Raw genomic sequence first — 57,671 nt, forward strand, 5'->3', positions numbered from 1 at the left:
CTGCTGCCCTTGTATCTATTTTCGGAAAGATTGGTTTAGATGGAATCGATGCCAATGTCGCGACGACGGTTCGTTCTATTATTATGGCATTATTTATGGTAGGCGTTATTATTATACAAGGTAAATTTCAAAATATCGGCGACGTACTGCTAAATAAAAAAGCACTGCTCTTTATCACATTAAGTGGGGTTGCAGGTGCTTCGTCATGGCTATTTTATTTTCTTGCCCTCAAAACAGGGAAGGTTTCACAAGTGGCTCCTGTCGATAAATTAAGCGTCGTATTTTCTATCATTCTCGCGATGATTATACTCGGCGAAAAGTTAAACTTTATGACTGGTATTGGTGTAGTCTTTATTACAGCTGGTGTACTATTTATTGCTTTCAGCTAAAAAAACCGCTATTAGCGGTTTTTCTTTTTCTTTATGTAAAACCATACAACACATGTAACAACTACTGAAATGGATAAAATCCATACTCCGTAATGATGTAGGCTATACTCAACGAAACGCCACTTCTCTCCTAACTTCCAGCCAAGTCCAATAAAAACACTTATCCAAATAAGCGCACCACCATAAGCGTACAAACAAAAACGCCAAAGTGTTAAATTCGACATCCCAGCAAAATATGCTGTTAAATGACGTACTCCCGGGATAAAGTAACCAATCATTAAAAGAAATGGTCCATATTTTTCAAATAAAATATGTGTTTTTTCAATGTGATGTTCTTTAATTCTAATCTTCGGCCCATATTTTTTTAAAACAGGGAGTCCAAGTTTTAAACCTAATATGTAGCTTAATGTAATACCTAACATCGCACCAGCCATCCCGCTTAAAAAAGCAGCAGTTCCTGACATAACTCCTTTAGAAACATTATAACCAACGAAGGTCAATAAAAACTCGTCTGGTATCGGTAATCCAACAATTCCACCGGCCAACGCTATAATAATTCCAAAATACCCATAATGCGAGATTAACTCGCCAATATGTTGTTCCATTCGGAAAACACATCCTATGCACGATCGTTATTCCACATTGTGCCCTTTCTATCTTTCAGACAAACATGGTATACATATTCACTATACATTGTTTTTATAATGAACTCTACTTCTATCCATTCCTTTAGCAGGAAGAAAGTGAACCATTAATCAGTGGTGATTTGTTCATCCTCACTAATTTTTAGCACACACCAATTGTTCACCCGACTCCCTCCTAATTCCCTTGTATTCATCGCTTTTTGAAGTGCTAGTCTTATTATCTGTAAATAGTGGGATTAAAAAAAATAAAAATTCATATGCTTGTTTTTTTGTTACAATAAAGGAAAGTTACTTTTCGCAACGGTTTAACTCTCAGGAAAAATGATATATCTAGCAAAAACATAGTTTGGTCGATATAATGCAACTTCTACCTATTAAAAGAACATACACCCTTTACATACAACATCATTTTTCTAAATTATACAGGGGGAACGAACATGACCATTGAAAATCAATTTATCCAAAAGGTTTACTATAAAACATTTTTAACAGAAGAAACTTCTACTCCAGTATCAGAAGTACTCGGTGAAGCATATATAAATGAATCTACAAATGAATTCTCCAACATTTCTAATATCCGCTTTGCTCAAGGTGAATTTTATTACCAAAATAAAGACTTTGAAGCAGCGATATTTAAATGGGAGAAAGTAAATAACGAACTTGCACTTTGGGCAACCAAAAATATTGCGGATTCTTATTTTGAACTAGGATTCTTGCCAAAAGCAGAAGAGATTTATCAATCTATTCAAACGGAAGATACAACTCTTACAATGGAAGTTTCCTTACAACTTCTTTCTCTTTACATCGAACAAGAACGTTTAGGTCTAGCATTTAAGACGATTAGTGAGGCTGTTGCATTTCAACCTGACTATCCTAATATCACTGCAATTGCTCGCTCATTCTATGAAAAACAAGAAGATTGGAATAACGCCATCGAACTTGCCGTTCAAGAAGGAATTCGAACAAAATCATTACACTGGTTCGATACTTTAATCAATTATGTGAATCAAGGATTCACGAAACAAATCAAACCAGAATATTTCTATGAATCTTTAAAAGCTTTATATGCAATTGATCAAGTCCAATTTAAAGAACTTGTTATTGCGCTTTGGAACAGCTATCAAAATGAAAACTTGCATCTACCTTGGATTCAAACAATAAATCATTTATTCTTACATATTGAAACAGACAACAATGACGATTGGCATGAAATTGTTGAACGCTATCAAGATACGTACTTTGAGTTAATTACTGGTGAGCATTTCATGCATGAAATGCAGGGACTTGTACCAGATTTATTAACAAATTGGTTTAGTTTAACGAAAGCAAAAGATGCCCTATTTGTCTCTGCTGCAGTGTTAGCATGGAATGAAGTTTCACCTACAACTTTAGAGTCATTACTCGTAAAAAGTGCTGGAGCCCTACTTTCTAATTCAACAGCTGAAACAAATGTAAATATGGAAACAGTTTCTCATTTATTCGAAACAATTGCTGTATGGGCTGAAAAAAACGATGTGGATTTAAGTCATCAATTTACGTTACTCGTTCACGAACTGTGTGATTTAAATGTTACACAATTACTAATAGCGGGAACTAGTGACCAGGATAAATCATCATTCATCAATTCAATACTAGGAGAGAACATCTTAATTGAGACTGTAACAACTCCTATTCTATTTAAAGATGATAGCCAAACTGAAATAACAGAATTCACTGCGTTAGATGTACACAATATACCTAGCTTTGATGAATTCCATCAAAGAATGGCTACACCTTCCGAATCAGAACTTGAGAAAAAATGTATAGAAATTAAGTTACCAAGTAGATTTTTAAGAAAAAATAAATTTGCATTTCTTGTTACGCCACCTGTTCAAGGGCAAGTGGATAAAAACAGCTCATATTTTGAATACTTACAAGCAGCAGATAGCCTTATTTACGTATTAAATTCTGCTTCACCATTACATGGTGAAGAACTTGATACATTACTTTATTTACGTGAACAAGTGCCAAATTTACAAATTCATTTCGTATTACACACAAATAATACGACCAATAATGAAAAACTAATGAGTAAGATTAAAGTCCATTTCCCAAATGCACAGTTCTTCCCATACTCTCCTTCACAAGAGAGTAGCCAGCAACTTGGAGACGTGACAGAGTCTATTCTTTCTAATCTAGCAGAACGTAACATGGAACAAGAACGTATAGAAAAACTAATATGGTTTACTCAAAAGACAATCGCATACCTTGTAAATGAACGTGTGGAGTTAGAAAATACATTAGTGAAATCAGTACGCTGGAATAAACATATCTCAGTTAAATTAAATGGATTTATTAACAACCTTACTGCTCTTGAAAAAGATAAAATTCGTTCTATTACAGAATCTTATCTTTTAACGAAAGAAGAAATCACACGAGATATCCATTCTCAAATTCCTGAATTATTACAGAGTTGTTCTGACCTTGTTCAAGAAGATAGCGACTTCAAATTAGTTCATGAAGAATTAAATACTGCGATGAACGAACGAGTTCAAAAACATGTACAACAAGTGCTTCTTCCTAAATTTACTGGTTCTATTCAGGAGTGGATTGAAACAGCTCATAATGAATTTATTCAAGCTCAATCTTATTTAGATGAAATGAGTGAAACGTTTAATAAATTATATAAAGAAGAACGCATGAAACTTCCTTGTGATTTCAAATTACTAGATGACTGGCATCGAGATGTTGTACGCATGACAAATAGAATTACAGTAACGAACATCAATATTTTATTACGCTTTACACCGACACAATTTTTCTTAAAAAGTGCGGGAAAACTATTTGGTAACATGCAAAAAAATCAGTCTATGCTCGCAAACAAATATAAACAATACATTGAAACGGAAGACTATACGGAAATTGCTCAAACAATCTCAAAACAATTCTTCCTTCAATTTGAAGTATTTGAAGGCGCATTAGAACGAGATATCATGATGTTCTTTAAAGATCCACTTAGCATATTGAAACAAAATGTAGAAGCAGCTCAACTTGAAATACAGGAAGACGAGCAAACATTAGCAACATTAAGAAGCAACCCAGAAACTTATCACGATCCGTTAGCATTCTTTAAACTGCAACTATTGCAGCACAAATTCGTTTTAAGTACAAACAAAAACAATGAAGACGTCTATGAATTTAATGAGTCTCCTACGATTTAACATAAAAAACCAAGCAAATTTCAGTTTGCTTGGTTTTTTACTTTAATTCATTATTTTCATATGTTCAAATGGATAATAAATTGCCGCTAATTCTCCTAATACATCTTCTCTATCAATAAGTCCTAAACCATTTCTACTATCTCTGCTTATTAAGCGATTATCTCCCATAACAAAAATCTTATTTTTAGGAATTGTAATCGGTCCAAAGTCCTCTGTTAAATTCATAAGTTTTTTTTCAGCTTGTTTTTTATTACTATACAAATACGCTTCCTGTGTCACTTCATGGTTCACATATAATTGATCATTTCTCACCTCGATTACATCGCCAGGCAAACCAATAACCCTTTTCACATAAAAATTATCCGTCTTCACAACAATAATATCTTCTCTCCCATAACTTTCAAACTGCTTTGCTAACTTATTAACAATCAGCTTATCCCCATCTTGTAACGTCGGCTTCATGGACGCTCCTTTTACAGTCGTAGGAAAAAACACAAAAATTTTCGCTAAAAACACTAACAAACATGCAATTGCAATTGTTCCAAAGAATTCACGCAAACGTTTTTTCTTTTGCATCATTCCACCATCTCATCATCTTTTTACTTTTATTATAAGGAATTCAACAGTAAAATTTCCACAAAATTCTGAATTATAAAATTGTAATATTACAAACTTAAAAATAACATCCTCATAAATTTATTATTTTTATATACCATAACCTATATTTATCTCACTATTTGCGAGCAGTAAAAAAGATACCCTCAAAATAGTCTATCCACTATTTTGAGAGTATCTTTTTATATTCCCACATATACAATACACATTTGAGCCGCTACATATGTGAACCAAATCCAAAGTGGTTCATACTTTAATTTGCGTCCTCCAATATCTGTCACGCCTATAATAAAATCAGAAATCACAAATAGTAAACCACCAAAAGCCGGTATCCACCATATTCCTATATTCTCATAGTATAGGGCGAATGCAAAGCAAGCCATTCCTCCAACCCACAATCCGTAAATTAGAGCTCCTATCGTAAACAATTTATCTTGTTTATCATTTCGTATAAAAAAGAACCATCCTATAATTAGAAAGAGTCCGTATACGAGTAAACCAATCCAAAAACCATTCCATGAGATGCCTGTTTGCAAAAATGCTTTTACATAAAAACAATGCGCAAGTGCGAAAGTAATCATCCCTCCAATTAATCGATGACCAATTGGAATCAAACCTGCCATAAATAAATCTCCTACAGTTGATAATGTCATACCTAGTGCAACCCACGTACTATACGCTACTGATGGATCTTGTAACCATATCCAAATTGCACTCCCTGTTAAAGAAAAACTAAGAATAAGACGCACCGCTAAAGGTAACGGCATATTATTTCTTGTTTTTTTTGTCTGTCCTATTGCGTACATTGCACCAATTAAAAAAAGAATGATTTGTCCAATTAACACCATGTAAAGTAGATTCATAACATGTTCTCCTCAATAAATGCTTTTTGTATCTTTTTTCGTTACACCTAGTCTATTATCCTTTTTCTATATAAAAAAAGAAGAACCGTACTGTTCTTCCATTGTAATCGTTTTCCTGTTATCTATGCTACGTGTTTTTCGTTCGCCCTTTTCTGCTTAGCTGTCGTCCGATTCACCACGATAATTCCCGCGGCTACACATGCCAAACCGAATAATACAAATGAATGAATTGCTTCTCCTAAAATCATGCTCGATAATAACACACCAAATACGGGTATAAAGAACATGTACATTGATACTTTTCCAACCTTGTTATACTTCATAATTGTATTCCAAATGCAAAAGCCTGCTGCGGATAAGAAAGATAAGTAGAGAAGCATAAGTATTGCATGTACACTAAATGTAAATGGCATGGCTCCAACTTGCAAAGCCCCTATACATAATAGCCCGATAGAACCAAAAATCATTTGGTATGCTGTCATATAGCCAACATCTAATGTTTTGCTACCTTCTTTCGCCAATATGTTTCCATATGAATACAACATTGCTGCACTAAGAAGTAGTAAGCTACCGATTCCGAAATGGAATGACAAACTACCATCACTCGGTACATTTACTAAAATGACACCACAAAAGCCAATAGAGACCCCAATTATTTTTCTCATATTGAGAGCGTCATCTTTATATAAAAAGTGAGCGAGTAAAATTTGAAAGAATGATGATGTTCCTGAAATGATAGCTCCTTCAATACCAGAACTATAACTCATTCCAATATAAAAACATATATATTGAAGAAATGTTTGAAATAAACCAATTTGTACTAACTGCTTCCCCGTTCCTTTTTTGAAGCTCATATCTTTTCCTAACACTTTAAAGAATAATAAGAGCATGACTCCAGATAAAAAGAAACGATAACCAGCAAATAATATTTGCTCCCCAACTTCTTGTGGCTGAATTCCAAGTTCAGCATAACTTAATTTAATAAATGGGAATGCGCTCCCCCATAAAAAAGTCGCTACTATTGCAGCAATTAGTACGCCAATCGGATGGGTAAAAAATTTCTCTGTCTTCACTTGTTGTCTTCCTTTCCGATCTTTATATGAACAATATTCATATATACCAAAGGAAGTGTGAAAACACAAGTTTTCAGTTTATACGCAAACAAAACATATCATCTAACGAAAACATATGCTATACTATAGAATAATTACAATATAATAACTATTAAAATCAGATTCAACAGAAATGCTGCTATCCATTATGGATGGCAGCTTTCGTCGTTTTATAGGGGTTTCGATTTTGATTCTTTTTCTCAATAAGAATTTGGAAGGAGCGAGTAGTAATGAACTCAGAAGTAAAAACATTACAAGTACAAAAGTCTATTTCTCATCCCTCTTTATGGGATACATTAAAGAAACATCATGAACTTATATTTGCAATCGCATCTGGTATTTTCATTTTAGCTGGTTGGTTATTCACAAAGAACGATGCAATGAATGTAGGCATTACTTGCTATATCCTTGCTTATATAGTTGGTGGATATGCAAAAGCGAAAGAAGGTATTGAAGATACCATTGAAGAGAAAGAGCTAAATGTCGAAATGCTCATGCTCTTTGCTGCTATCGGTGCTGCAATCATTGGCTACTGGGCAGAAGGTGCAATTTTAATCTTTATCTTCGCACTAAGCGGTGCGATGGAATCTTATACATTAAGTAAAAGTCAAAAAGAAATTTCAGCGCTTCTTGATTTACAACCTGAAGAAGCATTACGTATTTCAAATGGAACCGAAGAACGTGTTCCTGTTGGACGATTACAAATTAACGACATTATTTTAATTAAGCCAGGTGAGCGCGTTCCTGCTGACGGTACGATTCATAACGGTGAAACAAATATCGATGAAGCAGCAATTACTGGAGAACCTATTCCAAATGAAAAAAAACATGACGATGAAGTATTTGCCGGTACTGTAAATTTACGCGGTGCTATCGAAGTTAAAATTACGAAGCCGAGTGATCAAACATTATTCCAAAAGATTATCCGTCTCGTCCAAAGTGCACAAAGTGAAAAATCACCATCACAACTATTCATCGAAAAGTTTGAAGGAACATACGTAAAAGGTGTACTACTCGTTGTTGCGCTTATGATGTTCGTCCCTCATTTCTTACTTGACTGGAGCTGGAATGAAACGTTTTATCGCGCTATGATCTTACTTGTAGTCGCATCTCCTTGTGCACTCGTTGCTGCCATTACACCAGCAACATTATCTGCAATTTCTAACGGAGCAAGAAATGGAATTCTCTTTAAAGGTGGCATACATTTAGAACGCCTCGCTTCAGTAAAAGCGATCGCCTTTGATAAAACAGGAACATTAACACAAGGAAAACCTACCGTAACAGATGTATATGTTCGAGAAAGTATGACAGAAAAAGAAGTACTTTCTATTACAGCATCAATTGAAAGTCACTCTACACACCCTTTAGCTGAATCTATTGTTAAATATGCACAACATGCGTATGACATTACATTAAAAAAACCAGAAAACGTTGAAGATGTAACTGGTTTTGGACTCAAAGGAATATTTGAAAACAAAGCTTATAAAATAGGTAAAGCTGATTTTATCGGTGAAGAAACAAAGACATTTCATAATGGTATTTCTGCCTCACTTGAAAAAGAAGGTAAAACTGTCGTTTATATTAGTGATGAGAGAGGCATTCTTGGCCTTATCGCTTTAAAAGATACACTTCGCCAAGAAACAATAGCTGCTATTCGTGAATTACAAAGCATCGGTGTCGAGGCAATTATGATTACTGGAGATAATGAAGAAACGGCAAAAGCTATTGCCTCTGAAAGTAATATAAAAGAATATTACGCATCATGCTTACCAGAAACAAAAGTTGAAACGATTAAAAAGCTAAAGGAAAAATACGGGACAGTAGCAATGGTCGGAGATGGTATAAATGACGCCCCAGCACTCGCTACTGCTAGCATTGGTGTAGCAATGGGTGAAGGAACAGACGTAGCTTTAGAAACTGCTGACGTTGTACTTATGAAGAACGAATTATCTCGCCTTTCCCAAGCAATCCGTTTATCAAAACGAATGAACCTTATTGTAAAGCAAAACGTAATCTTTTCACTAGCTGTAATTGCAATGCTGATTTGTTCAAACTTCTTGCAATTTTTAGCTCTTCCATTCGGTGTTATTGGGCATGAAGGAAGTACGATTCTTGTCATTTTAAATGGCTTACGATTATTAAAAGGATACAAATAAAACGGGTCCCTCATAGAGGACCCGTTTTTTTTAATGGTAGCTATTATGCCCGTTCGCACTACCACTCGTTTTATGCTTCGGATGCGAACTACTCTTTTGTTTATTGTTATTTTTATTGTTGTGATTCTTTTTATTATTACTCATGAAATATCCCCCCTGTTCCCTATTATTATGGAACAAGAGCTCACTTTTCATTACGGGAATTATTGTCATCCGTCCTATAATGATGGAGTAAACCATTAATTTCACCGCCAAGTAAAATTACCCATCCAGTTAAGTAAAACCATAACATTAAAATAATAATACCACCGAGACCACCATATGTATTGGCGTAATTCGCAAACTTATCTACATAATAAGCAAATGAGTACGATACCACAATCCATCCTACAGTAGCAAATGTTGCTCCTGAAATGACTTCTCTTCTTTTTAACTTTCGATCTGGTGCAAATGTATATAAAAAACTAAACAATGCAAATAACACGAAGAAACTCGCTACTAACCGCGTAATACTCCACACGTAAGAAAAACTATCCGATAAACCAATTGCTTTAAATACCGCTGCCCCAATGACTTGTCCAAACACTGGAACAATTAGCGCAAACACAATCATAAAAATGATTGCTAATGTAAACACAATTGATAAAGCTCTCGTTTTAATAAAGGAACGTGTTTCTGTTACATCATACGCACGGTTAAAAGCATTCATAACCGCATTTACCCCGTTTGAAGCAAACCATAGCATTGATAATAAACCAAATGATAATAAACCACCATTTTGCTCATTTACAACTTTATCAACGTTTACTTCAATTAAGGACATTGCATCTTCGGGTACGTACGGTTCTAATAAGTTGAGCACACTTTCTGTTTGAAGGTCAATGAATCCAAGAAGCGTAATTAAGAAAACAAGCCCAGGAAAAATCGCAAGCAAGAAGAAATAAGCGAGCTGTGCTGCCAAGCCCGCTACATCATCGCGCATCGTTCGGTCATACAAGTCTTTACCAAACGAATAAGTACGATGTCTCCTCACCTTTTCTAAAATTTTTCTCATATATGTTTAAACGCTTTTCTTCTCTTCTTTATCTTGCTTCAACTCAATGTACGCTTCAGTTTTTTTTTCCTCTACATTTGAGTCTTTCATAAATAGTTCACGCGCTTCTTTCATACCGCCCTCTTCAGCAACTATTGGCTCTTCTTCTGCTTTCAGCTCATCTACCTTTGAAGATACAGCTTGAATTTCAATCGTTTCTGGCTTCTCTGCTGGCTCAACCTTTTTCTTACTAAAAATTTCTTTCGTTTCTTTTAACGTCTCTACAACAGATGGCGTCAATTTTTTAATTTCTGCAACTTTCGCTTTCACTACATTTAAATCAGCAAGTTCGCGTCCTTTATCTGTAACAGTTTGCACTTTTTCTTTGATTTTTGCATTTTCACCGATTTCAATCATCTTTGTTTTTGCTTTTTCCGCAGTATTTTTTACTTTTTCACGGTTTTCTTTCTTCAACATAGATACAGCTACACCTGCAGCTACACCAATCGCAATGTTTCGAGCAATATTATTTTTCTTTGCCATATTCCTTCACCCTTTCATTTCTTATGTTAGAAAGTATTTCTTTCTAAGCTTCCTCATATTCCTTGTTCATTTCGAATGAAAGCTAATAGCTTTGCACACCCTTCTGTTACAAGGTCATATACTTCTTGGAAATTCCCTGTATAGTAAGGGTCGGGAACGTCTGTCCAGCCACCGTCTGGAACAAAATCGGACAGCCTACCAATATAGCCTCCAGTTTTACCTAAACTTTTTAAATCTGCTATATTCTTGTTGTCCATGGCAATAATATAATCAAACTTTGTTAAGTCTTCTTTTTCTACTTGCCTTGCTTTAATTCCTTCAAAAGTGACTGCATTTTCTTTTAAAATTTTTTGTGTTCCTTTATGTGGCGGATGGCCAACATGCCAATCTCCAGTTCCTGCAGAATCAATGACAATTTTCTCCTCGAGTCCCTCTTTTACGACAAGATCTCGAAAAATTGCTTCTGCCATCGGTGAACGGCAAATGTTCCCAAGACAAACAAACAATACTTGAACCATATTTTTGTTCTTCCCTTCTTGGTGCATTTCTTTATATATACTTATAGTATAAACAACCAATTATTAATTATAAAGGAAATCCCTACTAATTTAATAGGATTGAAAAGATTCATTAACGAAAATGATAAAAAATGTTAAGATATCCTTATGTTATTTTAAAGGGGGACACTTCGGTGGATTTATCCGTAAAGTCAGAAGAAAACGTTGAATATATGGTCGAAGCTATTAAAGAAAAATTACGTATGGTTAATGCTGGAGCGATGAGAGCTGCTAGCTTTAATGAAGAAATGTACGAAGACTTACGTGACATTTATGAGCATGTTATGAAACGTGAAACATTCAGCATTAGTGAAATGCAAGCTATTACAGAAGAATTAGGTACATTAATTAAAAAGTAAAAAGCCTCGCTTATGAGGCTCTTTTTTATTTCCAACAAATTCATGACAACTCTTCTCTTTCCCTCAACCAACTGTAAAATACTGTACAATGGAAGTAGAACCTCACCTTAGATTTTTTCTCCATACATACTACTCACAAATAATAGCAACACTACCATTGCTAACTGTTTTTACTGGAGGTGCTTACTTATGAGCAATTGGTACAGTAAGACGAAAGATCAAACATTAATCGACTTAGAAACAAACGAACAACACGGTTTAACAGATGAAATCGTAAATGAACGTTTAAAGCAATACGGTTCTAATGAATTAGCTACAAAACAAAAACGCACGTTATGGCAGCGTATTTTCGCCCAAATTAATGACGTCCTCGTATATGTCCTTATTATTGCTGCCCTTATTTCTGCCTTTGTAGGTGAATGGGCTGATGCAAGTATTATCGCGCTCGTTGTAGTTTTAAACGCTGTTATCGGTGTCATCCAAGAATCGAAAGCAGAACAAGCTTTAGAGGCATTGAAAAAGATGGCGACACCTAAAGCTATCGTCAAGCGAGATGGTGAACTAAAAGAAATTCCATCTGAACAAGTCGTTCCAGGTGATATTGTCATGCTGGATGCAGGACGTTATATCCCATGTGATTTACGGCTTATCGAAACCGCAAATTTGAAAGTTGAAGAATCTGCTCTAACTGGTGAATCCGTCCCTGTTGATAAAGATGCAATTTACCACCCTTCTATGCAAAGCGATGAGCAAGTACCACTGGGCGATCAAAAAAATATGGCCTTTATGTCGACACTAGTAACATATGGGCGCGGAGTCGGTGTCGCTGTTGAAACTGGAATGAACTCACAAATTGGTAAGATTGCTACCCTTTTACATGAAGCCGACGATGATATGACACCACTTCAAAAGAGCTTAGCACAAGTCGGAAAGTATTTAGGCTTTGTCGCTGTATCTATTTGCGTCATTATGTTTATCATCGGTTTTTTACAAGGACGAGATACGTTAGAAATGTTTATGACTGCTATTAGTTTAGCCGTTGCAGCTATTCCAGAAGGCTTGCCGGCTATCGTTTCCATCGTTCTTGCAATTGGTGTGCAGCGAATGATTAAACAAAATGTTATCATTCGTAAACTACCAGCTGTCGAAGCTCTCGGTTCTGTCACAATTATTTGTTCAGATAAAACAGGTACGTTAACGCAAAATAAAATGACCGTTACTCACTTTTATAGTGATAACACATACGACCACTTAGAAAACTTAAATGTAAATAATGATGTACAACGTCTATTGTTAGAAAATATGGTGCTATGCAACGATGCGTCTTACGGTTCCGATTCACAAACAGGGGACCCTACAGAAATCGCCCTTCTTGTTGCCGGAAACACTTTTAACATGCAAAAAGATCATTTAGAAAAGATACATGAACGCGTTAACGAGATGCCTTTCGATTCAGATCGTAAAATGATGTCAACCGTTCATACATACGATGAAAGCTACTATAGCATGACAAAAGGTGCTATTGATAAACTCTTACCTCGATGTACCCACATATTTAAAAACGGTAAAATCGAGGTTCTAACAGATGCTGATAAAAATCAAATATTAGAAGCTGCCGGGGCAATGTCTCAAGAGGCTTTAAGAGTACTTTCATTCGCATTTAGACAATACAATTCAAACGATGTGGTTATAGATCATCTTGAAGAAAATCTCATCTTTATTGGTCTTGTCGGTATGATTGATCCACCGCGAACTGAAGTAAAAGATTCCATTACAGAATGTAAAAAAGCTGGTATTCGCACAGTTATGATTACTGGTGACCATAAAGATACCGCCTTTGCAATTGCCAAAGAACTTGGTATTGCCAAAGAAATATCTGAAATTATGATTGGAACTGAATTAGATAACATCCCAGATACAGAACTAGCAAATAAAATTAATCACTTAAATGTATTCGCCAGAGTCTCTCCAGAGCATAAAGTAAAGATTGTAAAAGCATTACGTGCAAAAGGAAATATCGTATCTATGACTGGTGATGGTGTCAATGATGCTCCATCTTTAAAGCAGGCTGATGTTGGCGTAGCGATGGGCATTACAGGAACAGACGTTGCAAAAGGGGCAGCGGATGTAGTATTAACAGATGATAATTTCTCATCTATCGTGAAAGCTGTTGAGGAAGGTAGAAATATTTATCGTAACATAAAAAAATCAATTCTCTTCCTACTCTCTTGTAACTTTGGAGAAATTATTGCTTTATTTTTAGCTATTTTACTCGGTTGGGCAACACCACTACGACCTATTCACATTTTGTGGGTCAATTTGATTACAGATACACTGCCTGCATTATCACTTGGGGTTGACCCTGAAGATCCAGATGTGATGAAGGAAAAACCACGACATGCGAAAGAAAGCTTATTTAGTGGTAGCGTTCCTTTTCTTATTTTCAATGGAGTTGTCATTGGACTTTTAACGCTAACAGCCTTTATCATCGGGGCAAAATTCTATACCGGAGATACAAATTTATTTCCTCTTTTCCCAGAGAAAATTGATGAAGATGCTCTATTACACGCTCAAACAATGGCATTTGTCGTTCTTAGTTTTTCTCAGCTCGTTCATTCATTTAACTTGCGTTCAAGAACGAAATCTATTTTTTCAATTGGGATCTTTACAAATAAATATTTAGTCTTCTCCCTTCTTATCGGTGTTCTTATGCAAGTGTGTATTATCTCCATCCCACCTCTTGCAAATATATTCGGTGTACATGCATTAACGATGCGAGATTGGGGATTTGTTCTCTTATTAAGTATCATTCCACTTGTTGTGAATGATATCATTAAATTAGTAAAGAGAAACTAAAAGGCAATGAGGACTATTCCTCATTGCCTTTTCATTTACCCTTGTAATTCTTTTTTAATGTTCTCAGTTAATGTAGCCATACGTTTGCGGCTTTCTTCACGCTCACGTTTATTTTGTTCTTCAATTTGTTGTGTTTCTTGCATACCTCTTGAAATAATGTTCCAAGTTTCCTCAAGTGTTTCCATCTTAATACTAGAAGAACCTGATAATCTCGCTACTTCCACACTTTGCGTTGCGATATTTTGTGCATTTTTCTTAAGTAATTCATTTGTACGACGATCCAGTTCAGCCATAGAATCTGCAACAAGCTTTTGACGTTTTGCATTTACCGCTTGAATAATACCATTTTTAAAGATAGGAATCGTTGTAATAAATGCTGTATTGATTTTACCAATTAATTTATTATTACCACGTTGAACCATACGAATTTGTGGTGCTGTAAGTAGCGCAACCATACGTGCTTTTTCTAAATCATCAATGCGCTGCTCTAAAATTTCAACAGAGTTTTTCAGTGATTCTAATTCAATACCTGCTAATTGGTCATTGTTACGCACACGCTCTTCGTACATTGGAACCAACTCTGTATTTAAACGCTCTAATAACATTTCCCCTGCTACTACATACTTTTCTAAGTCTAAATAATATTTTAAATTTTGCTCATATAAACCATCTAACGTACCGATTGATTTTTTCATTTCATCTTGATACTTTGTAATTTCTACGTATACTTTATCCATTTCGCGACCCATTGTTTGGTACTTACTAAAGATTTGTTCAATCATTTTATCCGCTTTTTTGAACATACGTGAGAAGAAACCGCTTTTCTCTTCCGCAAAGTCTTTGCTATCGAATCTGTCCATAATTTTACCAAGCTGTTTTAATAATTCTCCAGAGTCTTCTATTTTTGATAAAGACATTGTATGTAAAATTTGATCAGCGAAACGTGAAATTTCCATAGAAGGTTCTTTTCCAAGTTCAATTAATTCTAACTGATCTTTAATATCTACCGCATTATAAATACGTTGTACATCCGCATCTTGTCTAAGTTGTAAGCGCACATCTTGTGCTGTTTGCTCATTTAATTCTGTTTTCGAATCTAGTACGACTGGGTTATTCATATGGTATTCTCCCTTTCCTTATAGAAATGGACGAAATAGTCCTTTTATTGTTTGTGATAAATTTTTATAGGCTGATGAACCATGAAACTCAAGATCGAAATTAACTTCTTCAAGCCAATGGGAATCAAATGCTCCTGCTTCAATATACGGTTCAATATCGTTTCTTCCCGTTGGATTGAAATGGAATACATCTACTCCAATTTGATTTAAAAATAGTAATAAAACAGCATCAGAACGAGTTAATTCTCCACTCTTCTCATTATTAAATATAACAATTTTCGGTACATCTTGTGAATAATCAAATTTCTCAAGCTGTTCTAAAATATTCGGTGGTATTTGAGAGAGTTGTGCGAAAACATATAGCGCTACATCTTGTTTCGTTTCTTTTGCAATTGGTTTACATATTTCACTTTCGCACGTATGGATGATCGCCTCTGCAATCCCATGTTGTAAACCTTCCGGTAAACGCTTATGCGGCCACCAATGGCTATTCATAATTAAATCTGGATGTAATTTCCCCCCGCGGTCTAATGCATCTCGATAATGATATTGGAAATTGGCTTTTTGTTCTTTTGTAAATGGGAATGTATTAATTAATAAACTGTTATCAAATGATGTAACAGACTTTAATCGCTGAAAATATTCTTTATCATTCTTTGAAACACCTGATATTTTCGCAAATAAAGAAGGGATATAAATGTGTTTATTCTCAACAAAGAATGTCGGGCGCACAAATGCCTTTTCTTTCGTAATTAAAAAGAGTTCATCGTATGTCGTTTTTAATGTACGGGCTACAGGCGTATAGGAACGAAATTGCCATGGCTTGTACAGCAGTGAGTTATCATGGTGAAGTACTTGTTCAATTTCTTTTGAAGCCTGATACGCTACTGTCGCAACTCGCTCACGGCGGCGATCTGGAAATGGCTCAAGAGAAATCCGACCTGGATGAGACACAACAAAACTTCTTCCTTCCTCATCAACATTCTCAAATCCATCTTTTCCTTCTGGGTGATAATAAAGTACATCGCAACCGAGCATAATAAGAAAGTATAAGAAATATATACGGCTTTCCTGTGCATCACCGTACCAAATAATGCGCGGCATTTGTTTCTTATAATTAATCGTAGAGAACCACTTCGCTACGTAATTGTCACTTAACTTAATCATATCGATTAAGAAACGTCGGAATCCTTCTGTTTTTAATGATTGGTTATGTTGTTTTTCATACAATTTCAATACAGAAATAAACGTCGTATGTATATAGTGTTGTAAGTCAGGATTGTCTACTTGTGGTAATAGTTGTTTTCCAGAGAGATGGGCGACAAGCCTATTTACTGTAAGGCCATTCGGTGCTTCTTGATGTAATGTAAAAACCTCTTGAATATGGCGCAGTTTTTCGGGATCAATCACCTTATTTAAATTTTGTTCATGCAAAACCACGATCCCTTTCACTTCGCTATAATCAAATAGCTCATTGAAATATTCATCTACATCATTAGGAACGCCGAGGATTCGACATGCTATATAACTAAATTTCATCTCATTCTCTGTCAGCTCATATTGTGGACGTTTTTCTAAAAGTGTTTCAAATTGCTTTAAATCTGATTCATCTTTTAATGCATATGGTTGAAGTGTAAAACGTGAAAACACAACAGTTCACCTCCAAAAACATTTACGTTTTTTCTAAGTCCTTCTTCTATTATAAACTATTTTTGGTTATAAAAAATGGGCGCTCGCAAAACGAGCAAACCCATTTCAATTATTTATGATTATTTTTAGTAGCCGCAACTTCTTCTTTAGCTTGTCCAGAATTCTTCATGTAGTGAAGTATAAATGTTGCTCCAAATGCTACAACTAAAATAATAAAGAACAGTGTATGACTAATATGAATATTAATTAGAGACAATAGCATTTTCGATGCGATAATTAAGATTAAAATATATGCTGTCGTTTCAAGCTCTGGAATACGCTCTAACAATTTTAAGAATACACCAGCGATACCACGCATCATTAAAATACCAAGCATTCCACCTAATAATAGAATCCAAACTTCATTTGATACACCAAACGCAGCAAGTACGCTATCTACAGAGAACGCGATATCCATTAATTCGACCATCGCAACCGTTCCCCAGAAGACACCGAACATTCTAAAGAGAATACTATTTTGATTCATACCATGAGCTTCTTCTTCTTCACTTGCACCTTTACGCTTATCAATAAAGTATTTCACTGATAACCAAGCAAGGTAAAGTGCACCAAGAAGTTTTACCCACCATAATTTAATTAAGAACATTCCGATTCCAATTGCAATAAATCGGAATACATAAGCTCCAATAAGTCCATAGAATAATGCTTTTTTACGTTTTTCTTCCGGAAGGTGTTTTACCATTACTGCTAATACAAGTGCGTTATCAGCAGATAATAATCCTTCAAGTACAACAAGTGTACCAATTAATCCCCAAGATACTGGATCCTGCAACACTTTAATCCACATGTCCAAGTCGAAAAATTGAGCATACGTATCAAGGATTCCTTGCAAAATACTCATCTTACCTTTATCCCCTATTCTTTGCTAGATTTATAGAAAGGTCAAAAAAAGGAAACGAATATCGTTTCCCTTCTTATGCATCCAAGCCATACGCTCTTACAAGCGCACCTAAACCACCTTGGAATCCACTTCCTACTGCATTAAACTTCCACTGTCCATTATGACGGTATAATTCACAAAAGACAACTGCTGTTTCGATGGAGAAATCTTCCCCTAAATCAAAACGAAGAACTTCTTCGTTTGTTTCTTCATTTGCTAAACGAACAAATGCGTTTCCGACTTGTCCAAAGTTTTGATTACGGCCTTCTCCATCATAAATTGTAACTGTAATAGCAATTTTATGAACATCTGCTGGAACCTTTTTCAAATCTACAACAAGTTGCTCATCATCCCCGTCGCCTTCACCTGTACGGTTATCTCCTGTATGTAAAACAGATCCACAAGGAGACTGTAAATTGTTATAGAAGATAAAATCAGTTTCCTTCGTACATTTTCCGTTCGCATCTAATAAAAAAGCAGATGCATCTAAATCGAAATCTGATCCACCATCATAAGATTTAATATCCCAACCAAGACCAATTACTGCTTTTGTTAAACCAGGGCTTGTCTTACCTAAATCAATCTTCTGTCCTTTTTGCAATTGAATTACCATTTATATTCACCTCTATATTTTAATCTTAAAAAATATATCCAACAGTAAACATCTGTTTCACCGATGGATATATCAATCTATTACTCTACATCTAAACCGAAATTATTACATAGAGACGCTAATCCACCTTGGAATCCACTTCCGATTGCATTGAACTTCCAGTCACCTGCATGACGGTATAATTCACCTACTACAACAGCTGTTTCAATAGAGAAATCTTCTCCTAAATCGTAACGAATTAATTCTGCATTCTTTTCTTCATCTAAAATACGTACGAAAGAGTTAGAAACTTGTCCGAAGTTTTGGCTACGGCCTTCTCCGTCATAAATTGTAATTGTGAAGCAAATACGTTCGATATGTGCAGGTACATTTTTCAAATCTACTTTAATCGCTTCGTCATCACCTTCACCGTCACCAGTTCGGTTATCTCCTAAATGCTCTACAGCACCATTCGCACCTTTAGGGTTATTATAGAAAACGAAATCTTCTGCACCTGAAACTTTACCGTTAGCACCTACTAAGAAAATACTAACATCTAAATCGAAATCGTTTTGTCCGTCATAACGATTCGTATCCCAACCAAGTCCTACAAGAACTTTTGAAAGACCTGGATTCGTTTTTGTTAAGTCTACCTTTTGTCCTTTTTTCAATGAAATTGATGCCATATTCAATTCCTCCTCGGTTTATTTTATTAATAACGTGATACAATCTCACTTAAGTTTTTATCTTGTGTGCCTTCTCCAACAGCTGAAAACTTCCATTCACTTCCGTGGCGATACATTTCACCTGCGATTAGAGTCGTTTTTCCAGCATAATTATCCGATAAATTATAGCGCGCTAATTCTTCGCCAGTTTGCGGGTTTTGAATACGAATATATGCATTACGAATCATCCCGAAATCTTGACGACGATTTACACAGTCATAAATATTTACAACGAATACTAAACGATTAATACGGCTCGGAACTTTATGTAATTCTACGAAAATTGTTTCGTCATCACCAGCGCCTTCACCTGTTAAATTATCTCCTGAATGAATAATACTACCACAAGTAGAAAGCTTGTTTCCGAAGTAAACTAAATCGTTTTTGTTTACAAAACGATCCCCTTCTAACATAACAACAGATGCATCACAATCTACATTTGGTTTACTTCCAAATAATGAAGACAGAAACCCACCTGATTGCCCAATTGGATCCCAGCCTAAGCCAACCTGTAGTTTTGCTACTTTTGGTTGTCCTTTCGTTAAATCGATCTTTTGACCTTTTTCTAAAATAATAGGCATGAAGTTTCTTCCTTTCTACAAAGCATTTTCCAAGGCGGAAAATATTGTATTCTTCCCTTATATTGTAGCATTATTTACCTAGTGATAAAAAGGATAAATTCTCAGTTATATGAAAACATTCATATAATTTACTTATGATGATGTAAGAAGTGGTAAATAGAACCAATCATTCCTGCGCAATTACCGTTTTGTGCAAGCTCAATTTCACAATTACTATAAATCTCTTTGTGTAAATATTTTTCTACCTCTTCTTTTACTTCTTTTAAGAACTTATTTCCTCTATCAGTAATTCCGCCACCTATAACAATCATTTCTGGATTAAAAATATAAGCAAGATTACTAATCCCAATAGCTAAATGTTTAAAGAAAACTTCAACCGCTTGCGTAATTTCCCTATCCCCTTTATCATACAATTCGAAAATCGTTTTTCCATTCCACTCACTTTCACCTTTATATTTTTGTACAATATGAATTAACCCTGAAATGGAAGCAACCTCTTCAAACGTTTTCCCTTCTATTAACATATTTCCCCATTCACCAGCACTAAATGAATGTCCTCGGTACAATTCTCCATCTATAAAAATCGCTCCCCCAATCCCAGTTCCAAGGGTAAGCATAATAAAGTTTCTTTTATCTCTTCCAATACCGTTCCACTTTTCTCCAAACGCTGCACAATTCACATCATTGTCAATGGATACAGAAACTTTTAATATCGCTTGCAATCTATCAATAATAGGAATTGTACTATAGCCTGGAATATGATCCGCACCTCCCGTCACAATCCCTTTATTAACGTCAACAATTCCCGCAGTACTAATACCAATTCCCGAAATCGTATGTTCACTCATTAATTTTTTTGATAAAAGAATGAGTTTTTGAATGATTTGTTCCCCACCCAAATGAATTTCTGTTGGAACTGTTTTATGCTTTAGTACTGTTCCTGTTTCTGAAACAATTCCATATTTAATTTGTGTACCACCAATATCAAATGCAATATATTCTTTCATCTGCTGTCACTTCCTCTACTGTAATACATGTAAAATTCTCACTGCTCTACTATTTATAAAGTGAAACTTTAATCAGTGGGGGTTTTGTTCATCCCCCACTGATTATTAGCCCTCACCAATCGGGCTTTTACGGACAGCCCCCCCACCTAACTTCTTTGCTTTCGCTAAATTTTCAGGTGGGGATCTTACTGCCCGGCGAATAGCGGGGTAAAGAGTTTACACTAACTCTTTTCTCTCTTTAGAAATACACCACCTTTTTCTATATATAGTTTTTTTTGCATAAAACCCTTTTTCCTATGAAATATTACAAAGGGATGTATTTTAGATGGAATATTAATTTCTTAGGAGGAAAACAATGACGAAAATCTTCATTTTAGCATCAACACTCTCTTTATCTTTTTTTAGTGGTTTAAATATCGGTAATGCAGCAACAGAAAATTTCTCTCCAGCAACAAACGCAATTGTACAAAATAACGATCATTTCGCAGAAGGTAACTTAAAAGATAATAATAAACCACCAGGAAACGGTGGTTCTCAGGACGATAGTGGCTCTGATGGCAACGGTTCTGGTGGCAACGGTTCTGATGGCAGTGGTTCTGGTGACAGTGGTTCTGGTGGTAACGGCTCTGGTGGCAATGGTTCTGGCGACAACGGCTCTGGCGGCAACGGCTCTGGCGGCAGCGGTTCTGGCGGCAATGGCTCGGGTGGCAATGGTTCTGGTGGCAGTGGTTCTGATGGCAGCGGTTCTGGTGGCAATGGTTCTGGTGGCAATGGTTCTGGTGGCAGTGGTTCTGGCGGCAACGGTTCTGGTGGCAGCGGTTCTGGTGGCAATGGCTCGGGTGGCAATGGTTCTGGTGGCAGTGGTTCTGGTGGCAACGGTTCTGATGGCAGCGGTTCTGATGGCAGCGGTTCTGATGGCAGTGGTTCTGGTGACAGTGGTTCTGGCGACAATGGTTCTGGTGGCAGTGGTTCTGGCGGTAACGGTTCTGATGGCAGTGGTTCTGGTGGCAATGGTTCTAGTGGCAATGGTTCTGGTGGCAGTGGTTCTGGTGGCAATGGTTCTGGCGGCAATGGTTCTGGCGGCAATGGTTCTGGCGGCCGTGTTAAAGGCGATAGCAGTTCTCAAGGTGGCAACGGCTCTCAAGGCGGTAACCGTGTTAAAAGCGATAGCAGTTCTCAAGGTGGCAACGGTTCCCAAGGTGGTAATGTAAAAGATAATGCGAAAAAACAAGGCGATAAGTTACCTAATACTGCAACACATTATCCTGCATCTATTTTAATGGGACTTTCAACATTCCTAATTGGTATGCTACTATTTATTCGCCGTAAAAACGCAAAATAAAAACACATCCTCCATCTAAAAAATACATGAAACAAATTGTAAAACTAAAAAGGACTTTGGATTGCATTTTATTATGCAGCCCAAAGTCCTTTTCATCATTTCTATCAAAAGATTATTAATACGCTTTTCCCCAATACACCATTTGCTTAGCTTCTTTACCACAACAAATACATTCGTCAGCTACATGCTCTTGCTCAAAAGGCATACAGCGAGAAGATACTCCAACTTCTTCTTTTAGTTTCTCTTCACAAGCTAATTCTCCGCACCACATTGCTTTAATAAACCCTTGCTTTTCATCAGCTACTTTTTTCATCTCTTCGAAATTCGTCACACTATACGTATTCTCATCGCGAAATACTTTTGCTTTATTAAATAAAGAAATATGAATTTCTTCAAGTAGTGCTGGAATACGTTCTTCTAATTGATCCATTGATATAAATTCTTTTTCTTTCGTATCTCTTCTTACAAGTACAACTTGATTCTTTTCAATATCTTTAGGACCAACTTCTAATCGAATTGGAATGCCCTTCATTTCATACTCATTAAATTTCCAGCCTGGCGTTTTATTGCTAGCATCTATTTTTACTCGTGCAACCTTTTGAATATGTCCTTGTAGCTCTGTTGCTTTCGCTATAACTCCTTCTTTATGCTGAGCAATCGGTACAATAACAACTTGCACTGGAGCAACTTTTGGTGGCATTACAAGTCCATTATTATCACTATGAACCATAATCAGTCCACCTATCATTCTTGTTGATACGCCCCAAGATGTTTGGTGTACATATTGCCATTTACCGTTACGATCTAAAAATTTAATATCAAATGCTTCTGAGAAATTCGTTCCAAAGTTATGAGATGTTCCTGTTTGAAGTGCTTTTCCATCATGCATTAAACTTTCAATCGTATACGTTGCCTTTGCTCCCGCAAACTTTTCTTTGTCTGTTTTTTGTCCTTTAATTACTGGTATCGCTAAGTAGTCTTCACAGAAAGAAGCATATAGATTTAAAATATGTAACGTTTCAGCTTGCGATTCTTCTGCTGTTTCATGAATTGTATGGCCCTCTTGCCATAAGAATTCCGTTGTACGAAGGAATGGTCTCGTTGTTTTCTCCCAACGAACTACTGAACACCACTGATTATATAACTTTGGCAAATCATTATAGGATTGCACAATTTTTGAAAAATGCTCACAGAATAAAGTTTCAGATGTAGGGCGTATACAAAGTCTTTCCGCTAATTTTTCATCCCCGCCATGTGTCACCCATGCTACTTCAGGAGCAAATCCTTCTACATGATCCTTCTCTTTTTGCAATAAGCTCTCTGGGATAAACATTGGCATATACACATTTTCATGACCCGTTGCTTTTAACTTCTCATCCATCACTTTCTGCATATTTTCCCATAAGGCATAACCATATGGACGTAAAATCATACACCCTTTTACACTTGAATAATCAACAAGTTCTGCTTTTTTCACAATATCTGTGTACCACTGTGCAAAGTTCTCTTCCATCTTCGTAATTGCTTGTACTTGTTCTTTTGCCATAGTCAGTCTTCCTCCTTCTAGAAAATACAAAAAAGCCCGCGTCCCTAAATAGGGACCGAGCTTTGCCGGCGTTACCACCCTGATTCATGCACAAAAATTGCGCATGCTCTCTTTTTGATAACGGGAAATTCCCGCTGCATATGCAGAACTCAAAGGTAGGTTCCATATCGCCCTTTTAAGAATCTTCCAGCCTGACGGATTCTCTCTCTGCTAAAAAGGTTGAACATGTACTAGTCCTTTTTCATCGTTATAACGAAATAAATTTGTTGATTATCATAATACAAATTCTTTTTTTAAACAATAGCTAATTTTCTCATTTTTATATATTCTTTTCATTTTCTGCAGTTTTATACGTAGCTTTTTCGCGAGATTTTTACCAGTTGATGTGCAATCATACCGATAAGTGTACCAAGTAGAACAAAGAAACCAATAAATCCATATCCCATTCCTTCCCATCCACCAATCACCATCATTGTAACGGGAAAGGATGCTAAGCAAAGAAGTATTAAACTAAGTGCAAATATAATATCGAACTGTTTGTTTGGAAACCGTTTCTTTAGTAAATACGAAATAGTAAATACAAGGATAATCGTAATTCCGCCAATGATGTAAAAGATACTAAATCCATCTAGCCAATCCATAGTATTCCCTCCTTCCATTCATTCCCTTATACTTAATTATATGTTTAATTTTTCTGAAAATAAATAATTAATTTTTACCTAGAAATATATTTTTATTACTAGGTATTAATAGTAATATATAATAATAGGTTTTATATAATCAGGAGGGAACTTTATGGATAAAGCATTAACAAATCACGTCATTATTTTATCTTTCGATTGCTTATCAGCTTTAGATTTTCCTATATTACAAAAACTCCCTAATTTTCAAACATTAATAAACAAGGGCGCGATGGCGAGAAAAGTGGAACCTATTTATCCTTCTGTAACATATCCAAGTCACTCAACAATCGTTACTGGAAACTACCCTAATAAACATGGCGTAGTTAGCAATACGTTACTTCAACCTGGACGCGAGTCACCAGATTGGCATTGGTACCGAAAATCCATTAAAGGAACAACGTTATACGATGAAGCACATAAAGCAAATTTAACGACAGCTGCCCTTCTATGGCCTGTTACCGGCAGAGCAAATATTGATTACAATTTACCTGAAATTTTTCCAAATAGACCGTGGCAAAATCAAATCTTAGTTTCATTATTTAGCGGTAGCCCACTATATCAATTAGATTTGAATCAGCGTTTTGGTCATATAAGAAATGGCTTATCACAGCCTGAACTCGATGATTTCGTACTTGCATCTGCTGTGCATACAATCCAGACGAAGAAGCCTAATGTCATGTTTATACATTTCACCGATTTAGACACTCAAAGACACTATCACGGCTTTGAATCTAACGAAACAATAGCTGCTATCCATAGACATGATGAACGGCTAGGAAAAATTATTCAAGCTTTAAAAGACAGTGACCTATACGAAGAAAGTACAATTATCGCTCTCGGTGATCATAGCGCTTTAAGTGAAAACAAAGCCATTCAATTAAATGTACTATTTCATCAAAATGGGCTTATATCTATAAATTCAAAAGGAAAATTAGTAGACTGGAAGGTCTATTGCCAAAGTTGCGACGGCTCTGCCTATGTATATGTGAAAGACAAAAATGATACGGATACAATTCGAAAAGTACAACTACTATTTGAAGAGTTACTTCAAAATAAACAAAACGGTATTGAATTTATGCTTCATGATGAAGCTGCAAAAGACTGCGGTGCAGATGGTAATTGTTTATTTATGTTGGAAGCACAAGAAGGATATTATTTCACTGAAAACTATACAGGCGATTTTATAAAAGAAATTACTGAAAAAGATGTTACGCCCAGTAAAAAATATACATTTGGTACGCATGGATACTCTCCAACAAAACCTAACTATGAAACAATTTTTATCGCTGCTGGGAAAGGGATAAAAAGCGGCGTTACCATTCCGTACATGAGACTTATTGATGAAGGTCCAACTATCGCTAGACTACTCGGTTTACACTTAGGTGAAACAGACGGATCAATTGTAGAGGATTTACTTCAATTGTAAAGAACTGTGTATATATGTAAAAGTTATGTAAAAATCATCACTGTTTCTCTTTTTATAATTTTTATTTTTGTACACTGTTAGTAGAACAATTTAAGGGGGAACATTATATGAAAAAAATGTCCAGACAAGAAAAAAGCTGGATATTATACGATTGGGCGAACTCGGTATATTCGCTCGTCATTACAACTGCATTATTCCCAATTTACTTTAAAGCAGCTGCAAAAGAAGCCGGACTATCTGGTGCAACTTCAACGGCATATTGGGGATATGCAAACTCTTTCGCTACACTTTTAATTTCTATACTTGCTCCTATTCTCGGCACAGTTGCTGATTATAAAGGATTTAAAAAACGATTTTTCACATTCTTCTTTGGACTCGGTATCGTATTTACAAGTATGCTAGCAGTCGTCCCAACATCTCAGTGGTACTTATTACTAGGCTGCTATATGCTCGCATTAGTCGGTTTTGCGGGAGCAAACATTTTTTATGATGCATTTTTAGTAGATGTTACCTCTAAAGATAGAATGGACCGAATTTCTACAAGAGGCTTTGCATTAGGTTATATTGGAAGCACAATTCCTTTTATCGGTTGTATCGCTCTTATTATTCTTGCTCAAAAAGGAACTATCCCTTTATCAGTCGGCATTGCTAGTCAAATTTCGTTCGCAATAACAGCTCTTTGGTGGGGATTATTTACAATTCCAATGCTAAAAAATGTAGAGCAAACACATTATATTGAACGTCATCCAAGACCAATTGCAATGAGCTTCAAACGCCTTGCTGATACTTTTAAAAATATTAAAGAATATAAAACTGTATTTATGTTCCTAATCGCTTACTTCTTCTACATTGACGGGGTCGATACAATTATTACTATGTCTACCGCTTACGGAACAGATCTCGGTATTAGTGCAACGAATCTATTAATCATCTTATTTGTCACACAAATTGTAGCTTGTCCATTCGCCTTATTATACGGAAAGTTATCAGAAACATTTACAGGTAAAAAAATGCTATACGTCGGTATTATTATTTATATCATTATCTGCATATATGCTTATTTCTTAAAAACGACACTCGATTTCTGGATTTTAGCAATGTTAGTTGCCACTTCTCAAGGTGGTATTCAAGCACTTAGTCGGTCCTATTTTGCAAAACTAGTACCAAAAGAATCTGCAAATGAATTCTTCGGATTTTATAATATCTTTGGTAAATTCGCGGCAATTATGGGTCCAGTATTAGTCGGTGTTACAACACAATTAACAGGAAAAACCAACGCTGGTGTCCTTAGTATTATTGTACTGTTCGTTATCGGTGGATTCTTACTAACTAGAGTTCCCGAAAATGATACATCCGTTACACCACCTAGTCCAAAAACTAAAACGCTATAAGAAAAAGATCCTCTTCTCATGAGAAGAGGATCTTTTCTTTATTTTTAGCGATAACGTCTTACAATTAAAAATTCTACAGCCGGCTTTACAACTATCGCAGCGCATAACGCAAACAAAAGCGGTATGTTATGAAAATCAATCCATTTATTAAAACCTACCGATGCGAAAAACAAACCAAAAATTAATACAACAAGTACATAATACGTAACATTTGCACTTATTTTTAATACATGTTTTTCTACATCTTCTTTCTCCTCAGTTTCCCCTTCAACGCTATATGATGCCAAACTTTTAAATAGATAATGTAACGCGATGCTACAAATAAATAGTGCATACCAATTTACTTGAAGTTCAGTTAACCAATAATAAAGTGCAAACACTAACGTACTTATAGCTACTAATGCCGTAACTACAAGGCTTATTTTCTCTTTCCCCAACAACTACTCCCCCTACAACTTGTACAAAAATAGTTTATCAACAGTTGTTCCTAATACTTCAGCCAAACGGAATGCTAACGCTAAGCTTGGATCATATTTATTATTCTCAATTGCATTTATCGTCTGTCTAGAAACTTTACACTTATCAGCCAATGCACCTTGTGAAATATTGTTTTCAGTGCGTAATTCATAGATTTGATTTTTCACACCATTTCTCCTAACCTGTAAACTCGTTTTTACATCATCAGTATATAGTTGGGGCATGTCATTGTCAAAAGATTGCCACAAGAAAAGGGAGCAACCCTGCTCCCTTACACTGATTATTTCGAAGCTAATGAATTTGTTAGTTCCTCTTTATTAGCGACATCTTCTTTATTTATTTGCATGCGTAGAACTGGCCCTATCGCAAATAAAATAAGTGCCATTGCTATACAAAATACAGTAACTAGTGAGGTCATCTCCTTCAATCCTCCAGCTAGTGAAGTTCCGATTAACATTGCCCCCATAAACAGTGGTAAAATTGTTCCATTTACTCTTCCAATCATATTTTCTGGTACAAGTTGAATCATAAGCGTACCGACAACGATATTAACACAAGCTAAACAAATACCTGTTCCAAACCTCATGAAACTAGTAATCCAAAATGATGTAGATAGCCCTTCTACTAAAAATGACATTGCTAATATGCTCATACCGAATACAAACATCTTTTTCGGGTTCACTTTTGAAGCGAAAACTGCAGCAACAATACCACCGATTAACATACCTATCCCATCAGCTGCGGCTAAATATTGAACTGCTTCCTTTTCCATTCCAAGGCGCTCTATTACAAGAAATACCTCTAATGGATTCGTTAGTCCAACAGCTAAGCCCATAACGGTGAAAGTGATCGTAATCATACGTAAATTTTTCGTATGAAGAACGTATTTCCATCCTTCTTTTATATCATTTTTTAATGAATCTCTCGCCACTTGCTCTTGTTCCACCCATTTTGGTAAAAACGAAAGAGCAATAGCAGATAACAAAAATAAAATGATTAAGCTATATAGTGACGTAAATAAACCAAGTTTTGTATACACAAGTGATCCTATCACTGGTCCAAAAATCATAAATAATGACTGTAATGTTTGGTTAAATGCAATCGCATTTGCTACCTGCTCTTCTTTTACGTAGCGCTTAAATATACGCGAAGATGATGGCTGAGAAAATTGGCCTACAATCGCGGAAATGAGTGTTGCAAAAAATATAGCCTGCCAATAATCCAGCTTTAACAACAAGACAATTCCTACAATAGACAGTACACTTAATACATCTCCAGCAACCATCGTTTTTTTCGGATTCCAGCGATCAGCTAGCGCGCCACCGATAAACGAAAAAATAAAAATAGGTGCATATTCCATAACCGATAACAACGAAACTGAAACTGGATCATTATTCGTTCGCTCCATTATGAAATACAAAAGAGCCATATTTCTGATCCAAATTGCAAATTGTTGTAAAATATCAGATGCCATAACGAGCATAAATGCTCGGTTTTTAAATAAAGCGTTCATTTTCATTCCCCTTTCATAAACCGACCGTTCGGTCCAATTTGTTTTGTAAGAAAAGCAACTGACTTATTATTCAGCTGCCATCCCTTTTAACAATACATCTATTGCCTTTTTATAAATACGTTGCAGCTCTTTATAATCTAACTCGTAGTAAAGTACTCCAAGCCCTGATAATAATCCATTCACAATATACATAAGGTCGCGCGTACTATCTTCACGAAACTCTCCAGACTGTATACCTGCTTCAATTAGTTTCTCAAACATAACATATGATTCTCTAGTTAAAGCCAATAGTTCATCCAAAATCTCTTTACTTACAACTTGGCTCATAGAGAATTCCTCTATTGCATTTGAAATGGGTTGCTGTATGTCCTCGACATGATATGCCGCGAGACCATATAGTTTTTCAGTATTTGTACTATACAACTTCTCTTTTTCATTCCATTTTTCAAGCCAATCATACGTATGCTGTTTTACTACAAATAAAAATAATTCTTCTTTACTTTTAAAATGATAATAAATGCTTCCTTTACTTCGCTTTGTAATTTCACAAATCTCTTCCATAGATGTAGCTGCATAACCCTTCTGTGAAAACAGACTTTCTGCTTTATATGCAATTTCTTTCTTTATCTCTTCTGCACTTCTTCTCATATTTACACCTCTTTAAACCGACCGTTCAGTCTAATAATAACAAATTAAAAACCTCTATTACAAGAGGCTATATTCCTTATTTAAGAAAACGTACTTTCAAACCACGTTCGAATCATATGTATTATTCCAATTTTAAATCCTAATTTAACAAGAAATACGCCTCCCGCAGCTAATAAAAATAACACTACTTTCTCCTTATTTTTCACTTTCGGTTCCCTTTTCATTTCTATTCCCCTTAGTGCGTTAAAAATATTAATCAAACGTTTGTTTAACTGTTTTTATGCATATGTAAGCCAACTAATCAAACGTTTGTTTAAAAAGAAATACGCCTATATAAGGCGCATTTCCATCAATCACCGCCACCTCCGCCACCATCGCAGCTGCCTCCGCTATCTCCACCGAAAGATCCTCCACAATCATGTGAACCTCCATGCGAGCTATCATTATCAGATCCAGCAAAGAAAAATAATGGTGATGAGTTGTTAGATGAATTATGAATGTTATTTTGTTTCGTAAGATTTACCTTCTTTTTGTTTGATCGAACTGCTGTTACAATTATTCCAACTACAACAAATAATAGTATGACAATAATAAATTCCATATAAAAGCCTCCCTTAATCTTCGAATAATTGAATGGTTCTCTCTAAATTTTCAAGTGAAATGAAGCGCGATTCACGAAGGATCTCTTTTCCATTATAAAATAATAAAACTGTTGGCCCTGTAAACACTGCATAACGCCCCGCAATCTCTTGCATGTCTTGTAGTAATATTTCCACTTTCTCTACGTCATCATAATTCTCTAATAGACCATTTACTTTTCTTAGCATAACATCACAAACACCACAATTTTCCGTTTTAATAAAGAGCAATACTAATTGTTGTTCTTCAATATGTGTCGCTAATTCTTCTACCGTTTCAAATTTATTCATCTTATCCCTCTTAGCATAATTTACGAAATACTTTATCCTGATACATACGAAAAGCTGAACTCTCTTTAATCTTTCTCTTTTCCATTACCTGCTGAAAACGTAGCGTTTTTGCTGTTAACTCTTCTTGTAATTCTTTTCTCTCTACTTCATCATAACAGCACGCAATTAAGCCTTCTATTTTTAATATATCTTTTTGTAGTTCCATTTCTGGTGGAATCATACCCGCATTTTTTAAGATTTTATAACTCATTCTAAGTTCTGGAGGTACCATTGAAAGGTCTTCTAATTGTAGTGGTTTTCCTTTTCCCGGAATATGATCAAGGTCTCCATTCCGTATTGCTTGTCGAATTTTTTCTTCAGCAATGTTCAAAAAGACATCCACACCATTCGCTCCTTTACATATTTTTACTATTATTTTACATGATATTTTCTCATCTTGCTACGCTATTACAAATTGACTTCATACAATTTTTTCTCAAATTTAATTACAAGGAGCCTTTTCCTCCCTAATCAATATTTTATTTTCATGTGTAGTCTGTATTAGAGCCATTTCATATTGAGAAAATCTTTGCGAATCAAATAAAGCGTTTACACCAAATCTTACATTTGCTACGATTTAATCACCCCCAGCTCCCTTGTATAGACTTCGTGATGTCTTATCATTTTTATCCCGCTTTAATGGGCAGTAAGACCCCCACCTCAAAATTTAGCGAAAGCAAAGAAGTTAGGTGGGGGTGGGGCTGCCCATTAAAGTCCGATTGGTTCAACTAATAATCAGTGGGGGATGAAGCCCCCACTGATTAAAGTTTCACTTTATCTAGACGTTTCATACGTCTAGATTCACTTTGGTTTATTGGCGCATGCCTTTAAATATATCTTTTATTTTGAAAGGAGAAATGACTATGAGCTCCAAAAAATTCACACTGCTATTACTATCCCTACTACTCTTCTTACCTCTTTTTCTTACAAACTTTATTACTCCAAATGTTGCATTAGCAGATTCACCAAAGCAAGGTCAAAAAATTGTTGGATATTTTCCTTCATGGGGCATTTACGGACGTAATTATCAAGTTGCAGACATTGATGCATCAAAGCTAACTCATTTAAACTATGCTTTCGCTGATATTTGCTGGAATGGAAAACATGGAAACCCTTCTACTCACCCCGATAATCCAAATAAACAAACGTGGAACTGTAAAGAGTCTGGTGTACCACTGCAAAATAAAGAGGTTCCTAATGGCACTCTCGTACTCGGTGAACCATGGGCTGATGTCACAAAATCTTATCCGGGATCAGGTACAACTTGGGAAGATTGTGATAAATACGCCCGTTGTGGAAATTTCGGAGAACTGAAACGATTAAAAGCTAAGTATCCTCACTTAAAAACAATTATTTCAGTTGGTGGCTGGACTTGGTCTAACCGCTTTTCTGATATGGCAGCTGATGAAAAAACAAGAAAAGTATTCGCTGAATCTACAGTAGCTTTTCTTCGTGAATATGGATTTGACGGCGTTGATTTAGATTGGGAATATCCGGGCGTTGAAACGATTCCTGGTGGTAGTTATCGTCCTGAAGATAAGCAAAACTTCACCCTACTCCTTCAAGATGTTCGAAATGCATTAACGAAAGCTACTGCAGAAGATGGGAAACAATATTTACTAACAATCGCATCAGGTGCAAGCCAACGTTATGCGGATCATACAGAGCTAAAGCAGATCTCTCAAATACTTGATTGGATTAATATTATGACATATGATTTCCACGGTGGATGGGAAGCTACTTCTAACCATAATGCAGCACTATACAAAGATCCAAATGACCCAGCAGCGGATACAAAATTTTATGTAGATGGTGCGATAGACATTTATACAAATGAAGGGGTTACAGCGGATAAACTCGTATTAGGTGTACCTTTTTACGGACGTGGATGGAAAAGTTGCGGAAAAGAAAATAATGGGCAATACCAACCTTGTAAACCAGGTAGTGACGGAAAGCTCGCTTCTAAAGGTACTTGGGATGATTATTCTACCGGTGACACAGGTGTGTACGATTATGGTGATTTAGCAGCTAATTATGTTAATAAAAATGGTTTTGTTCGCCACTGGAACGATGTAGCGAAAGTACCTTATTTATATAATGCGACTACAGGCACGTTTATTAGCTATGATGACAACGAATCTATGAAATATAAAACAGACTATATAAAGACAAAGGGTCTAGGTGGCGCAATGTTTTGGGAACTAAGCGGGGATTGCCGTACAAGTCCAAAATATAGTTGCAGTGGACCAAAATTGCTTGATACGTTAGTAAAAGAATTACTTGGTGGACCTATTACTCAAAAAGATACTGAGCCCCCAACAAACGTAAAAAATATTGCTGTTACAAATAAAAATTCAAACTCCGTTCAATTAAACTGGACTGCATCTACTGATAACGTAGGAGTTACGGAATATGAAATTACTGCCGGAGAAGAGAAATGGAGTACAACAACAAATAGCATTACAATCAAAAACTTAAAATCTAATACCGAATACACATTTTCAATAATAGCAAAAGATGCTGCCGGGAATAAATCACAGCCTACTTCTATCATTGTAAAAACAGATGATACTGATACAACACCTCCTGGTGGAAATGGGAATGCTACCTTTTCAGTCACTTCAAATTGGGGAAGTGGTTACAACTTCTCGATTGTAATTAAAAATAGTGGAACGACCCCTATTAAAAACTGGAAATTAGAATTTGATTATAACGGCAATTTAACACAAGTTTGGGATTCTAAAATTAGTAGTAAAATAAATAATCATTACGTAATTACGAATGCAGGATGGAATGGTGAAATTCCTCCTGGTGGATCCGTTACAATCGGAGGGGCAGGAACAGGCACTCCCGCCGAACTTGTAAATGCATCCATTAGCGAAAACTAAGCGTAACCTCCATTAATTATTTCACTAAAGTTTGAATTTAGGTTTGAGTGCTCTATCCTAAATTCAAACTTTTAATGTTATGAAAAATCACAAATAAACATTATAATAACCTATTATAATCATATTTTGTTTCTAATATGAAGTTCGTGTGAAGTTCATCTGAATTTTACATGAATTTCCTTTAAGTTCTATTGTCTTCCCATACTAATCACATTATCCTTTACATATAGGAATTATTTTCATTCCATTTCAAACTATCTATATATACAAAGAAAGATAGTCGCCTATTAGGGAAAGGCATCTAAATATAAACATAACATAAGAAAAAGCACGCTTATAAGCGCACCATAAGAGTGCTTCTTCATACAATTCTCATGTAAGAGTTCTCGAAAATCATGTTAATCACAAAGAAAAGGCATTAGCTTATACAAGCTAATGCCTTTTCTTTATTCATATCGTTCAGCATCCCATTCTTCTATATTCCATACTTTTGTTATCCATGCTTCATAGAAAGAAGGCTCATGTGAGACAAGTAAAACTGTTCCTTTATATTGTTGTAACGCTTCCTGCAAAGACTTCTTTGTTTCTATATCCAAATGATTAGTCGGTTCATCTAAAATTAAAACATTGCTTTTCGTTACGATAAGTTCACATAAACGTACTTTCGTTTGTTCCCCGCCGCTTAATAAACGAATAGGTTTTAATACATGTTCTTCTTTCAATCCACACTTTGCTAATGCTTGGCGTACTTCTTTCTTTGTCATATCTGGTCGTTCTGCCCAAACTTTTTCTAATGGTGTTGTTTCTGAAGCAAACTCTTCCTGCGCAAAATAAACAGGATTTACTCGTTCTCCAATAGAAATTGAACCGCTTAGCGGCTTTATTTGACCTAATAACGTTTTTAACATTGTCGTTTTTCCAATTCCATTATGACCAACAATCGCTATCTTTTCTCCTTTTTTTACTTGCAAATTCAATTCTGGACATAACGGAGAACTATATCCTATCCTTAGTTTTTCAGCCTGTAATATGCGACTAACTGGCTCCTCATAAACATTGAAATCAAAACGGGATCGAGGTACATGAGTAACCGTTTCAACCCTTTGCATTTTCTCCAATACTTTCTCTCGACTTTTGGCCTGTTTCGCTTTTCGAATTTTATTTTTTTGAATAAATGTTTCTAACTGAGCAATTTCTTTTTGCTGTTTCGCATGCGCCGATTGTAATTGTTTCCTTTGCAATTGATAACTTTGCACAAATTTTTCATAATTTCCTACGTACCGCTTCACTTTCCGTTCTTCTAGATGATAAATAACATTCGTAATACTGTTCAAAAATACTTCGTCATGTGAAATGATCACATAAGCTTTTTCATACAGTCTCAAATACGATTGCAACCATTCTATATGGGCTGTATCTAAATAGTTTGTTGGCTCATCTAGCAATAAAACATCAGTTTTTTCTAAAAGGAGCTTCCCAAGTAATAACTTTGTTCGCTGTCCTCCACTTAACTTTGAAACATCCTTTTTCAACCCTATTTCAAATAAACCTAAACCGATTGCTACTTCATCAATTTCTGTATGAATTTGATGGAAATTAGAACTTTCCAATATAGTTTGTAATTCTCCATACCTTACTAACAGTTTTTCTATTTCTTCTGCTCCATCCATTTCTTCTGCAATTTTTAACATTTCACATTCAATCGCATACAAATTAGAAAATGCACTTTGTAAGTACCCTTCAGTTGTTATCCCCTCTTGTAAATCCATATGTTGCTGTAAAAAGCCTATCTTCAAATGTGGAAACCATTCAATGTTTCCGTCATCATGTATAAGTTCTCCTGTTAAAATCCTTAACAAGGTTGATTTTCCAATTCCATTTTTCCCAACTAACCCAACATGCTCGCCCTTTAATAGTCGAAAACACGCATTATATAAAATGGTTTTCTCACCATATGAATGACTTAAATTTTCTACTGTTAATATACTCATTTTTTTCTCTCCTCTACTTATGGTTCATAAGCTAAATAGAGAGCACAGTAAAAATCCTTATTTAATTGTGCATATAAAAAATGGGTAAGGTGAATACACCTTACCCATTACATATTATCGTAAAAAAGGATTAAGGTTCTTTACCTGCTGTCTTCAATTTAGCTTAATCGTTAAAAATGGGCAGACTTCCCCCGTATCAAGCTAAAACCATTTGAAGAACAGTTGATAAAGTCATTTTATCCTTTCACTCCTTTAACATTTGTTATATTAAGAGTATAAACTACTCTGTTATATTCTATTCTCTATTTTTTCTTTTGTTCCTTCTCCGTTTTTTCATTTTCTGCGTAAATTTCTTTATACATCTTTTCTAATGCATATGGACTTGTAAAGATGAGCGTTAACGATTTCCAAATATAAATTCTTCTTTGTAATTCTATTCCGTACTCTTTACTAACCATATTTTTCACTTCTGGAATATGCTCTTCGTTTTGAAATTGTTGTACAGACTTCAATTCATTCGTTTTAAAATCTGTTAAAAATCCTATTACAGATCGTCCATGTTCCTGTGACCTTTCTTCTAAATCAAACTGAATTGAATGAACAAAACCTAAAACGTGAAAGATTTGAGCATGTAACCCGACAACAGCACGCTGTTCCATTAAGTTGTAGCACTCTCTTTTTAACTCTTCTACCATTTCTAAAGAATTTCTATTAACTGTTCTTTTGCTGACAAACATAATTTTTAAAATATGAGCGACTGCCCCCATACTTTTTAATATACTCTCTAAAACTTCTACCGCGTCTTCCACATAACCATTTGAAATTATAGAATGAATAAATTCATCTAATACCGCTTGAAACTTTTTAATTAAATGTAAATCGCGTAATTCTGGAACATCTTCTCTCAATTGATTCCGGCCTTGAACCCACTTTAAAACTTCTGTCATTTCTTCTTCTTTTAATTCATGATGTTCCATACCATACTTCATTAATAAAATATGATTTTTTAATAAGGACTTTCCTTCTTCAAGATTATCCGGCGTTAATGAATCAACTATTTGCTCTATAGATTTCATCTTTCTCCCCCTATATAAAAAAGCCTCTTAACAGTAATTATACTAAAAACTGTTAAGAGGCTTTTTCTATTTTTTCATATAAGGAGCTAATACTCTCAGAATTTCTTCCTTATCCTTCTTTAACTCAAGTGATGTTAACATATCCATCGTTCTTGGTCTAGGTAATTTCACTTGTACCTCTCCAACTATTGATGCTGGTCTTTGAGATAAAATAAATACGCGATCCGAAAGTAAGATTGCCTCATCTAAGTCATGTGTAACCATAACGATTGTTTGCTTCTCTTGGTGCCAAGAGTTTAAAAGCCAGCTATGTACTTCCATTTTTGTAAAGGCATCTAATTTTCCAAAAGGCTCATCAAGTAGCATAATTGGCTTTTCACATAAATATGTGCGCAAAAAACTAATTCTTTGACGCATACCACCAGACAATTCATCTGGATAATGGTCTGCATATTCATCTAGTTCAAATTGCTTTAATGCTTCCATTCCCTCTGTCAGCCTTTGTTTTTTCGGTTTCCCTTCGATTTCCAATGGAAGAACTATATTTTGCAAAGCTGATCGCCAAGGTAGTAATAAATCCTGCTGCGGCATATAACTTACAACATCTTGCTCTTGTACGTGCGTATCCTTATACGTTACATTTCCACTTGTTGGTTTTTCAACATTTGCAATCATATTTAATAATGTGCTTTTCCCGCAACCACTCGGTCCTACAAAGGAAACGAACTCTCCCTCTCGTATAGAAGCACTAATATTTTCTAATACATTCTTTCCATCAAAAGCTTTTACAATCTCTTTTATTTGTAATCCACTCATTTTTCACTTGGAAGGAACTCATTTGTAAAGGCATCTTTCACATCAATTTTCTTCTTAATAACTTTGTTATCATATAAGAAATTCATGTAATTCGTCCAAACTTCTTCCTTCTGTACTCCCCACGTTTTTGCATCATCTTGATATTTCGTACTTAACCATTTTTGACTTTCTTGTACTAATTCTTTATTCACATCTGGAACTGCTTTAATTAAAATATCAGCAGCTTCTTTCGGTTCTTTAATTGCAAAATTATAACCTTCTGTCGTTGCACTCATAAACTTTTTCACAAAGTCTTTATCTTGCTTCGTATGTTTTTCACTCGTAATAATAACAGGACTATAGAAATCAAGCGCTGGGTCTAAGTCTTTCACCATAATTGTATTTAACTCTTTTCCTTGGCGCTTCGCTTCAATTCCATCCCATCCGTAATATATCCATTCAAAGTCTGCATCACGACCGATTGATTTAAAGAAATCTGTTTGTCCTAAGATGATTTTTTCAACTTTATTAAAATCAGCTTGATGCTTCTCCATGATTGTCTTCAACGTTGCTTCTTCTGCTGGTCCTCCCCAGCCGCCGTAACGTTTACCTTCAAAATCTTTTGGTGACGTCATATTATCTTTTTTAAGTGATGCAAAAGCTGAAGTGTTATGTTGAATGATTGCTCCTATAGATACAACAGGAATACCTTCCACACGAGCCAACGTTACATTTTCTTGTGCGCTTATTGCGAAGTCAGCTTTTCCGGAAGCTATCATTTGCTCCGCTGTCACATTATCACCTGGCTGAATAATTTCTACATCTAATCCTTGCTTTTTATAATAATCTTTCGCTTGCGCTACATATAGGCCAGTATGATTCGTATTCGGAAACCAATCTAATACTACTTTTACTTTTTGATCTTTACTTGCACTTTCTTCTTTCTTCGCCGGATTACATCCAGCCACACCTACTGCTAATAAGGCAGCCAACATAACTTTTAAACCTTTTTTCATTTTCTGCCGTCCTTTCTATATATCCATGGTGCTGTTATTCTTGCCATAAACTCCACGATAAAATACAGACATAATGTCACCATAACAATAATTGCCGCCACACCAAATACTCGGGCTGTTAGAAAGGATTTTGTAGCTCTTGTAAGCATAACTCCTAATCCTTCGCTTGCACCGAGCCATTCCCCAATAATTGCTCCCATTACGCTATATGTAACTGCAATTTTTAAACCTGAGAAAAAGTATGGCAGCACTGCTGGAAACTTTACTTTCTGGTAAACTTGCCATTTCGTTGCCTTCATCGTTTGCAACAACTTCAACATATTTTTATCTACCGTTTGAAAACCTTCTAAAATGCTGAGCGCAATCGGGAAGAAACAAACGAGTATTACTACCATTACTTTCGGTAGCATTCCATATCCAAACCAAATAATAAATAACGGTGCAAGTACAACGATTGGAATCGTTTGCGAAATAACAAGCAACGGATTTATTAAAATACGAAATAAAGGGATAACATCCATAATAATTGCAATACTTGTCCCAATTAAAATCGCAAAAAACAGTCCGATTAGAACCTCTTGTAACGTTTGCATCGTATTCGGTAATAGTAAATCTTTCATTCCAATTAATTCTTGAACAATGGCAGAAGGCTTCGGTAAAATCCACGGTTCAATTTTAAATAATGAAACAGATCCTTCCCATATCGCTATGAGAAGGATAAGCCAAATTGTTGTAATTATTTTAGATTGCTTCTGGTTTTGCATATTCATCACGGTACTTCCAAACCTTTTCATCTATCGTTACACCAGTGCTTGGACGATAATGGATTTTAATAGAAGTAATCACTTCTTCTGCTCCAGCATCCACACAAGCTTGTTGCGCACGTTTAATGATATCAAGAAGTACATCTAATTCTCCTTCCAGCGTTGTTTCCATTGCCCCTACTTCATAACGAACTCCCGATTGTTGTACAACTTCAATTGCTTTATCAACAACAGAATACACATCTTTGTTCTTCGCTTGTGGTACTACTGAAAATGAAATTGTAACTTGTTGTGACATAGTAAAATCCCCCTTATAAAATGAAGTATTAAAACAAGAAAAGGCTTTCCTACTGCGTAGGAAAGCCTTGTATGCAAGTTATTATAGAATAACATATGCTACATCACTTTAAGTAACTCCCTACGCTGGCATTATCCAGATCAGGTTGAGGGTCGATGTTTGTTTACATCCTCTCAGCCAATTGGCTCCCCGGTCCTTAATTCGTTTTCATTGTAGCATGATTTATTTTATTGAACAAACAAAAGCACGTATAATCATTTCATTTAACTTTTGAATTCCCCTATTAACTCTTGTAACTCCTGTGAAAGCCAGCTTAAAGAACTAGCTAATTCAGCAATATCTTGTACAGACATTTCCTGTTCTTTCATACTTTCTTCAATATTATTACTACTATTTGCATACTTATTTGCGATATGTGATAGTTCATTTACGACACGAACAATATTTTGGCTATTTTGCAATATATCACTTGAATTGCTAAAAACAGCTCTAACTTGATTTGTAACAGATTGTGCTGATTTTGAATTTTTTTCAAAGAAAGCACCACTACTTTGAACAAATTCAATTCCAGATTCTACTTCTTTTGAAGCTTTTTGTATTGAAACAATAGCTTCTTTCGTTTCAGCTTGTGTTTCCCCTATTAATTTTGCTATATCTTTTGCTGATGCTTCCGTCTGCTCTGCTAATTTACTCACTTCATCAGCAACAACAGCAAATCCCTTTCCGGTTGCTTCAGCACGTGAAGCTTCAATAGAAGCATGTAACGCTAACGAATTAGTTTGATTTGAAATACCTGTAATTACAGTTACTATATCACTAATTTCTTTTGATTTTGTTTCCAAAGAATACATAATAGAAGATAAATCTTGTACTGCATTTTGTATTATAATCATTTGATTCATCGTCTTTTCAATAACACCATTTCCTTTTACTGAATGATGCTCCATACCTTCAGACTCTTTCGCCATTTGTTCTGCAGCATTTTTTATCTCTTCCATCTTATCTTCCATTTCATATACAATACCTAAATACTGTGGTACTGACGTTTCTTGTGACTGAGCGCTAGCTCTTAACTCAACCATAGAACTTACAATTTCTTGAACCGCCATACTATTCTCTTTCGTACTCACTGACAATTCTTGTGAAGATGAGGAAACCTGTTCTGCTGTCTGCTTCACTTTATCTACAATTCCTTTAAACTTCTCGATGGTATTATTAAAATACGAATTAACAATACCAATATCATCTGGTCTTTCCTCTAACTTAATACTTAAATCACCTTCACCGACTTTGCGTAATCCTTCACGTAAATCTCGCAATGGAGCAAGTGCGTTACGCACAATTAAGAATTGAATAAAAGTTGCAATTAAAACAGAAATACAAATAAACATTAAACCTTGTATAATGAATTTTTCCTTTGTAATAGGAACAATAGAAGCATCTACATCGGCTGCAACAATTGCCACAATATTTCCGTCTCCATCTTTAATTGGCTCTAATATCGTTACCCATGACCCTAATAGATCTTCATATACTACTGTCATGTTTGCTTTTTTCGTGCTCATTACTTTATCATATGCTTTCATCCAAAGATCTGGTTGTTTATAATATTCTCCCGGCCTTACTTCAACAACATTTGCTAAACCTGTAGACAAATCAATGATTTGTAGCTCACCTTTTTCATTTTCTTTTGCTCCAACAATATACGTTTGTCCAACACTATTCAATTCTTCCGTTGCTTCATCTAATTTCTCTGTTAACTTCTCTCTCTTTTCTCTTTCTGCCACTGGGTCTTTTGCAACATCTCTCAATATTTCTGCGTCTAATTTATGTAATACCGTATCTCCTGTTTCAAAAGAATGCCTTTCAAATATAGACATCATGCTATTTTGAAACATGTTAAAACTTAACGCTCCCATAGTACCAACAAGCGTCAAAATAACTAACACAGTTAACAATACATTCTTTTGAAGAAATGATAGCTTGTGCCAATATTTTTTCATCAACATCACCTTTCTTAATTAACTTAATATAAAGAAAAACTATTAAAATATAAACCTTATTAACAATTGATAATAGTTCTCATTTGTTTACAAATAAAAAAAAGACCAATGAAAAAGCATTGGTCAAGACCAACCCTATCCGTCCGGTAACTGGCTAGCGTAGCCTTTCGGCCTTAGCTCCTGTAGTTTTGCGTCCTAATGTTTCCATCAGTTTGCCTTTCTCGCTGAACGAGTTGAACGATATGGGAGTTCTATGAGAATTACATTATTCTCTATCAAAGATTACAACATAAGAATTAAAATGTCTACCTATTTAGAGATGCAAATGTAAAGTTTCAATGTATTATTTTTTCGAAATAATTTAACAAAGTTCGTGAATGTTACATTTCTTGTGTTATATAATAAAAAATGTATATAACACAAGGATTATTTTGGGTATTTGTTTTAATTTTCGTTCAAATTAAATTATTCAAATATATCTTAACTAATGAATTCCGGAGGTAGTTTATCATGTTTTGGCTACAATTTCTTACGTTACTACTCTGCATTTTTATTGGCGCACGCCTAGGCGGAGTTGGTCTAGGAGTAATGGGTGGCGTTGGTATGGCAATACTTGTTTTTGTCTTCCACTTACAACCTACAGCTCCTCCTATTGATGTAATGCTTATGATTTTAGCAGTAATTACAGCTGCCGGTGCACTGCAAGCCGCTGGAGGAATGGACTACCTTGTTCATCTAGCTGAGAAAGCATTGCGAAAAAATCCAAAGCGCATTACATTCTTTGCTCCAATTGTTACTTATTTATTTACACTGTGCGCAGGAACTGGTCACGTTGCTTATTCTGTACTTCCTGTTATCGCAGAAGTCTCTCGCGAATCTGGGATTAGACCGGAACGACCAATGTCAATTGCCGTAATCGCTTCCCAACAAGCAATTACAGCTAGCCCTATATCAGCTGCAACAGTTGCACTTTTAGCAATGCTAGCTGACTATAAAATCACCTTATTAGATATTTTAAAAGTAAGTATTCCTTCTACCTTCATCGCTTGTATGGTAGCTGCATTTGTTGCTAGCAAAATGGGGAAAGAATTAAATGAAGACCCTGAATACTTGAAACGTTTAAAAGAAGGAATGATTCCTAAAATTGAAGAGAAGAAAGAATTTGTTGGTTTAAAAGGCGCTAAACTATCCGTTATCCTTTTCTTAATAGGAACTTTCCTTGTCGTACTTCTCGGTTCATTTGAAGCACTTCGTCCAGGATGGATGGTTGACGGGAAGTTAATTCGTCTTTCCATGCCAAACACAATTGAAATGGTTATGTTAACTATCGCAGCTCTTATTATTATTTTCTGCAAACCAAATGTAGAAAGCATCGTGTCTGGTAACGTCTTTAAAGCGGGGGCAACAGCTGTTGTTGCTATTTTCGGTATCGCTTGGATGGGAGATACTTTCTTTAACGGAAACTTAAATATGATTCAAGGATCAATTCAGCACCTAGTAACAAGTGCACCATGGCTATTTGCCATCGCATTATTCATTCTATCTATTTTACTATATAGCCAAGCAGCAACAGTACGTGCTTTAATGCCTCTTGGATTATCACTCGGTATTCCACCAGCGCTACTAATCGCAATGTTCCCTGCAGTAAATGGATATTTCTTCATTCCAAACTATGGAACAATCGTTGCTGCCATTAACTTCGATCGCACTGGTACAACAGGTATTGGGAAATATGTTTTAAATCATAGCTTTATGATTCCAGGCCTAATCGCAACATTCACTTCTATCGGAATTGGAATGCTTTTAATATCAATTATGTTTTAAAGAAAAAGCACAAACCGACAATTTTAAAGGGTTTGTGCTTTTTTAATCAAACGTTTGTTTAAATATTTTTAACGGTCCATTATGTTTTTTACTATTTTTGTGAAGTTCCGTTTTCCTACAACCCCCTATTTACTTCCTCAACTAGCTTCTTCGTACTTTCATACGGAGATTCAGCTAAACTAATCGCGGAAATAACAGAAACACCGTCCGCACCGGCTTCTATAACCCCGGCGGTATTTTCAATTGTAATCCCACCAATCCCAACGATTGGCGCTGTAATTCCTTGCTCTCTAAAATAAGCTAACCCTTTCGTTCCTTGCACCGCTTTCGTATCTTTTTTCGTACTCGTTGGGAAAATAGGGCCCACACCTAAATAGTCAGCTCCGTTTTCAATTGCCCAGCGTGCTTCTTCAACTGTATGTGTAGATACACCAACAATTTTATCTCCCATTTTTTCACGAACAGAAGTAATTCCTTCATCATCTTGTCCAACATGCACGCCATCTGCATCTAACTCGAGAGCTAGTTCCACATCATCATTTACGATGAATGGTACACCGTACTCCTTACAAATTGCTTGTAGTTCTTTTGCGAAAAAAATACGTTGTTCTCCCGTTAAAGCGCCTTCTCCCTTTTCACGAAATTGAAAAATTGTTATACCACCTTCAAGTGCATCTCTCAATACTTGTAGTGGCTCCTTCGCACAATTGTTACTTCCCATAATAAAATATACTGATAACAACCTAGACATTTCTGCCTTTGAAATACGCGACATTTATTTTCCCTCCTTACTATATAACCTCAATCTTCCCGTACTTCTCTATATCACCCGAAGTCGTATTCGCTAACTGATTTAAAAATTCAATTTGGAAACTACCTGGTCCTTTTTCTACTGTCTTAGCAGCTGCCAGTTCTGCAGCTACACCATAAAACGTTAATGCTGCTACAGATGCCTTTACATGATCCTTTTCTACCGCTACAAATGCTCCTATTACAGAAGTTAATAAACAACCAGTTCCCGTAACTTTCGTTAAAATAGGATGGCCATTTCGAATAACAATAGTTCGCTGTCCATCTGTAACAACATCTTCTTCTCCAGTAATCACCGCAACTGTATTTAGTTCATCTGCTGCCTGCTTTGCAATACTTACGACATTACCATTTCCAGCACCAGCGTCTACCCCTTTAATTTCCCATCTCTCATTAATAACATTTGCTATTTCAGCTGCATTTCCGCGAATAATTGCTAAATCGATTTCGGCCGGAATATGTCTCGCAACTTCTGTTCGATAAGAAGTTGCTCCTGCGCCAACCGGATCAAACAGTACCGGTACATCATTCGTATTAGCCGACTTACCAGCAAGTAACATCGCTTCTACCTCGTCAGGACGAAGTGTCCCCATATTTAATACTAATGCTCCAGCAATGCTAGCCATTTCTGCTACTTCTTCTTTTGCATACGCCATTACAGGCGATGCCCCTAACGCTAACAAACCGTTAGCTGTAAAGTTTGTTACAACAACATTTGTAATATTATGAACGAGCGGATTAGATTCTCTCACCAAATCCACTACTTTACTAATTTCTTTCATATTCATCCTTCTCATCCCCTAACTATAGTGATGGGAGATACACAAAAAGCACTTTGCGCGTACGCAAAGTGCCTGAACATGTGCTTTTACACTCTCCCTACGCTGGCATTATCCAACAGGTTCAAATGGTCAATGACGGATTAGTCATACTCTCAGTTTGCATCCACAAACTCCCATGTGCTTATTATTCATCTACTTCAAAGTCTACTCTTATTCTAGTAAAATAACAAGTTCTTTACTTTTCTATTTCATATAGAAGCAACTGATAAAACAATACGCATAATAAAGTGAAACTTTAATCAGTGGGGGTTTTGTTCATCCCCCACTGATTATTAGTTGAACCAATCGGGCTTTTATGGGCAGTTGATTCCCTACCTAACTTCTTTGCTTCCGCTGAATTTTGAGGCAGGGGTCTTACTGCCCGTTAATGCGGGATAAATAAGTATCTATTTCTCATAGTCTCATCATGGCGCATATTATGTTCTGTCGCCATCATTCACCCTCAAACAGATGTTATCCCACTAAAAAACGTTCAAATCTGGAGCGAAACTGAATCTCAAGAAGATGTATGCTATAGTTAACGTATGGAAATTTGAAAGGATGTTTTTAATATGTCAAAAAGCGTTGTAATCGCTGAAAAACCTTCCGTTGCACGAGATATTGCGCGTGTACTTAAGTGCGATAAAAAAGGAAATGGCTACCTTGAAGGTAGTAAATATATTGTAACTTGGGCTTTAGGTCATCTCGTTACATTAGCTGATCCAGAAAGCTATGATGTGAAATATAAACAGTGGAATTTAGAAGATTTACCGATGCTACCTGAGCGCTTGAAATTAACGGTTATTAAACAAACAGGGAAACAATTTAATGCTGTGAAGAGTCAGCTACTTAGAAAAGATGTAAATGAAATTATTGTAGCGACAGATGCTGGACGCGAAGGCGAATTAGTCGCACGTTGGATTATCGATAAAGTTAAAATACAAAAACCTATTAAGCGTTTATGGATTTCATCTGTTACTGATAAAGCAATTAAAGATGGCTTCGCAAATTTAAAACCAGGTAAAGCATATGACGATTTATACGCTTCGGCTGTCGCACGTTCAGAAGCTGACTGGTACATCGGTCTTAACGCGACTCGCGCTTTAACGACTCGCTTTAATGCCCAGCTGAATTGCGGACGTGTACAAACACCTACTGTCTCTATGATCGCTAATCGTGAAGATGAAATAAAGAACTTCAAAGCTCAAACTTACTACGGTATCGAAGTACAAACAACGAATCAGTTAAAACTAACTTGGCAAGATGCAAATGGTAATAGCCGCAGTTTTAATAAAGAAAAAATTGATGGTATTGTAAAAGGTTTAGATAAGCATAATGCTACCGTTGTGGAAATTGATAAAAAACAGAAGAAGTCATTCTCTCCTGGTCTTTACGATTTAACTGAATTACAACGTGATGCAAATAAAAAGTTCGGTTACTCTGCGAAAGAAACATTAAACATTATGCAGAAATTGTATGAGCAACATAAAGTTCTAACGTATCCTCGTACAGATTCACGCTATATTTCATCTGATATCGTTGGAACACTTCCAGAGCGTCTAAAAGCATGTGGCGTTGGAGAATACCGTCCTTTAGCACATAAAGTATTACAAAAGCCTATCAAGGCTAATAAATCATTTGTTGATGATAGTAAAGTAAGCGATCATCACGCAATTATTCCGACAGAAGGATACGTTAATTTCTCCGCCTTCACAGATAAAGAACGTAAAATTTATGATTTAGTTGTAAAACGTTTCTTAGCCATTTTATTCCCAGCATTCGAATACGAACAACTAACGTTACGCACAAAAGTTGGCAATGAAACGTTCATTGCACGAGGAAAAACAATTTTACATGCCGGCTGGAAAGAAGTATATGAAAACCGCTTTGAAGATGATGATGTAATGGATGACGTAAAGGAGCAACTTCTACCTCGCATTGAAAAAGGCGATACATTAACTGTAAAGTTAATTATGCAAACATCAGGCCAAACGAAAGCACCTGCACGATTTAACGAAGCTACTTTACTTTCAGCAATGGAAAATCCTACGAAATATATGGATACGCAAAATAAACAACTTGCTGATACGTTAAAATCAACTGGTGGATTAGGTACTGTAGCGACACGCGCTGATATTATCGACAAGCTATTCAATTCGTTCTTACTTGAAAAACGTGGTAAAGATATTCACATTACCTCAAAAGGCCGTCAGTTACTTGATTTAGTGCCAGAAGAGTTAAAATCACCTACACTAACTGGTGAGTGGGAACAAAAGCTTGAAGCAATTGCGAAGGGTAAACTGAAAAAAGAAGTATTCATTTCAGAAATGAAGAACTATACGAAAGAAATTGTTTCTGAAATTAAATCGAGTGATAAAAAATATAAACATGACAACATTTCAACGAAGTCTTGTCCAGACTGTGGTAAACCAATGCTGGAGGTAAACGGCAAAAAAGGAAAAATGCTTGTATGCCAAGACCGTGAATGTGGTCATCGTAAAAATGTATCTCGTACAACAAACGCTCGTTGTCCGCAATGTAAGAAGAAGTTAGAATTACGTGGTGAAGGTGCAGGACAAATCTTTGCATGTAAATGTGGCTATCGCGAGAAATTATCCACATTCCAAGAAAGACGTAAAAAGGAATCTGGAAGCAAAGCTGATAAACGCGACGTTCAAAAATATATGAAACAGCAGAACAAAGAAGAAGAACCATTAAACAATCCGTTCGCAGAAGCATTAAAGAAGTTAAAATTTGATTAAACAAAAAGGTTCCTACCACTATCGGTAGGAACCTTTTATTTTTAATGAATAATTTTACTTCCTTTTGCGTTCTCAACAAACTTTTCACTTGATTTGTTAATTGGTGTTTTCAGTAATAATGCAGCAACAATCATAACTACTACGAAAGCACTTAACACAAGTAAATCTCTAGTTACTATATCCCAAAGCATTCCACCTACTGTTTCACGAATTGCACTAATTGCATATGTGAACGGTAAGAACGGATAAATTGCTTGGAAGAACGCTGGTGTCATTTGAATTGGGAATGTTCCGCCCGATCCTGCTACTTGCAGTACAAGTAAAATGATCGCCATCGATTTCCCAACGTTTCCGAAAATAGAAACGAGTGAGTATACGATACAAACGAAGACCCCGCCAATAAATAAACTAAATAATACAAACCAGAACTTATCGACTACGTACGTACCGAGTAAGAATATATCTCCCATCGATACGATAAACGCTTGTGAAAGACCTATCGTTAAGAATGTTAATAAACGTCCGAAGTAAATTTCATGGCTCTTATAATTCGCGCCTTCTTCATGTACTTCTACTGTTAATAATGAAACCATTAATAATGCGCCTACCCATAATGCAAGCACTGTATAGAATGGTGACATCGCTGAACCGTAGTTCGGCATCGCAAATAACTTATTCTCTTTTAAATTTACTGGATTCGCGAAGTAATCACTTTGCTTTTCAACATCATTTTTCAATAAGCGTATGATGTCTTTTATATCCTCTTCAGATTCAAAATCACGAATTTTATTTGCTAAGTCCTTAATCTTTTTCTCAGTCTCCGGCATGTCAGCCTTAATGTCTGTTAATTTCTTTTTACCGTCTACTAAGCCTTTTGATGAATCTTCTAGTAGCTTTTTAACATCTGGAAGCTTTTTGTCTGCTTCTTTTAAAATTTGAGATGTGTTTTTAGACATCTCTTTTGTACGAGCAATAGCTGCATTGAAATTTGGAGTGATTTCTGAGTCATATTTAGCTAAAATGTCACCAATTTGGCCCGAAACACTTTTAGATACTTCATTAATACTTTCAATCACATCTGCTGCTGGTTTTTGCCCTTTATTAATAGAGTCAATTCCTTTATCAGTTAAATCGATTCCTTTTTGAAGACCATCTTTTACTTTATTCAATTTAGAAATCGTGTTATTCGTGTTCTTATCACTATTTACATCTGCTAAAACTTTATTTGTACTTTCCAGAACTGGAATCATGTCGTTAAATAAATTCCATGCTGCTTTGAACTGTCCATTTAAATCATTTAAGGCTACTTTTGTAGAGTCTAATCCATTAACACCTGCGTTGCTTAAGTCTTCTCTTGCTTTTCCAAGTTCTGTTTTTAATCTGCTGTAATCACTTACAGCCTTATCGTACTTTTCTCTACCATTGTCTAATGCCTCATTGGTTTGATTTACTAACTCATTCGCTTTTTTTATATCTTGATTTAAATTACCTCTAAGTTGTTGCGCATCTTCTTTTACACCTTCAGCCTTATCTTTCAATTGCTCAGCTGTACTTACTGCTTTTTCAAAATCAGTTACGAATGTTGCATTATAATCTGCTTCTGCTTGATTTACCAAGTTATTTATTGAATCTAACTTTTTATTAGTAGCATCTCTTACATCTTGTTTCACTTCTTGCCCTGTACCAATAATATTGGCAATATCTTTAACGCCACCATTTGCATTTTCAATAGCTGATTTAAGGTTTGTTAATCTTTCTATTCTCTTTTGGAAGAATTCTTTTCCAAAATCAGTTGATGCCGACTCTTTAAATTTAGTAAAGACATCAATTACATATGAAACACTATCCGCACGTCCTTGCAGCGTCTCAGAAACATTATTAAGATCTTGTTTCGCTTTTTCCGGATCAAAATTACCATTTTGTAACCCGTTTATAACACCTTGTGCGTAAGTTGTGCCAACACGTATTGAGCTGAAAACATTATTTACAGTTTGATCAATATTTTTAGCAATATTCTTATACCCATCACCATTCACTTGCGGTAACGCTGGAATTTCTGGTATTTGCGGTATTTGTGGAAGAGTTATATTAGGTAACACTGGTAATTTAGCTGGATCTGGAAGTGTCAGATTAAAATCAAATGAAGGATTTTTTAAGTAATCCGTAATTTTCGCTGCAGCATCCAATCCCTGCTTCGTTACAATTAAATTATTCTTAATAGTTCCCGGAGCACGATTCAATGTTTCATTATTTCTCGCGAAGAACTTATCTAAATTTCCTAATGCTTCCTGCCCATCATTCATAACACTTTCTACAACCGGTAACTCTTTTTGCGCTACTTTCACAATATCCTCTGCTCGAGTTGCATCATCTAACGCCTTATCCATTAATGTATTCATTTCTGGGAACTGCGCTTCTAACTTAAAGACAAGGTCTTTTACTTTCTCGATACTTGGTAAGTTTGTTTCTAAATCGATTCCAAGGTCATTGAAGATTTTAAAAATCTCACCGTTTGCTGTTTTAACGAAGTTTTTACTAATTTCTTCCGTAATACCTGATGCACCTTTTGCTGTAATTTTCGGTGCAATCGCATTTACTTTCTCATTTACATAGTAATCAAGTTCTGGCTTTTGTGGATTTTCATCCAGAACAGTTGCAATTTTTTCAGAGAAGTCTTTTGGGATTGTAATACTTGCATAATAATCCCCACGCTCAACTCCGTAAATCGCCTGCTTTTGGTCTACAAATTTCCAACCAAGATTCTTGTTTTTCTTTAGAGAATCTACAATCTCGTCCCCGATATTGATATCTTTCCCTCTTAAATTAGAGCCTGCATCTTGGTTAGAAACGGCAATGGGAACCTCTTTTGTATTTCCATAAGGATCCCAAGAAGCTTTAATGTTAAACCATGCATATAACGATGGTAAAATCATTAATCCTAAAACAATAACAATTGCAGCCCAATGTTTAGCTACATTCCGTAAATCTGTCTTATAAATACGCCAAATTTGTTTCATAGAAGTTATCACCTAATTATATATTTTTCCTTCTTTAGAAAATGATACATACATTTTGCAATTATATCACTTTCTACATCGTGGATTAAACGAAAATACACTATTTTTCCCATTAAATATTTCACTTACTTCATTATATAACGAAGTAAAAAAAGTATGCATACAAAATGACCAAATTAGTTTTACATTCAATAATAACAAATATATAGGAAATGTCATAAAAAATACAAGTATTTTATCTTGGCAATACTTGTATTCCTCAAAAAAATCCTCACAGCTTTTCATCATCTGTGAGGATTTCTTCTATTATATATCTACTTGTACTTCTACACCGAAATGATCTGAAATTACATTTCTGTTCGTACCATTAAAAATGACTTTTGAAGAACGAACTTTTTCACTTTGGTTACACAATATTAGATCGATTCGTAAGTTATGTTTATTTTCATCCCAACCAGCAATCTCACCTTGGACAGTTGTTCCTTCATCCTTCTCTATTGCTAGTTCATATGTGTCATACAAACCTTTTTGTATCATATATTCATAACCTTCACCTTGTAAACGAGCGTTATTATTAAAATCACCCATTAAGAAGGAAAGTTCATTACTATCTACACGCCCCATCAAACGATTAACTTGATCTTTGAATGATTCTTCTTCATCATTCCACCAACCGAGGTGGCAAGAGTAAAACGTTATATTCTTATCATTATAAGCAATTGTCGCACTTACAATTTTGCGTGTTTTCCAATACGTTGTATCCTTATTTTCTGAAATAAAGAACGTATCTTCTTTTACAACATTATGCTTCGTTATAATCGCTAATCCTTCTTCATACACATCATAACCAATATGAGAGAAATCCCAAGTAATATTGTAATCTTTTACATGTAACGCTTTTAACTCTTCTAATAGTAAAAGTCCAAAATTATCTTCTTTCTTGTTACCGCATACATTTTCAGCTTGTATCGACTGACTTACTTCTTGCAATGCGATGACATCGTACTCTTCTTCTTGAATGACTTTAGCAAGATATTTTATCTTTTCCATTTGATTCTCTTCTTGCCAAGAGTGACAGTTTAAAGTTAGCAATTTCATCTTATTACGCACCTAACATATCTTGAATGTCTGACTTTAATACGTCAGCTTTCGGACCATATACTGCTTGTACACCTTTATCTTTTACGATAAGTCCTAAAGCACCATTTTGTTTCCACTGTGCTTCTGGTGCAACAACATCTAAATCTTTTACTGTTACACGTAAACGCGTCATACAAGCATCTACGTCAGCAATATTTTCTTTACCACCTAATAAATCAATAACTTTTGTTGCTAATGAACCATCCTGTACATTTCCTGTTCCTTCTGATGACTCATCTTCATTATCAATATAGTTACCTGCACGTCCTGGTGTTGGTAAATTGAATTTTTTAATTAAGAAATTGAATAATGTAAAGTTCAGACCGAAGAACACTAATGAAACGATAACGAAATTGATTAAATCTCTTGTTAGTCCTGCATTAACCATCATCGGTGTACGAGTAATTAATTCAATAAATCCAAATGCGTGAACACGTAAGTTAATTAAATCTGCTAATGCGAATGCAAGTCCTGTTGTAATTGCATATACAACATATAATACTGGAGCAATAAACATGAACATGAATTCAATTGGTTCTGTTACACCTGTTAAGAATACTGCTAATGCAGCCGATAAGAACATTGGTTTATATTTTGCACGTTTTTCTTTATCAACATTACGGAACATCGCGAAAGCAATACCCATTAACGCTGCTGTTGAGCCAATAACTTGTCCAGCTTTGAAACGAGCTGGTACAACGTTATTTAATAAATCGTTATATGCTTTCGTATCTCCATTTGCTAGTAAATTATTTAAGTCTGTAATCCATGCAAGCCATAAAGGATCTTGTCCTGCTACAATTTGTCCAACTTTTGAACCAGTTAACATCGTATATGTTCCGCCTAGCTCTGTGTAGTTCATCGGAATCGTTAACATATGATGTAAACCGAATGGTAATAGTAAACGCTCTAACGTTCCATATACAAATGGTGCAACAACTGGTGCACTATCTTTAGATGCTGCAATCCAGCGACCGAATTCATTTAATCCACTTTGGATGAACGGCCATAAAAGTGATAATACAATCGCAGTGACTGTAGACCAAACAATTACAACGAATGGTACAAATCGTTTTCCATTAAAGAATGCTAATGCCTGTGGCAGTTTATTATAGTTATAATATTTGTTATATAGAGTAGCTCCTAAGAAACCTGTAATAATCCCTACGAAAACTCCCATGTTTAATGCCGGTGCACCAAGTACAGAAGTAAAGTAATCTTTTACAACTAAATCTCCTGCTAATACTGAAGAAACTTTCGCTTTTGAATCCGTTAACATTTCAGCGTTTACGCCAAATATAGCTCCTGTAATTCTGTTCGTTAAGACGAATGCTAATAGCGCTGCAAATGCACCACCTGCACGATCCTTCGCCCAAGATCCCCCAATTGCTACTGCGAATAAGATGTGTAGATTTGTAATGATTGCCCAACCGATGTCTTCCATTACGCGAGCGATTGTATGAACTGCGTTAATATCCCCAGCAGACATCCCAATTAACTTACCGATAGAAATCATTAAACCAGCTGCTGGCATTACAGCTACAACAACTAATAATGCTTTCCCGAACTTTTGCCAAAAATCAAAAGACGTAATTTTCATCTGTTCTTCCTCCCCTTTATTTATAACAACATAATGATTTAAATGATAATTTCTGTTTCTATTATGAAAACGATTCCTTACGTTACTTTATTTTTATCTTTACGCAACCGTTTTCATAAATCTATTTTAATAAAAGCGTTTTCACTTTGCAATAGAAATTTATTTTTTTTCATAAAAAAAGATGCTCTAAGAGCATCCTTTTTTATTATGAAATGCGATAAACCCTTGTTTCATAAGGTTTTAACGTGATTGAAGTTACTTTTTCATTTTCCACAACTTTATAGTTATTTAAAAGCAAACGTTTGCGCTCTAGTGCAAATGAACCTTCATTATACACAGCTACCTCTTTTGAGATATTACTAATTACAACGATTTTTTCATCGTTTAATGTACGAGTATATGCATAAATTTGCGGATCATCTTCTAAAAGTAAATCGTACGTACCGTAATTCAGTACATCGTGCTCTTTTTTCAAGGCAATCATTTTCTTATAGAAATTGAAAATAGAGTTCTCTTCATTCTTTTGCTTTTCAACATTAATTTCTTTATAGTTTGGATTCATACCAAACCAAGATGCACCTGTTGTAAAGCCAGCATTCATCTCATCGTTCCACTGCATAGGTGTACGTGAATTATCGCGGCAAGAAGCCCATATAATTTCCATCATATCTTGATGTGATACGCCCTCTGCAATTTTCTCTCGATATAAATTTTTAATTGCTACATCATCATAATCTTCAATATTTGGGAATTGAACATTTGTCATCCCAATTTCTTGTCCTTGATAAATAAACGGTGTACCGTGCATAAAGAAATACATTGCTCCAAGAGCTGTTGCACTTTCACGCCAATATTGTTTATCGTCTCCCCAAGTTGAAACGATACGTGGCTTATCGTGATTCTCAATATATAAAGCATTCCATCCTTTATTTTCTAACCCTTTTTGCCATTTCGTTAATACCTTTTTCAAACCTACAACATCAAGATCTTTCTTCTTTTCTGCATCCCATAAACTTAAATGTTCGAATTGGAATACCATATTGAACTTACCTTGCTCTTCTCCAACCCAAAGCTCAGCATCTTCAATCTTAACGCCATTCGCTTCACCAACAGTCATAATATCATACTTAGAAAACGTATTTTCTTTTAACTCTTCTAATAAAGGTTGAATACCATCCACATTCATATGTTTATCAAAAGATGGTACATACTTTAGTTCCTTTGGATTTGGCATATCTTTGAAACCATCTTCTTTTTTAATATGGCTGATTGCATCCACTCGGAAACCATCAATTCCTTTATCAAGCCACCAATTAACTGTATCGTATAACACTTCGCGAACTTCTTTATTCTCCCAGTTTAAATCTGGTTGTTTACGCGAGAATAAGTGTAAATAATATTGTCCTGTTACTTCATCATATTCCCATGCCGAACCATTAAAAATACTTTCCCAGTTGTTTGGTTCCGCACCCTCTTTACCATCATGCCAAATATACCAATCACGCTTCGGATTGTCTTTAGATGAACGTGACTCAATAAACCATGGATGTTCATCACTCGTATGATTAATAACTAAATCAATAATAAGCTTCATATCACGCTTATGAACTTCATCTAGTAAAGCATCAAAGTCTTCCATCGTACCAAATTCATCCATGATATCTTGATAATCACTAATGTCATAGCCATTATCATCATTAGGTGACTTATACATTGGACAAATCCAAATTACATCTATACCTAAATCTTTTAAATAATCCAGTTTTGCAATAATACCTTGTAAATCTCCAATACCATCACCATTTGAATCCATAAAGCTACGCGGATAAATTTGATACGCAACCGCTTCTTTCCACCATGTCTTATTCATAGTCATTCTCTCCTTTTGCATCCCATCAGAATTTTATGCAAACGTTTTCGTAACACTATCATAACAAAATATGAATAGTTTGCAACTGTTTTCATTGAACTCTATGTAGATTCCTTATTCTTATGCCTTATTTATTTCTCACAAAAGCAAATCTCATTCCTCACCTGCTCTTGTCCACGCACGTTACATATGCTCGGTTAGAGATTTACGAGAAAGCTTTATCAATTGGCCCGATATCGACATTAAAAATTGGCAAACTAGTTATTACGGTCCTAACTTTCAAAGATTGCGTAAAGTGAAAACCATATATGATCCTTGCAATGTTTTTCGTTTTCAACAAAATATCCCACCCTTTCATACGTAAAAAAAGGAAGAACAGAATGCTGTTCTTCCTTTTTACATTGAAAATCGTTCAATTGTTTGTTTCAAGTCTGCTGCTTGCTTTTCTAAATCCTTTAACAATTGATCGATTACTACCATATTTTTAGATTGTTGCAACGTCACACGTGCTACTTCTTGTGAACCAGCTGATGTTTCCTCAGCAATTGCTGCTACAGCCTTCGTCTGTGCTCCGGTTTGATGAATGTGACTCACTTGTTCGTTCATATAGCCACTAATTTGCTTCGTTGCATCGGCAACTTCCATAATACTTGATGACATTTCTTTTAAAATTAATTCAGTAGCTTCCCCACGTTTCGCCTCTTCTTTAGCCGTTTTCACTTGCTCTGTCATTTTCAATGCGACTTGTTGCACTTCTTCTTGCATATTCCGTAATAACTGCGATATATTTCTTGCAGAATGATCGCTTTCATCGGCAAGTTTACGTACTTCTTCAGCTACAACTGCAAAGCCCCTTCCATGCTCTCCAGCACGAGCCGCCTCAATAGAAGCATTCAGTGCTAATAAATTCGTTTGACTAGCAATCTCACTCACAACAGAAACAATATGTTCTACTTGTTTCATTCGTTCTTCTAATTTCTGTACATTTTGCATCGAATTTTCATTTTCTTTTGCCAATGTTTGAATACCTTGAATTAAAGAAGTAAAGACTCGTGTACTTTGCCCTAAAGCTTGAACCATTTCTAAAGACAGCTCGTCAGACTGTTTTGCTTTTTCTTCTACTTCACTCGCAATAGATGTTGTTGTATCAACAGCAGAAACAATTGCCTGAATGGATGCCGCTGATTGCTCAGCGCCAGAAGAAATCTCTGCAAGGGTTTCAGACACACCTTGTGCTTGCTTTGTTGCTTCCCCTGTTTGCCTTCTAATTTGCTGAACTTGATTATTTGTATACGAAAATGTAGTATCAATATTTTTTACCATACCTCTTAAGTTCCCTAGCATCATATTAAATGCAACACTTAAAGATTTAATCTCATCATCTGTTTTTGGTAACGGGACATCTTCACGAATATCGCCATCGGCCGCTTTTCTTGCAACCTCCTCCAACTTTCGAAGTGGTTTAATTAAAAATACCGCTGCTCCATATGCTAAAATTCCAGACCATACTACCCCTAATAACATAACGATAATATTATATGCAGTTTGACTTACATAACTTTGAAAATAATCATATATCACATAAATAAAAAATATACTTGTTGAATATGTAATTAAAGCTAAAACTGTAGTGAATAGCATAAGTTGTGTACGTAAGCCAAAGGAAAATGTCTTCCTTTCTTTTTCCATCTCTTCTTTCCCCCTTTTTATAAGTAATATAAGTACTACCTATATATTATTATCCATATTTTCATTATAGAAGGATATAGAGATTTCAAAAAATTATTATTTCCTTTAATATCAAATCCACGAAAAAATAAAGGATTCTGACAATTTATGACTAATAACAGAAATAAGGGGCAACATTTGTAAAATATATTTTTGACTGGGGGTTTTGTATGATTCAGGTTCGAAATCTAGTAAAATCATTCGGCTCGCTTGATGTTTTAAAAGGAATTGATTTACAAGTAAAAGAAAAAGAAGTTGTTGTTTTAATTGGTGCCAGTGGTTCCGGTAAAAGTACATTACTTCGCTGTCTTAACTTTTTAGAAATGTACGATGA

50 protein-coding genes, 2 pseudogenes, 3 riboswitches and 1 other annotated feature (2 of these 56 cut by a window edge) are annotated in these 57,671 nt (G+C 35.5%); of the genes and pseudogenes, 13 read left to right on the forward strand and 39 right to left on the reverse strand.

Translation table 11 applies throughout. The annotated features are described in order from the left end of the window. Nucleotides 1–389, forward strand: partial view of an EamA family transporter gene (locus tag QCI46_RS25085; protein ID WP_000100306.1) — the 3' portion only. 40 nt of this gene lie to the left of the window's left edge; 389 of the gene's 429 nt are visible here — the last part of the coding sequence; its start codon lies beyond the left edge, outside the window; the stop codon is at nucleotides 387–389. A gap of 11 nt (nucleotides 390–400) precedes the next feature. On the opposite strand, the gene QCI46_RS25090 is transcribed toward QCI46_RS25085, so the two are convergent. Continuing rightward, nucleotides 401–994 (reverse strand): DedA family protein, encoded by a 594-nt coding sequence (locus QCI46_RS25090; RefSeq protein WP_327960614.1) that lies wholly within the window; start codon nucleotides 992–994, stop codon nucleotides 401–403. 476 nt (nucleotides 995–1,470) lie between these two features. Here QCI46_RS25090 and QCI46_RS25095 point away from each other — a divergent pair, with 476 nt between their 5' ends. Beyond that, a complete protein-coding gene (locus QCI46_RS25095) occupies nucleotides 1,471–4,233 on the forward strand; it encodes a tetratricopeptide repeat protein (protein ID WP_353841672.1) in 2,763 nt (920 codons plus the stop codon). Between the two features lie 42 nt (nucleotides 4,234–4,275). Here QCI46_RS25095 and lepB read toward each other — a convergent pair whose 3' ends face one another. The 3 genes from lepB to QCI46_RS25110 form a co-directional block, all read right to left on the reverse strand. Then, entirely contained in the window at nucleotides 4,276–4,812 is a 537-nt protein-coding gene (lepB, locus tag QCI46_RS25100; protein ID WP_087982334.1) for a signal peptidase I, read from the reverse strand. 218 nt (nucleotides 4,813–5,030) lie between these two features. Continuing rightward, entirely contained in the window at nucleotides 5,031–5,711 is a 681-nt protein-coding gene (locus QCI46_RS25105; protein ID WP_215562580.1) for a lysoplasmalogenase, read from the reverse strand. Between the two features lie 122 nt (nucleotides 5,712–5,833). Then, a complete protein-coding gene (locus QCI46_RS25110) occupies nucleotides 5,834–6,784 on the reverse strand; it encodes a DMT family transporter (protein ID WP_353841673.1) in 951 nt (316 codons plus the stop codon). A 269-nt stretch (nucleotides 6,785–7,053) separates the two neighbouring features. Between QCI46_RS25110 and QCI46_RS25115 the strand changes: the two genes are divergently transcribed. Further along, nucleotides 7,054–8,979, forward strand: coding sequence for a heavy metal translocating P-type ATPase (locus tag QCI46_RS25115; RefSeq protein ID WP_353841674.1), 1,926 nt, complete (start codon nucleotides 7,054–7,056; stop codon nucleotides 8,977–8,979). Nucleotides 8,980–9,163: 184 nt separating this feature from the next. On the opposite strand, the gene QCI46_RS25120 is transcribed toward QCI46_RS25115, so the two are convergent. Genes QCI46_RS25120 through QCI46_RS25130 form a run of 3 tightly spaced genes read right to left on the reverse strand, consistent with a single transcriptional unit; the run spans nucleotide 9,164 to nucleotide 11,073 of the window. Then, the gene (locus QCI46_RS25120) at nucleotides 9,164–10,033 is read right to left on the reverse strand and encodes a YihY/virulence factor BrkB family protein (protein WP_327960619.1); all 870 of its coding nucleotides are present in this window, start codon (nucleotides 10,031–10,033) and stop codon (nucleotides 9,164–9,166) included. A gap of 6 nt (nucleotides 10,034–10,039) precedes the next feature. Then, a complete protein-coding gene (locus QCI46_RS25125; protein ID WP_327960620.1) occupies nucleotides 10,040–10,555 on the reverse strand; it encodes a DUF4075 domain-containing protein in 516 nt (171 codons plus the stop codon). A gap of 53 nt (nucleotides 10,556–10,608) precedes the next feature. Continuing rightward, complete coding sequence (locus QCI46_RS25130; protein WP_000250910.1) at nucleotides 10,609–11,073, reverse strand: low molecular weight protein-tyrosine-phosphatase; 465 nt, start codon at nucleotides 11,071–11,073, stop codon at nucleotides 10,609–10,611. Between the two features lie 173 nt (nucleotides 11,074–11,246). Here QCI46_RS25130 and QCI46_RS25135 point away from each other — a divergent pair, with 173 nt between their 5' ends. Beyond that, nucleotides 11,247–11,471: a DUF1128 domain-containing protein gene (locus tag QCI46_RS25135; protein ID WP_000366197.1), complete on the forward strand. Its 225-nt coding sequence runs from the start codon at nucleotides 11,247–11,249 to the stop codon at nucleotides 11,469–11,471. A 189-nt stretch (nucleotides 11,472–11,660) separates the two neighbouring features. After that, complete coding sequence (locus QCI46_RS25140; RefSeq protein WP_353841675.1) at nucleotides 11,661–14,327, forward strand: cation-translocating P-type ATPase; 2,667 nt, start codon at nucleotides 11,661–11,663, stop codon at nucleotides 14,325–14,327. Between the two features lie 35 nt (nucleotides 14,328–14,362). On the opposite strand, the gene QCI46_RS25145 is transcribed toward QCI46_RS25140, so the two are convergent. The 7 genes from QCI46_RS25145 to QCI46_RS25175 all read right to left on the reverse strand — a co-directional run bounded on the left by QCI46_RS25145 (nucleotide 14,363) and on the right by QCI46_RS25175 (nucleotide 20,940). Continuing rightward, complete coding sequence (locus QCI46_RS25145) at nucleotides 14,363–15,445, reverse strand: toxic anion resistance protein (RefSeq protein WP_061676707.1); 1,083 nt, start codon at nucleotides 15,443–15,445, stop codon at nucleotides 14,363–14,365. Nucleotides 15,446–15,463: 18 nt separating this feature from the next. Next, nucleotides 15,464–17,095 (reverse strand): YceG family protein, encoded by a 1,632-nt coding sequence (locus QCI46_RS25150; protein ID WP_353841676.1) that lies wholly within the window; start codon nucleotides 17,093–17,095, stop codon nucleotides 15,464–15,466. Between the two features lie 109 nt (nucleotides 17,096–17,204). Next, nucleotides 17,205–17,996, reverse strand: coding sequence for a TerC family protein (locus QCI46_RS25155; protein WP_063221650.1), 792 nt, complete (start codon nucleotides 17,994–17,996; stop codon nucleotides 17,205–17,207). A 73-nt stretch (nucleotides 17,997–18,069) separates the two neighbouring features. Then, nucleotides 18,070–18,648 (reverse strand): TerD family protein, encoded by a 579-nt coding sequence (locus QCI46_RS25160; protein WP_000236647.1) that lies wholly within the window; start codon nucleotides 18,646–18,648, stop codon nucleotides 18,070–18,072. An 80-nt stretch (nucleotides 18,649–18,728) separates the two neighbouring features. Then, complete coding sequence (locus QCI46_RS25165; protein WP_000146724.1) at nucleotides 18,729–19,313, reverse strand: TerD family protein; 585 nt, start codon at nucleotides 19,311–19,313, stop codon at nucleotides 18,729–18,731. 26 nt (nucleotides 19,314–19,339) lie between these two features. Further along, nucleotides 19,340–19,933, reverse strand: coding sequence for a TerD family protein (locus tag QCI46_RS25170; protein WP_353841677.1), 594 nt, complete (start codon nucleotides 19,931–19,933; stop codon nucleotides 19,340–19,342). 128 nt (nucleotides 19,934–20,061) lie between these two features. Then, a complete protein-coding gene (locus QCI46_RS25175) occupies nucleotides 20,062–20,940 on the reverse strand; it encodes an ROK family protein (protein WP_327960630.1) in 879 nt (292 codons plus the stop codon). Between the two features lie 355 nt (nucleotides 20,941–21,295). Here QCI46_RS25175 and QCI46_RS25180 point away from each other — a divergent pair, with 355 nt between their 5' ends. Further along, the gene (locus QCI46_RS25180) at nucleotides 21,296–22,282 is read left to right on the forward strand and encodes an LPXTG cell wall anchor domain-containing protein (RefSeq protein ID WP_353841678.1); all 987 of its coding nucleotides are present in this window, start codon (nucleotides 21,296–21,298) and stop codon (nucleotides 22,280–22,282) included. Between the two features lie 115 nt (nucleotides 22,283–22,397). On the opposite strand, the gene proS is transcribed toward QCI46_RS25180, so the two are convergent. Beyond that, a complete protein-coding gene (proS, locus tag QCI46_RS25185; protein ID WP_353841679.1) occupies nucleotides 22,398–23,828 on the reverse strand; it encodes a proline--tRNA ligase in 1,431 nt (476 codons plus the stop codon). A 47-nt stretch (nucleotides 23,829–23,875) separates the two neighbouring features. Then, nucleotides 23,876–24,082 (reverse strand) — a binding site (T-box leader). 93 nt (nucleotides 24,083–24,175) lie between these two features. After that, nucleotides 24,176–24,469 (reverse strand): YesK-like family protein, encoded by a 294-nt coding sequence (locus QCI46_RS25190; RefSeq protein ID WP_060486918.1) that lies wholly within the window; start codon nucleotides 24,467–24,469, stop codon nucleotides 24,176–24,178. A gap of 154 nt (nucleotides 24,470–24,623) precedes the next feature. On the opposite strand from QCI46_RS25190, the gene QCI46_RS25195 reads away from it, so the two are divergent. Both QCI46_RS25195 and QCI46_RS25200 read left to right on the forward strand, forming a co-directional pair. Then, nucleotides 24,624–25,937 (forward strand): alkaline phosphatase family protein, encoded by a 1,314-nt coding sequence (locus tag QCI46_RS25195; RefSeq protein ID WP_353841680.1) that lies wholly within the window; start codon nucleotides 24,624–24,626, stop codon nucleotides 25,935–25,937. A 107-nt stretch (nucleotides 25,938–26,044) separates the two neighbouring features. Then, on the forward strand, nucleotides 26,045–27,328 hold the full coding sequence (locus QCI46_RS25200; RefSeq protein ID WP_000738835.1) for an MFS transporter: 1,284 nt from the start codon (nucleotides 26,045–26,047) through the stop codon (nucleotides 27,326–27,328). A 44-nt stretch (nucleotides 27,329–27,372) separates the two neighbouring features. On the opposite strand, the gene QCI46_RS25205 is transcribed toward QCI46_RS25200, so the two are convergent. The 8 genes from QCI46_RS25205 to QCI46_RS25240 all read right to left on the reverse strand — a co-directional run bounded on the left by QCI46_RS25205 (nucleotide 27,373) and on the right by QCI46_RS25240 (nucleotide 31,277). Next, the gene (locus QCI46_RS25205) at nucleotides 27,373–27,765 is read right to left on the reverse strand and encodes a hypothetical protein (protein WP_353841681.1); all 393 of its coding nucleotides are present in this window, start codon (nucleotides 27,763–27,765) and stop codon (nucleotides 27,373–27,375) included. A gap of 12 nt (nucleotides 27,766–27,777) precedes the next feature. Beyond that, on the reverse strand, nucleotides 27,778–28,029 hold the full coding sequence (locus QCI46_RS25210; RefSeq protein WP_074651450.1) for a helix-turn-helix transcriptional regulator: 252 nt from the start codon (nucleotides 28,027–28,029) through the stop codon (nucleotides 27,778–27,780). A gap of 56 nt (nucleotides 28,030–28,085) precedes the next feature. Next, nucleotides 28,086–29,318, reverse strand: a complete 1,233-nt coding sequence (locus QCI46_RS25215) for an MFS transporter (RefSeq protein ID WP_353841682.1) — start codon at nucleotides 29,316–29,318, stop codon at nucleotides 28,086–28,088. 66 nt (nucleotides 29,319–29,384) lie between these two features. After that, on the reverse strand, nucleotides 29,385–29,966 hold the full coding sequence (locus QCI46_RS25220; RefSeq protein WP_353841683.1) for a TetR/AcrR family transcriptional regulator: 582 nt from the start codon (nucleotides 29,964–29,966) through the stop codon (nucleotides 29,385–29,387). A gap of 80 nt (nucleotides 29,967–30,046) precedes the next feature. Next, nucleotides 30,047–30,190 (reverse strand): histidine kinase, encoded by a 144-nt coding sequence (locus QCI46_RS25225; RefSeq protein WP_353841684.1) that lies wholly within the window; start codon nucleotides 30,188–30,190, stop codon nucleotides 30,047–30,049. Between the two features lie 125 nt (nucleotides 30,191–30,315). Then, the gene (locus QCI46_RS25230; protein ID WP_088609248.1) at nucleotides 30,316–30,567 is read right to left on the reverse strand and encodes a hypothetical protein; all 252 of its coding nucleotides are present in this window, start codon (nucleotides 30,565–30,567) and stop codon (nucleotides 30,316–30,318) included. A gap of 13 nt (nucleotides 30,568–30,580) precedes the next feature. Next, nucleotides 30,581–30,895, reverse strand: a complete 315-nt coding sequence (locus tag QCI46_RS25235) for a thioredoxin family protein (RefSeq protein ID WP_353841685.1) — start codon at nucleotides 30,893–30,895, stop codon at nucleotides 30,581–30,583. A 10-nt stretch (nucleotides 30,896–30,905) separates the two neighbouring features. Then, the gene (locus QCI46_RS25240; RefSeq protein WP_353841686.1) at nucleotides 30,906–31,277 is read right to left on the reverse strand and encodes a DnaJ family domain-containing protein; all 372 of its coding nucleotides are present in this window, start codon (nucleotides 31,275–31,277) and stop codon (nucleotides 30,906–30,908) included. Between the two features lie 520 nt (nucleotides 31,278–31,797). On the opposite strand from QCI46_RS25240, the gene QCI46_RS25245 reads away from it, so the two are divergent. Continuing rightward, nucleotides 31,798–33,822 (forward strand): glycosyl hydrolase family 18 protein, encoded by a 2,025-nt coding sequence (locus QCI46_RS25245; protein ID WP_353841687.1) that lies wholly within the window; start codon nucleotides 31,798–31,800, stop codon nucleotides 33,820–33,822. Nucleotides 33,823–34,268: 446 nt separating this feature from the next. On the opposite strand, the gene QCI46_RS25250 is transcribed toward QCI46_RS25245, so the two are convergent. From QCI46_RS25250 to QCI46_RS25280, 7 genes are all read right to left on the reverse strand, one after another. Beyond that, entirely contained in the window at nucleotides 34,269–35,813 is a 1,545-nt protein-coding gene (locus tag QCI46_RS25250; protein WP_353841688.1) for an ABC-F family ATP-binding cassette domain-containing protein, read from the reverse strand. 302 nt (nucleotides 35,814–36,115) lie between these two features. Beyond that, nucleotides 36,116–36,889, reverse strand: coding sequence for a hypothetical protein (locus QCI46_RS25255; protein ID WP_353841689.1), 774 nt, complete (start codon nucleotides 36,887–36,889; stop codon nucleotides 36,116–36,118). A gap of 66 nt (nucleotides 36,890–36,955) precedes the next feature. Next, entirely contained in the window at nucleotides 36,956–37,705 is a 750-nt protein-coding gene (locus tag QCI46_RS25260) for an ABC transporter ATP-binding protein (protein WP_353841690.1), read from the reverse strand. Then, a complete protein-coding gene (locus tag QCI46_RS25265) occupies nucleotides 37,702–38,700 on the reverse strand; it encodes an ABC transporter substrate-binding protein (RefSeq protein ID WP_353841691.1) in 999 nt (332 codons plus the stop codon). The genes QCI46_RS25260 and QCI46_RS25265 overlap by 4 nt, the downstream gene beginning before the upstream one ends. Continuing rightward, nucleotides 38,697–39,470, reverse strand: a complete 774-nt coding sequence (locus tag QCI46_RS25270) for an ABC transporter permease (RefSeq protein ID WP_001057159.1) — start codon at nucleotides 39,468–39,470, stop codon at nucleotides 38,697–38,699. Before QCI46_RS25270 ends, QCI46_RS25265 begins: the two co-directional genes overlap by 4 nt. Next, nucleotides 39,442–39,762, reverse strand: a complete 321-nt coding sequence (locus QCI46_RS25275; protein ID WP_000082897.1) for an MTH1187 family thiamine-binding protein — start codon at nucleotides 39,760–39,762, stop codon at nucleotides 39,442–39,444. The genes QCI46_RS25270 and QCI46_RS25275 overlap by 29 nt, the downstream gene beginning before the upstream one ends. A gap of 100 nt (nucleotides 39,763–39,862) precedes the next feature. Then, nucleotides 39,863–39,964, reverse strand: a riboswitch (TPP riboswitch). A 61-nt stretch (nucleotides 39,965–40,025) separates the two neighbouring features. Next, a complete protein-coding gene (locus tag QCI46_RS25280; protein ID WP_353841692.1) occupies nucleotides 40,026–41,765 on the reverse strand; it encodes a methyl-accepting chemotaxis protein in 1,740 nt (579 codons plus the stop codon). 142 nt (nucleotides 41,766–41,907) lie between these two features. Then, a riboswitch (cyclic di-GMP riboswitch) is annotated at nucleotides 41,908–41,992 on the reverse strand. A 283-nt stretch (nucleotides 41,993–42,275) separates the two neighbouring features. On the opposite strand from QCI46_RS25280, the gene QCI46_RS25285 reads away from it, so the two are divergent. Next, nucleotides 42,276–43,589: an anaerobic C4-dicarboxylate transporter family protein gene (locus QCI46_RS25285; protein WP_353841693.1), complete on the forward strand. Its 1,314-nt coding sequence runs from the start codon at nucleotides 42,276–42,278 to the stop codon at nucleotides 43,587–43,589. Nucleotides 43,590–43,704: 115 nt separating this feature from the next. Here QCI46_RS25285 and thiE read toward each other — a convergent pair whose 3' ends face one another. Beyond that, nucleotides 43,705–44,364, reverse strand: a complete 660-nt coding sequence (gene thiE, locus QCI46_RS25290; protein WP_353841694.1) for a thiamine phosphate synthase — start codon at nucleotides 44,362–44,364, stop codon at nucleotides 43,705–43,707. Nucleotides 44,365–44,380: 16 nt separating this feature from the next. Continuing rightward, complete coding sequence (gene thiM / locus QCI46_RS25295; protein ID WP_353841695.1) at nucleotides 44,381–45,187, reverse strand: hydroxyethylthiazole kinase; 807 nt, start codon at nucleotides 45,185–45,187, stop codon at nucleotides 44,381–44,383. Nucleotides 45,188–45,258: 71 nt separating this feature from the next. Beyond that, a riboswitch (TPP riboswitch) is annotated at nucleotides 45,259–45,368 on the reverse strand. Between the two features lie 424 nt (nucleotides 45,369–45,792). Between thiM and topB the strand changes: the two genes are divergently transcribed. Next, a complete protein-coding gene (gene topB / locus QCI46_RS25300) occupies nucleotides 45,793–47,982 on the forward strand; it encodes a DNA topoisomerase III (protein ID WP_353841696.1) in 2,190 nt (729 codons plus the stop codon). Nucleotides 47,983–48,023: 41 nt separating this feature from the next. Here the strand turns inward: topB and QCI46_RS25305 are convergent, their stop codons facing one another. The 4 genes from QCI46_RS25305 to QCI46_RS25320 all read right to left on the reverse strand — a co-directional run bounded on the left by QCI46_RS25305 (nucleotide 48,024) and on the right by QCI46_RS25320 (nucleotide 55,609). Further along, complete coding sequence (locus tag QCI46_RS25305) at nucleotides 48,024–50,999, reverse strand: YhgE/Pip family protein (RefSeq protein ID WP_353841697.1); 2,976 nt, start codon at nucleotides 50,997–50,999, stop codon at nucleotides 48,024–48,026. A gap of 306 nt (nucleotides 51,000–51,305) precedes the next feature. Further along, complete coding sequence (locus QCI46_RS25310) at nucleotides 51,306–52,097, reverse strand: endonuclease/exonuclease/phosphatase family protein (protein ID WP_046953756.1); 792 nt, start codon at nucleotides 52,095–52,097, stop codon at nucleotides 51,306–51,308. Nucleotides 52,098–52,101: 4 nt separating this feature from the next. Next, nucleotides 52,102–53,739, reverse strand: a complete 1,638-nt coding sequence (locus tag QCI46_RS25315) for a PTS transporter subunit IIBC (protein WP_046958859.1) — start codon at nucleotides 53,737–53,739, stop codon at nucleotides 52,102–52,104. Between the two features lie 205 nt (nucleotides 53,740–53,944). Continuing rightward, the gene (locus tag QCI46_RS25320) at nucleotides 53,945–55,609 is read right to left on the reverse strand and encodes a glycoside hydrolase family 13 protein (RefSeq protein WP_353841698.1); all 1,665 of its coding nucleotides are present in this window, start codon (nucleotides 55,607–55,609) and stop codon (nucleotides 53,945–53,947) included. Nucleotides 55,610–55,790: 181 nt separating this feature from the next. On the opposite strand from QCI46_RS25320, the pseudogene QCI46_RS25325 reads away from it, so the two are divergent. Continuing rightward, a pseudogene (locus QCI46_RS25325) lies at nucleotides 55,791–55,973 on the forward strand (BBE domain-containing protein); the annotation flags it as partial. Nucleotides 55,974–56,005: 32 nt separating this feature from the next. Here the strand turns inward: QCI46_RS25325 and QCI46_RS25330 are convergent. Together QCI46_RS25330 and QCI46_RS29955 are read right to left on the reverse strand one after the other, a co-directional pair. Continuing rightward, nucleotides 56,006–56,956 carry a methyl-accepting chemotaxis protein gene (locus tag QCI46_RS25330; RefSeq protein ID WP_483299034.1) on the reverse strand — a complete coding sequence of 317 codons (951 nt, stop codon included), beginning with the start codon at nucleotides 56,954–56,956 and terminating at the stop codon, nucleotides 56,006–56,008. After that, a pseudogene (locus QCI46_RS29955) lies at nucleotides 56,948–57,298 on the reverse strand (HAMP domain-containing protein); the annotation flags it as partial. The pseudogene QCI46_RS29955 and the gene QCI46_RS25330, both read right to left, overlap by 9 nt. 209 nt (nucleotides 57,299–57,507) lie before the next feature. Here QCI46_RS29955 and QCI46_RS25335 point away from each other — a divergent pair. Next, nucleotides 57,508–57,671, forward strand: the start of a protein-coding gene (locus QCI46_RS25335; protein WP_064477213.1) for an amino acid ABC transporter ATP-binding protein. 559 nt of this gene lie beyond the right edge of the window; 164 of the gene's 723 nt are visible here — the first part of the coding sequence; its start codon is at nucleotides 57,508–57,510; its stop codon lies off the right edge, out of view.

The sequence above is a fragment of the Bacillus cereus group sp. RP32 genome, from assembly GCF_040459735.1.
Lineage (GTDB): Bacteria > Bacillota > Bacilli > Bacillales > Bacillaceae_G > Bacillus_A > Bacillus_A wiedmannii.

Excerpts from the sequence above, each read along its gene's own strand:
- QCI46_RS25090 (WP_327960614.1), bottom strand. The coding sequence starts at position 994 with ATGGAACAACATATTGGCGAGTTAATCTCGCATTATGGGTATTTTGGA.
- QCI46_RS25095 (WP_353841672.1), top strand. The coding sequence starts at position 1,471 with ATGACCATTGAAAATCAATTTATCCAAAAGGTTTACTATAAAACATTT.
- lepB (WP_087982334.1), bottom strand. The coding sequence starts at position 4,812 with ATGATGCAAAAGAAAAAACGTTTGCGTGAATTCTTTGGAACAATTGCA.
- QCI46_RS25105 (WP_215562580.1), bottom strand. The coding sequence starts at position 5,711 with ATGAATCTACTTTACATGGTGTTAATTGGACAAATCATTCTTTTTTTA.
- QCI46_RS25115 (WP_353841674.1), top strand. The coding sequence starts at position 7,054 with ATGAACTCAGAAGTAAAAACATTACAAGTACAAAAGTCTATTTCTCAT.
- QCI46_RS25120 (WP_327960619.1), bottom strand. The coding sequence starts at position 10,033 with ATGAGAAAAATTTTAGAAAAGGTGAGGAGACATCGTACTTATTCGTTT.
- QCI46_RS25125 (WP_327960620.1), bottom strand. The coding sequence starts at position 10,555 with ATGGCAAAGAAAAATAATATTGCTCGAAACATTGCGATTGGTGTAGCT.
- QCI46_RS25130 (WP_000250910.1), bottom strand. The coding sequence starts at position 11,073 with ATGGTTCAAGTATTGTTTGTTTGTCTTGGGAACATTTGCCGTTCACCG.
- QCI46_RS25140 (WP_353841675.1), top strand. The coding sequence starts at position 11,661 with ATGAGCAATTGGTACAGTAAGACGAAAGATCAAACATTAATCGACTTA.
- QCI46_RS25145 (WP_061676707.1), bottom strand. The coding sequence starts at position 15,445 with ATGAATAACCCAGTCGTACTAGATTCGAAAACAGAATTAAATGAGCAA.
- QCI46_RS25155 (WP_063221650.1), bottom strand. The coding sequence starts at position 17,996 with ATGAGTATTTTGCAAGGAATCCTTGATACGTATGCTCAATTTTTCGAC.
- QCI46_RS25160 (WP_000236647.1), bottom strand. The coding sequence starts at position 18,648 with ATGGTAATTCAATTGCAAAAAGGACAGAAGATTGATTTAGGTAAGACA.
- QCI46_RS25165 (WP_000146724.1), bottom strand. The coding sequence starts at position 19,313 with ATGGCATCAATTTCATTGAAAAAAGGACAAAAGGTAGACTTAACAAAA.
- QCI46_RS25170 (WP_353841677.1), bottom strand. The coding sequence starts at position 19,933 with ATGCCTATTATTTTAGAAAAAGGTCAAAAGATCGATTTAACGAAAGGA.
- QCI46_RS25175 (WP_327960630.1), bottom strand. The coding sequence starts at position 20,940 with ATGAAAGAATATATTGCATTTGATATTGGTGGTACACAAATTAAATAT.
- QCI46_RS25180 (WP_353841678.1), top strand. The coding sequence starts at position 21,296 with ATGACGAAAATCTTCATTTTAGCATCAACACTCTCTTTATCTTTTTTT.
- proS (WP_353841679.1), bottom strand. The coding sequence starts at position 23,828 with ATGGCAAAAGAACAAGTACAAGCAATTACGAAGATGGAAGAGAACTTT.
- QCI46_RS25190 (WP_060486918.1), bottom strand. The coding sequence starts at position 24,469 with ATGGATTGGCTAGATGGATTTAGTATCTTTTACATCATTGGCGGAATT.
- QCI46_RS25195 (WP_353841680.1), top strand. The coding sequence starts at position 24,624 with ATGGATAAAGCATTAACAAATCACGTCATTATTTTATCTTTCGATTGC.
- QCI46_RS25200 (WP_000738835.1), top strand. The coding sequence starts at position 26,045 with ATGAAAAAAATGTCCAGACAAGAAAAAAGCTGGATATTATACGATTGG.
- QCI46_RS25210 (WP_074651450.1), bottom strand. The coding sequence starts at position 28,029 with ATGCCCCAACTATATACTGATGATGTAAAAACGAGTTTACAGGTTAGG.
- QCI46_RS25215 (WP_353841682.1), bottom strand. The coding sequence starts at position 29,318 with ATGAACGCTTTATTTAAAAACCGAGCATTTATGCTCGTTATGGCATCT.
- QCI46_RS25220 (WP_353841683.1), bottom strand. The coding sequence starts at position 29,966 with ATGAGAAGAAGTGCAGAAGAGATAAAGAAAGAAATTGCATATAAAGCA.
- QCI46_RS25225 (WP_353841684.1), bottom strand. The coding sequence starts at position 30,190 with ATGAAAAGGGAACCGAAAGTGAAAAATAAGGAGAAAGTAGTGTTATTT.
- QCI46_RS25230 (WP_088609248.1), bottom strand. The coding sequence starts at position 30,567 with ATGGAATTTATTATTGTCATACTATTATTTGTTGTAGTTGGAATAATT.
- QCI46_RS25235 (WP_353841685.1), bottom strand. The coding sequence starts at position 30,895 with ATGAATAAATTTGAAACGGTAGAAGAATTAGCGACACATATTGAAGAA.
- QCI46_RS25245 (WP_353841687.1), top strand. The coding sequence starts at position 31,798 with ATGAGCTCCAAAAAATTCACACTGCTATTACTATCCCTACTACTCTTC.
- QCI46_RS25250 (WP_353841688.1), bottom strand. The coding sequence starts at position 35,813 with ATGAGTATATTAACAGTAGAAAATTTAAGTCATTCATATGGTGAGAAA.
- QCI46_RS25255 (WP_353841689.1), bottom strand. The coding sequence starts at position 36,889 with ATGAAATCTATAGAGCAAATAGTTGATTCATTAACGCCGGATAATCTT.
- QCI46_RS25260 (WP_353841690.1), bottom strand. The coding sequence starts at position 37,705 with ATGAGTGGATTACAAATAAAAGAGATTGTAAAAGCTTTTGATGGAAAG.
- QCI46_RS25265 (WP_353841691.1), bottom strand. The coding sequence starts at position 38,700 with ATGAAAAAAGGTTTAAAAGTTATGTTGGCTGCCTTATTAGCAGTAGGT.
- QCI46_RS25270 (WP_001057159.1), bottom strand. The coding sequence starts at position 39,470 with ATGAATATGCAAAACCAGAAGCAATCTAAAATAATTACAACAATTTGG.
- QCI46_RS25275 (WP_000082897.1), bottom strand. The coding sequence starts at position 39,762 with ATGTCACAACAAGTTACAATTTCATTTTCAGTAGTACCACAAGCGAAG.
- QCI46_RS25280 (WP_353841692.1), bottom strand. The coding sequence starts at position 41,765 with ATGAAAAAATATTGGCACAAGCTATCATTTCTTCAAAAGAATGTATTG.
- QCI46_RS25285 (WP_353841693.1), top strand. The coding sequence starts at position 42,276 with ATGTTTTGGCTACAATTTCTTACGTTACTACTCTGCATTTTTATTGGC.
- thiE (WP_353841694.1), bottom strand. The coding sequence starts at position 44,364 with ATGTCGCGTATTTCAAAGGCAGAAATGTCTAGGTTGTTATCAGTATAT.
- thiM (WP_353841695.1), bottom strand. The coding sequence starts at position 45,187 with ATGAATATGAAAGAAATTAGTAAAGTAGTGGATTTGGTGAGAGAATCT.
- topB (WP_353841696.1), top strand. The coding sequence starts at position 45,793 with ATGTCAAAAAGCGTTGTAATCGCTGAAAAACCTTCCGTTGCACGAGAT.
- QCI46_RS25305 (WP_353841697.1), bottom strand. The coding sequence starts at position 50,999 with ATGAAACAAATTTGGCGTATTTATAAGACAGATTTACGGAATGTAGCT.
- QCI46_RS25310 (WP_046953756.1), bottom strand. The coding sequence starts at position 52,097 with ATGAAATTGCTAACTTTAAACTGTCACTCTTGGCAAGAAGAGAATCAA.
- QCI46_RS25315 (WP_046958859.1), bottom strand. The coding sequence starts at position 53,739 with ATGAAAATTACGTCTTTTGATTTTTGGCAAAAGTTCGGGAAAGCATTA.
- QCI46_RS25320 (WP_353841698.1), bottom strand. The coding sequence starts at position 55,609 with ATGAATAAGACATGGTGGAAAGAAGCGGTTGCGTATCAAATTTATCCG.
- QCI46_RS25330 (WP_483299034.1), bottom strand. The coding sequence starts at position 56,956 with ATGATGCTAGGGAACTTAAGAGGTATGGTAAAAAATATTGATACTACA.